At 52.5% G+C, this 44,623-nt stretch carries 64 protein-coding genes; 5 read left to right on the forward strand and 59 right to left on the reverse strand.

Annotation, left to right across the window (positions count from 1 at the left end; all coding sequences use genetic code 11):
- Positions 1–31: 31 nt before the first annotated feature.
- Together TRICHSKD4_RS14620 and TRICHSKD4_RS29400 are read right to left on the reverse strand one after the other, a co-directional pair.
- On the reverse strand, positions 32–274 hold the full coding sequence (locus TRICHSKD4_RS14620) for a hypothetical protein (RefSeq protein WP_009467639.1): 243 nt from the start codon (positions 272–274) through the stop codon (positions 32–34).
- A gap of 132 nt (positions 275–406) precedes the next feature.
- Positions 407–1,543 (reverse strand): site-specific integrase, encoded by a 1,137-nt coding sequence (locus TRICHSKD4_RS29400; protein WP_009467640.1) that lies wholly within the window; start codon positions 1,541–1,543, stop codon positions 407–409.
- 676 nt (positions 1,544–2,219) lie between these two features.
- On the opposite strand from TRICHSKD4_RS29400, the gene TRICHSKD4_RS14630 reads away from it, so the two are divergent.
- A complete protein-coding gene (locus tag TRICHSKD4_RS14630) occupies positions 2,220–2,615 on the forward strand; it encodes a helix-turn-helix transcriptional regulator (RefSeq protein ID WP_009467642.1) in 396 nt (131 codons plus the stop codon).
- A 229-nt stretch (positions 2,616–2,844) separates the two neighbouring features.
- Here TRICHSKD4_RS14630 and TRICHSKD4_RS14635 read toward each other — a convergent pair whose 3' ends face one another.
- The 6 genes from TRICHSKD4_RS14635 to repC all read right to left on the reverse strand — a co-directional run bounded on the left by TRICHSKD4_RS14635 (position 2,845) and on the right by repC (position 7,917).
- Positions 2,845–3,171 (reverse strand): hypothetical protein, encoded by a 327-nt coding sequence (locus tag TRICHSKD4_RS14635; protein ID WP_139052145.1) that lies wholly within the window; start codon positions 3,169–3,171, stop codon positions 2,845–2,847.
- 426 nt (positions 3,172–3,597) lie between these two features.
- Positions 3,598–4,836, reverse strand: a complete 1,239-nt coding sequence (locus TRICHSKD4_RS14645) for a sensor histidine kinase (RefSeq protein ID WP_009467647.1) — start codon at positions 4,834–4,836, stop codon at positions 3,598–3,600.
- Complete coding sequence (locus TRICHSKD4_RS14650; RefSeq protein ID WP_040616949.1) at positions 4,833–5,384, reverse strand: hypothetical protein; 552 nt, start codon at positions 5,382–5,384, stop codon at positions 4,833–4,835. The genes TRICHSKD4_RS14645 and TRICHSKD4_RS14650 overlap by 4 nt, the downstream gene beginning before the upstream one ends.
- A complete protein-coding gene (locus tag TRICHSKD4_RS14655) occupies positions 5,377–6,051 on the reverse strand; it encodes an FkbM family methyltransferase (protein WP_009467649.1) in 675 nt (224 codons plus the stop codon). The genes TRICHSKD4_RS14650 and TRICHSKD4_RS14655 overlap by 8 nt, the downstream gene beginning before the upstream one ends.
- A gap of 13 nt (positions 6,052–6,064) precedes the next feature.
- The gene (locus TRICHSKD4_RS14660; RefSeq protein ID WP_040616950.1) at positions 6,065–6,658 is read right to left on the reverse strand and encodes a response regulator; all 594 of its coding nucleotides are present in this window, start codon (positions 6,656–6,658) and stop codon (positions 6,065–6,067) included.
- A gap of 17 nt (positions 6,659–6,675) precedes the next feature.
- Positions 6,676–7,917 (reverse strand): plasmid replication protein RepC, encoded by a 1,242-nt coding sequence (repC, locus tag TRICHSKD4_RS14665; RefSeq protein WP_009467651.1) that lies wholly within the window; start codon positions 7,915–7,917, stop codon positions 6,676–6,678.
- A 693-nt stretch (positions 7,918–8,610) separates the two neighbouring features.
- On the opposite strand from repC, the gene TRICHSKD4_RS14670 reads away from it, so the two are divergent.
- The 3 genes from TRICHSKD4_RS14670 to TRICHSKD4_RS14680 all read left to right on the forward strand — a co-directional run bounded on the left by TRICHSKD4_RS14670 (position 8,611) and on the right by TRICHSKD4_RS14680 (position 10,071).
- Positions 8,611–8,964: a helix-turn-helix domain-containing protein gene (locus TRICHSKD4_RS14670; RefSeq protein ID WP_040616952.1), complete on the forward strand. Its 354-nt coding sequence runs from the start codon at positions 8,611–8,613 to the stop codon at positions 8,962–8,964.
- A 77-nt stretch (positions 8,965–9,041) separates the two neighbouring features.
- Positions 9,042–9,710, forward strand: coding sequence for a ParA family protein (locus tag TRICHSKD4_RS14675; RefSeq protein ID WP_009467652.1), 669 nt, complete (start codon positions 9,042–9,044; stop codon positions 9,708–9,710).
- A 10-nt stretch (positions 9,711–9,720) separates the two neighbouring features.
- Positions 9,721–10,071 (forward strand): hypothetical protein, encoded by a 351-nt coding sequence (locus TRICHSKD4_RS14680; RefSeq protein ID WP_009467653.1) that lies wholly within the window; start codon positions 9,721–9,723, stop codon positions 10,069–10,071.
- Positions 10,072–10,282: 211 nt separating this feature from the next.
- Here the strand turns inward: TRICHSKD4_RS14680 and TRICHSKD4_RS14685 are convergent, their stop codons facing one another.
- The 34 genes from TRICHSKD4_RS14685 to TRICHSKD4_RS30300 all read right to left on the reverse strand — a co-directional run bounded on the left by TRICHSKD4_RS14685 (position 10,283) and on the right by TRICHSKD4_RS30300 (position 36,682).
- Positions 10,283–10,675 (reverse strand): DUF1353 domain-containing protein, encoded by a 393-nt coding sequence (locus TRICHSKD4_RS14685; RefSeq protein WP_009467654.1) that lies wholly within the window; start codon positions 10,673–10,675, stop codon positions 10,283–10,285.
- Positions 10,676–10,678: 3 nt separating this feature from the next.
- Complete coding sequence (locus TRICHSKD4_RS14690; protein WP_009467655.1) at positions 10,679–11,248, reverse strand: hypothetical protein; 570 nt, start codon at positions 11,246–11,248, stop codon at positions 10,679–10,681.
- Positions 11,245–12,819 (reverse strand): hypothetical protein, encoded by a 1,575-nt coding sequence (locus TRICHSKD4_RS31230; protein WP_009467656.1) that lies wholly within the window; start codon positions 12,817–12,819, stop codon positions 11,245–11,247. The genes TRICHSKD4_RS14690 and TRICHSKD4_RS31230 overlap by 4 nt, the downstream gene beginning before the upstream one ends.
- Positions 12,820–12,846: 27 nt before the next feature.
- Positions 12,847–13,110: a hypothetical protein gene (locus TRICHSKD4_RS14700; protein ID WP_168157033.1), complete on the reverse strand. Its 264-nt coding sequence runs from the start codon at positions 13,108–13,110 to the stop codon at positions 12,847–12,849.
- Positions 13,079–14,230: a phage late control D family protein gene (locus TRICHSKD4_RS14705; RefSeq protein ID WP_009467658.1), complete on the reverse strand. Its 1,152-nt coding sequence runs from the start codon at positions 14,228–14,230 to the stop codon at positions 13,079–13,081. The genes TRICHSKD4_RS14700 and TRICHSKD4_RS14705 overlap by 32 nt, the downstream gene beginning before the upstream one ends.
- A 23-nt stretch (positions 14,231–14,253) precedes the next feature.
- Positions 14,254–14,466, reverse strand: coding sequence for a tail protein X (locus TRICHSKD4_RS14710; RefSeq protein ID WP_009467659.1), 213 nt, complete (start codon positions 14,464–14,466; stop codon positions 14,254–14,256).
- On the reverse strand, positions 14,459–14,851 hold the full coding sequence (locus TRICHSKD4_RS14715) for a phage tail protein (protein ID WP_009467660.1): 393 nt from the start codon (positions 14,849–14,851) through the stop codon (positions 14,459–14,461). Before TRICHSKD4_RS14715 ends, TRICHSKD4_RS14710 begins: the two co-directional genes overlap by 8 nt.
- Before the next feature lie 66 nt (positions 14,852–14,917).
- The gene (locus TRICHSKD4_RS14720) at positions 14,918–16,732 is read right to left on the reverse strand and encodes a hypothetical protein (RefSeq protein WP_009467661.1); all 1,815 of its coding nucleotides are present in this window, start codon (positions 16,730–16,732) and stop codon (positions 14,918–14,920) included.
- 17 nt (positions 16,733–16,749) lie between these two features.
- Positions 16,750–16,872, reverse strand: a complete 123-nt coding sequence (locus TRICHSKD4_RS30295; protein WP_009467662.1) for a GpE family phage tail protein — start codon at positions 16,870–16,872, stop codon at positions 16,750–16,752.
- A gap of 29 nt (positions 16,873–16,901) precedes the next feature.
- A complete protein-coding gene (locus TRICHSKD4_RS14725; protein ID WP_009467663.1) occupies positions 16,902–17,174 on the reverse strand; it encodes a phage tail assembly protein in 273 nt (90 codons plus the stop codon).
- Positions 17,175–17,295: 121 nt separating this feature from the next.
- Positions 17,296–17,799, reverse strand: a complete 504-nt coding sequence (locus TRICHSKD4_RS14730; RefSeq protein ID WP_009467664.1) for a phage major tail tube protein — start codon at positions 17,797–17,799, stop codon at positions 17,296–17,298.
- The gene (locus tag TRICHSKD4_RS14735; protein ID WP_009467665.1) at positions 17,799–18,950 is read right to left on the reverse strand and encodes a phage tail sheath C-terminal domain-containing protein; all 1,152 of its coding nucleotides are present in this window, start codon (positions 18,948–18,950) and stop codon (positions 17,799–17,801) included. Before TRICHSKD4_RS14735 ends, TRICHSKD4_RS14730 begins: the two co-directional genes overlap by 1 nt.
- Positions 18,951–19,035: 85 nt before the next feature.
- Complete coding sequence (locus tag TRICHSKD4_RS14740) at positions 19,036–19,323, reverse strand: hypothetical protein (protein WP_040616953.1); 288 nt, start codon at positions 19,321–19,323, stop codon at positions 19,036–19,038.
- On the reverse strand, positions 19,313–19,609 hold the full coding sequence (locus tag TRICHSKD4_RS14745) for a hypothetical protein (RefSeq protein ID WP_139052147.1): 297 nt from the start codon (positions 19,607–19,609) through the stop codon (positions 19,313–19,315). Before TRICHSKD4_RS14745 ends, TRICHSKD4_RS14740 begins: the two co-directional genes overlap by 11 nt.
- Entirely contained in the window at positions 19,548–19,901 is a 354-nt protein-coding gene (locus TRICHSKD4_RS14750; RefSeq protein ID WP_009467668.1) for a hypothetical protein, read from the reverse strand. The genes TRICHSKD4_RS14745 and TRICHSKD4_RS14750 overlap by 62 nt, the downstream gene beginning before the upstream one ends.
- Entirely contained in the window at positions 19,898–20,659 is a 762-nt protein-coding gene (locus tag TRICHSKD4_RS31235; protein WP_009467669.1) for a lysozyme, read from the reverse strand. Before TRICHSKD4_RS31235 ends, TRICHSKD4_RS14750 begins: the two co-directional genes overlap by 4 nt.
- 81 nt (positions 20,660–20,740) lie before the next feature.
- Complete coding sequence (locus TRICHSKD4_RS14760; protein WP_050763440.1) at positions 20,741–23,962, reverse strand: DUF4815 domain-containing protein; 3,222 nt, start codon at positions 23,960–23,962, stop codon at positions 20,741–20,743.
- Positions 23,963–24,015: 53 nt separating this feature from the next.
- Entirely contained in the window at positions 24,016–25,137 is a 1,122-nt protein-coding gene (locus TRICHSKD4_RS14765) for a hypothetical protein (RefSeq protein WP_009467671.1), read from the reverse strand.
- Between the two features lies 1 nt (position 25,138).
- Positions 25,139–25,969, reverse strand: a complete 831-nt coding sequence (locus TRICHSKD4_RS14770) for a baseplate J/gp47 family protein (RefSeq protein ID WP_009467672.1) — start codon at positions 25,967–25,969, stop codon at positions 25,139–25,141.
- Complete coding sequence (locus TRICHSKD4_RS14775) at positions 25,956–26,345, reverse strand: GPW/gp25 family protein (RefSeq protein ID WP_009467673.1); 390 nt, start codon at positions 26,343–26,345, stop codon at positions 25,956–25,958. The genes TRICHSKD4_RS14770 and TRICHSKD4_RS14775 overlap by 14 nt, the downstream gene beginning before the upstream one ends.
- A complete protein-coding gene (locus tag TRICHSKD4_RS14780) occupies positions 26,345–26,953 on the reverse strand; it encodes a phage baseplate assembly protein V (protein WP_009467674.1) in 609 nt (202 codons plus the stop codon). Before TRICHSKD4_RS14780 ends, TRICHSKD4_RS14775 begins: the two co-directional genes overlap by 1 nt.
- Complete coding sequence (locus tag TRICHSKD4_RS14785) at positions 26,937–27,419, reverse strand: hypothetical protein (RefSeq protein ID WP_009467675.1); 483 nt, start codon at positions 27,417–27,419, stop codon at positions 26,937–26,939. Before TRICHSKD4_RS14785 ends, TRICHSKD4_RS14780 begins: the two co-directional genes overlap by 17 nt.
- A gap of 4 nt (positions 27,420–27,423) precedes the next feature.
- Positions 27,424–27,744 (reverse strand): hypothetical protein, encoded by a 321-nt coding sequence (locus tag TRICHSKD4_RS14790; RefSeq protein ID WP_009467676.1) that lies wholly within the window; start codon positions 27,742–27,744, stop codon positions 27,424–27,426.
- 1 nt (position 27,745) lies between these two features.
- A complete protein-coding gene (locus TRICHSKD4_RS14795; protein WP_009467677.1) occupies positions 27,746–28,819 on the reverse strand; it encodes a major capsid protein in 1,074 nt (357 codons plus the stop codon).
- Between the two features lie 48 nt (positions 28,820–28,867).
- A complete protein-coding gene (locus TRICHSKD4_RS28235; protein ID WP_009467678.1) occupies positions 28,868–29,233 on the reverse strand; it encodes a head decoration protein in 366 nt (121 codons plus the stop codon).
- Between the two features lie 47 nt (positions 29,234–29,280).
- Positions 29,281–30,567 carry a S49 family peptidase gene (locus TRICHSKD4_RS28240; RefSeq protein WP_009467679.1) on the reverse strand — a complete coding sequence of 429 codons (1,287 nt, stop codon included), beginning with the start codon at positions 30,565–30,567 and terminating at the stop codon, positions 29,281–29,283.
- Positions 30,568–30,584: 17 nt separating this feature from the next.
- On the reverse strand, positions 30,585–31,982 hold the full coding sequence (locus tag TRICHSKD4_RS14810; RefSeq protein WP_009467680.1) for a phage portal protein: 1,398 nt from the start codon (positions 31,980–31,982) through the stop codon (positions 30,585–30,587).
- A complete protein-coding gene (locus TRICHSKD4_RS14815) occupies positions 31,983–32,195 on the reverse strand; it encodes a hypothetical protein (RefSeq protein WP_009467681.1) in 213 nt (70 codons plus the stop codon).
- The gene (locus tag TRICHSKD4_RS14820) at positions 32,188–34,071 is read right to left on the reverse strand and encodes a phage terminase large subunit family protein (RefSeq protein WP_009467682.1); all 1,884 of its coding nucleotides are present in this window, start codon (positions 34,069–34,071) and stop codon (positions 32,188–32,190) included. Before TRICHSKD4_RS14820 ends, TRICHSKD4_RS14815 begins: the two co-directional genes overlap by 8 nt.
- Positions 34,072–34,126: 55 nt before the next feature.
- Positions 34,127–34,954 (reverse strand): DNA adenine methylase, encoded by an 828-nt coding sequence (locus tag TRICHSKD4_RS14825; protein ID WP_009467683.1) that lies wholly within the window; start codon positions 34,952–34,954, stop codon positions 34,127–34,129.
- A gap of 184 nt (positions 34,955–35,138) precedes the next feature.
- Positions 35,139–35,747, reverse strand: a complete 609-nt coding sequence (locus TRICHSKD4_RS14830; RefSeq protein WP_009467684.1) for a hypothetical protein — start codon at positions 35,745–35,747, stop codon at positions 35,139–35,141.
- A 3-nt stretch (positions 35,748–35,750) separates the two neighbouring features.
- Positions 35,751–36,299: a phage tail protein gene (locus tag TRICHSKD4_RS14835; protein ID WP_040616955.1), complete on the reverse strand. Its 549-nt coding sequence runs from the start codon at positions 36,297–36,299 to the stop codon at positions 35,751–35,753.
- Positions 36,289–36,471 carry a hypothetical protein gene (locus tag TRICHSKD4_RS31240; RefSeq protein WP_009467686.1) on the reverse strand — a complete coding sequence of 61 codons (183 nt, stop codon included), beginning with the start codon at positions 36,469–36,471 and terminating at the stop codon, positions 36,289–36,291. The genes TRICHSKD4_RS14835 and TRICHSKD4_RS31240 overlap by 11 nt, the downstream gene beginning before the upstream one ends.
- Positions 36,464–36,682: a hypothetical protein gene (locus tag TRICHSKD4_RS30300; RefSeq protein ID WP_009467687.1), complete on the reverse strand. Its 219-nt coding sequence runs from the start codon at positions 36,680–36,682 to the stop codon at positions 36,464–36,466. The genes TRICHSKD4_RS31240 and TRICHSKD4_RS30300 overlap by 8 nt, the downstream gene beginning before the upstream one ends.
- 322 nt (positions 36,683–37,004) lie before the next feature.
- Here TRICHSKD4_RS30300 and TRICHSKD4_RS14850 point away from each other — a divergent pair, with 322 nt between their 5' ends.
- Positions 37,005–38,060: a tyrosine-type recombinase/integrase gene (locus tag TRICHSKD4_RS14850; RefSeq protein ID WP_168157035.1), complete on the forward strand. Its 1,056-nt coding sequence runs from the start codon at positions 37,005–37,007 to the stop codon at positions 38,058–38,060.
- Between the two features lie 50 nt (positions 38,061–38,110).
- Here TRICHSKD4_RS14850 and TRICHSKD4_RS14855 read toward each other — a convergent pair whose 3' ends face one another.
- The 17 genes from TRICHSKD4_RS14855 to TRICHSKD4_RS28245 all read right to left on the reverse strand — a co-directional run.
- Positions 38,111–38,419: an addiction module antidote protein gene (locus TRICHSKD4_RS14855; RefSeq protein ID WP_009467689.1), complete on the reverse strand. Its 309-nt coding sequence runs from the start codon at positions 38,417–38,419 to the stop codon at positions 38,111–38,113.
- On the reverse strand, positions 38,416–38,712 hold the full coding sequence (locus tag TRICHSKD4_RS14860; RefSeq protein WP_009467690.1) for a type II toxin-antitoxin system RelE/ParE family toxin: 297 nt from the start codon (positions 38,710–38,712) through the stop codon (positions 38,416–38,418). Before TRICHSKD4_RS14860 ends, TRICHSKD4_RS14855 begins: the two co-directional genes overlap by 4 nt.
- 129 nt (positions 38,713–38,841) lie before the next feature.
- Positions 38,842–39,201 carry a hypothetical protein gene (locus TRICHSKD4_RS14865; RefSeq protein ID WP_139052149.1) on the reverse strand — a complete coding sequence of 120 codons (360 nt, stop codon included), beginning with the start codon at positions 39,199–39,201 and terminating at the stop codon, positions 38,842–38,844.
- Between the two features lie 237 nt (positions 39,202–39,438).
- The gene (locus tag TRICHSKD4_RS14870; protein ID WP_139052150.1) at positions 39,439–39,702 is read right to left on the reverse strand and encodes a hypothetical protein; all 264 of its coding nucleotides are present in this window, start codon (positions 39,700–39,702) and stop codon (positions 39,439–39,441) included.
- A 20-nt stretch (positions 39,703–39,722) separates the two neighbouring features.
- Positions 39,723–40,313 (reverse strand): super-infection exclusion protein B, encoded by a 591-nt coding sequence (locus TRICHSKD4_RS14875; RefSeq protein WP_139052151.1) that lies wholly within the window; start codon positions 40,311–40,313, stop codon positions 39,723–39,725.
- Between the two features lie 129 nt (positions 40,314–40,442).
- Positions 40,443–40,697 (reverse strand): hypothetical protein, encoded by a 255-nt coding sequence (locus TRICHSKD4_RS14880; protein ID WP_040616960.1) that lies wholly within the window; start codon positions 40,695–40,697, stop codon positions 40,443–40,445.
- 174 nt (positions 40,698–40,871) lie between these two features.
- A complete protein-coding gene (locus tag TRICHSKD4_RS14885; RefSeq protein ID WP_139052152.1) occupies positions 40,872–41,081 on the reverse strand; it encodes a hypothetical protein in 210 nt (69 codons plus the stop codon).
- Between the two features lie 156 nt (positions 41,082–41,237).
- Complete coding sequence (locus tag TRICHSKD4_RS14890) at positions 41,238–41,465, reverse strand: hypothetical protein (protein WP_009467696.1); 228 nt, start codon at positions 41,463–41,465, stop codon at positions 41,238–41,240.
- Positions 41,466–41,652: 187 nt separating this feature from the next.
- Positions 41,653–41,910, reverse strand: a complete 258-nt coding sequence (locus tag TRICHSKD4_RS14895) for a hypothetical protein (RefSeq protein WP_009467697.1) — start codon at positions 41,908–41,910, stop codon at positions 41,653–41,655.
- A gap of 11 nt (positions 41,911–41,921) precedes the next feature.
- The gene (locus tag TRICHSKD4_RS14900) at positions 41,922–42,137 is read right to left on the reverse strand and encodes a hypothetical protein (protein ID WP_009467698.1); all 216 of its coding nucleotides are present in this window, start codon (positions 42,135–42,137) and stop codon (positions 41,922–41,924) included.
- 250 nt (positions 42,138–42,387) lie between these two features.
- Complete coding sequence (locus TRICHSKD4_RS30810; RefSeq protein WP_009467699.1) at positions 42,388–42,561, reverse strand: hypothetical protein; 174 nt, start codon at positions 42,559–42,561, stop codon at positions 42,388–42,390.
- A gap of 14 nt (positions 42,562–42,575) precedes the next feature.
- Entirely contained in the window at positions 42,576–42,902 is a 327-nt protein-coding gene (locus TRICHSKD4_RS14910) for a hypothetical protein (protein ID WP_009467700.1), read from the reverse strand.
- A 16-nt stretch (positions 42,903–42,918) separates the two neighbouring features.
- Positions 42,919–43,107, reverse strand: coding sequence for a hypothetical protein (locus TRICHSKD4_RS14915; RefSeq protein WP_009467701.1), 189 nt, complete (start codon positions 43,105–43,107; stop codon positions 42,919–42,921).
- A gap of 322 nt (positions 43,108–43,429) precedes the next feature.
- Positions 43,430–43,669 carry a hypothetical protein gene (locus TRICHSKD4_RS14925; protein WP_009467702.1) on the reverse strand — a complete coding sequence of 80 codons (240 nt, stop codon included), beginning with the start codon at positions 43,667–43,669 and terminating at the stop codon, positions 43,430–43,432.
- Positions 43,659–43,916, reverse strand: a complete 258-nt coding sequence (locus TRICHSKD4_RS14930) for a hypothetical protein (RefSeq protein ID WP_009467703.1) — start codon at positions 43,914–43,916, stop codon at positions 43,659–43,661. The genes TRICHSKD4_RS14925 and TRICHSKD4_RS14930 overlap by 11 nt, the downstream gene beginning before the upstream one ends.
- Complete coding sequence (locus TRICHSKD4_RS14935) at positions 43,913–44,158, reverse strand: hypothetical protein (RefSeq protein WP_009467704.1); 246 nt, start codon at positions 44,156–44,158, stop codon at positions 43,913–43,915. The genes TRICHSKD4_RS14930 and TRICHSKD4_RS14935 overlap by 4 nt, the downstream gene beginning before the upstream one ends.
- A partial coding sequence (locus tag TRICHSKD4_RS28245; protein ID WP_208993103.1) for a hypothetical protein occupies positions 44,155–44,623 on the reverse strand: 469 nt, incomplete at its 5' end. The genes TRICHSKD4_RS14935 and TRICHSKD4_RS28245, both read right to left, overlap by 4 nt.

Genomic DNA, 44,623 nt, shown 5'->3' on the forward strand with positions numbered 1-44,623 from the left:
GCCCCGGCATTAAACCGGGGCTTAGTCATGATTAGATCGCGATTGCCTGACCCAGATGCCTCAGATAATCGACAACACTCCGATTGTGAAAATCAATCATAATCAAGGTTTTCTTGATAGCAGCGCGTTCTGTTTCAGGTGCGGATTTAATCGCATCCACGATCACGCCAACCGGCATGTAATTGGGGCCTGACGGGCCTTTAACGGTCAAACCCTGTTCCAGATCAATGCCCTTTTCTTCCAAAAGGGTATCCAGCCATTTATTGAATGTCATTTTCTTCTCCATGCGAGGCGGGCGCTATGCCCTGTTGACGGGTTTATATGTACCCTCACCCGGTCACACGGTCAAGCTATTTGTATTATATTTTCATACTAATTTGCTTATGTTGTATTATTTTTTAATACATTAAACTAATGCCGATTGCCAACGCTTCAAAATCTCGCGGCGAATTTCCAAAACATCGTCCCGCAAATAGGCGTCAGCCACATGGGATAATTGCCTGTCTAACACCTCGTCCGCATACCCCTGCCGTTGCCCCCATGACCCAAAACAGGCTCGGAACCCGTGAACCGTTGCACGGGGTGCAGCGCGGCCAAGTTCGTGACACTCGTATCCAAAAACCAAATCGCGCAAAGTTTGATCTGAAACAGGCTTCGTGCCAGACCGGCCCGGAAACAAAAGGCCGCTGGTCCGCGTCCCGATTGCTTCGCCCGCAATCTCGATAGCTCGCGGGCTTAATGGAATACGGTGCAAGATACCTTTTTTCATGCGAGCCGGATCAATCGCCCAGATTGCCGCGTCAAGGTCGATTTCTTCAACCATGGCCGCACGTGCTTCCGTGCTTCGGGTGGTCGTCAGGATCAGCCATTCCAGACATTGGGCAGCCATCGTGTCGCGCGCGCGCAAATAGCCCATCAGGGCTGGCATGTGATCAAGCTCCAAAGCGCCGTGATGTTCTGACCGGTAGCTTTTGCGCCCTTTGACCGCAGCACCTGGAATATGGAATTTCACAATCGACCAGTCAGCCGCATTTGTATTTGTCAGCCCAAGAGCTCGGGCGGCCTCCAAGACAATCGCCAGCTTGCCCCTGACATCCCGCATCATGGCGGGGCGGTCTGTGAGGCTCGTTAAAACTTCCGCGACGTGATGGGGCCTGATTTGCTCCACCCGCAGATGACCGAGTGGTTTAAGATACTTGCCTAATACTAACCGCCACATCTCTACCCCTTTAGTCGATGACAAGCCGGGGCGATGATGATTATCGAAATACCATTCAGCAAATTTATGGAATTTAGTCGGTGCGTCTGGGGTTCGAATGCGCGCTAGTTTTCTTTCTAATTTAGCGACTATGGCTGGAACCTGCGCACGAGCCACGGCCAAAGTGGTTTCCGGGTATCTACCCAAGGCGCGCTCCCGGTTCTTGCCGTCCATGTGCTTGATAACCACCCAGCGGGCTGCACCCGATGGGGCTGCGCGCAAATAGAGGTTTTCCCCTGCCCCGGCGATAACCTGCTTACCGGTCTCCCCGGCCCGCTTGATCACGGCCTTTATGGTTCGGCCGTCTGTTATAGCTACCTTGCCCCTCACCTCAAATAACCATCATCTATTATCTATCTTCTATTGTTTGTTACCTATTAATTGAAACCGGGTGCTTTATGTGTCAACCGATTGTGTCGCCAACCCAACCTTGCTGGGCTTCTTGTGTCAACCAGCGCGCACCTGCCCGCCACCCCTGACCGGCGAATTGCAGAAATAGTCCGGCAGACTTCTGCGACAGTGGAGCGGTGCGAGCTGTCAACCAACCGGCTTATGTGTCCACTCAAACCAAAATCCCGACAACTGGGATTTTTCTGCGCAGGCCACGCACCCGCAAGAGGCCGGGGGGCGGGGGAAGGACCCGTGAAAGGACGCGCACGATTTTCATTCATTCAAAAATTTTCCGGTTCGCACGAAATTTTTTTCGTCAAAATTCCTAGTGTCAACCACGCAAAAAGCTACTTTGCTTTGTCAACCACCGCACCCAAGTCGGACCCTACGGCTTGCCTGATCTTCCTACGGATTTGTTGCAAGCAATTGATTTTTGGTGTCAAATATTGAAACAGATAATTACCAGTATAATTCCTGTTCTATCACACACCACTGTCAACCTTCATGAAAGCCTTTGCATACCCTGATTTTTCATGTATTGAATTATCATACAATTGATAGAGGCCAAGACGTGATAGACGCAGGCATAATTGAACGAACGGTTGGGATAACCCGCAAAACGCTGGGGCTTACACTTAATGAAATGAAAGAAGATTTAGCCGCACTAACCGCCTGTGTTGATGATCCAAGCGACCGGGGGCAGATGCGGGCGGCTCTCAACGCCTATGAGGCAGAGCAAAAGGCTTTAGGCATTCGGCCAATGACAGGGGAGGTTTTGCGCGATGCGAGGAAAGAGCTAAAGCTGACAGGCTCCCAGCTTGCGCCACTAATAGGCTTGAAGCCAAGTGCAAGCGTCCGCTCTCATATCAGTCAAATGGAACTCGGCCGCATTCCGATCCAAGCCCATCATGTGCGCTTGATCAGGGCATATCTGTCCGGGTATAGACCTCATGACTGGCCTAAATGACGGGAATTAGTACGTATTCCAATCTATTATCTATTGCCGGTTATTAGATAATAGATATTGTTTAGCAACAGCATTAAGACCACTTATGACGGCCGGGACAAGATGCGCACTTCGTTCACCACGAACAACCATGTTGATAAATTGGAACCGGCGCAATGGGTTAAACAACTTACGATCAAGCACGTTGACGATCCCCTCCCACTCCGCAACCGCCCGACGGGCGGATGCTTCAAGAACGGCTTCCGGGGGCAAGGCAGAACAGCCCCTCCCCAGCGCCATAAATCGCCGCCGGAGATTGCACTGCCCTAGCATAAGCCTGATAGGATCGTTCAATAAATTCAACAGCTGCGACCTGTGAGCCTGTCAGCGTGTGATTATGTGCCGTCATAAACTGACGCAACAGCCGCAAGTTGCTCACGACTTCCGGGTTAGCACCCTGCACATAGCTGCAACCAAACATACGTTGCCGTGCTTTCAAATTATTTGCCCGAACATCACCTTCCACCTGCTTTTGGGCTTCTTTTGAGCGCGATTTTCGGCCAGAAGCCGTGCGCATGCCTTTCGGGGGTTTTCTTTGCCGTAACATCACAATGAACATTCCTAATTTAGCAATTAATTCAAAATATTAACGTTGTGATCCCCGATCATTCGAATGTTTTTTTCAAAATCCGTGATTGTTTTTGACAATGCCGTCTCAAATTCCGTTGCATCTGCACCGCGTATGAATGAATACGTTAGTAGTGACAAAACAAAAAGCACCTCATCACTTTCCGTTTCTTCTGAATTTTTTATAACGGTATATAAATTCCGAGAAAGCGCAGATATTCTTTCAGTGTCCATACCTATTCCCTTTGGTCACTTTATCCGCGTGGATAGTATCCAGCTTCATTAAAGTATAAAGGGTAGTTACCTACCCCCTATTTTTCACGGGTAGGGCTTCCTTGGTTCTTTGTCAGAAAAACATTTACTGAACGGTGTCTTCTCAATCTATCTGACTGTGACCCTTTAAAGACACCGGAACATTCAACGTTACTTGAGTTCCTATGCCTCTTTCACTCTCGATGCTCAATCGGCCCCCTATGGCGGACATCATTCCAATACTGCCAGACAAACCCAACCCCGTATGACTTCCACCTTTAATCGAAAAAAACGGGAGGACTGCTTTGCTTTTAATATCATCATCCATTCCCATCCCATTATCTTTCACGACAATGGGCACCATGTATCTGCCTATGTAAAACCTTCTATACGCTCTGCCCACAATAACTATAATTTCCGGGCTTACTTCGTCTCTCGTCGCATCTAATGCGTTCTGGACTACCTCAAGAATAACAGCTTTCAATACGTCTACATTTACATAAAAGTGTGTTATGTTAGTCTCTGTTTTTATAATAACATCTCGCTTTGGGATGCTCTCCAACACATCCATAAGCAAACCCGTACTATATTCGGGCTGATAACTAGTCATCTTCAATAGAGCTGCATTTATCTTTTCCAACTCACCTATGGTATTCAGTGCATCATCCTGCACACATCCGGCGCTCGATGGCTGGCCATCGAAAAATAACCGCAAGCCTGCAATGCGCGTGCGTGTCATATGGACAAATAACGAAACAAAATCCCGTATTCTTTTATTGTGATTTAGGACTAAAACATACCTCTGATATATCAATATGTAAAATACATATAAAAGTATTATTGTTACAACAAATACCCCTACTTTAATCTTATAGTTTGCACGCGTATTTGCTTCTATCTGTATTTCCTGTCGATTTTCAACAGAGATAGAGGAAAGTCTATTTAAATATTTAAGCGTCTTTTCTATTTCTGAATAAACTCTCTCCGAGGTGGCACGTGTCTTCCCCGGATTAACCCATATCTCTGCGCTTCTCTCTATCTCTTGCAAATGCTTTATATCGGCTGGTTCAAAATAGTCGGATAGATATCCAAGGCTATTCATCTGCCTAATGCTAGCGATAAAAAACTGCGCTTCTCGTTCAAATCTCTCATCAAACGACATTCCAATATTGCTATACAAGACATGGATCAATCGTTCTTTTATTTGCGCAATTCTCCATTGTATCTCGATATTTCTATTCAAATAAAAAGACATATTTCGTCTATCGTATTCGGATGTAATCAATATTAATACTAGCAAACCAAAAAGAAACGCGCCAATAACGCCAAATATTAACTGGCTATTTTCTCGCAATTTTTTCATTTCTTGCTATGTGCTATTGCCGATACATGAAATACCCAAATTGCATTCCTCATATTCAGGTAATATTCCGGCAGTTCTTTGAGCGGCCACACCAAAAATATCGGGCCATTTTCTGGAATGGTTATTGGTCTAAATAACTGCCCATCTGCACAAGCTTCAGTAATGTAATCTTGCGGTTCACAATTCCGCTCCACCGCCAATATTGGTGCGTATTGTGAAATTTCTGACCTTTTCACACCTGAGATAAAGCCGTTATGCGCAGATATCTCGATATCATCCCCGCCAGTATTGTTATGCCGTAACAACAAATCTCCAAGAAACGGGCCTCGATATAATATCTCTTGGTTATTCGACCAAGGCGTTATAGTTTCTATGGTATTCTGTTCATATTCATTCTTTAGGTCTTCTAATGTATATTTTCTTACAACGTCTCCTTCTTCGTTAAATATTTCCATATTTTCAAAGGAACCGCCCGCTATTGCGGGCATGGGAATATTCAACAAGGCAGTAAATATAGAAAACAGCAGTACAATACTTTTATTAAACATCTTGACTCTCCCTATCGTAAGAAATACACAAATTACTAGAGTATTTTTTGTTTATTCTAAAGCCTTTACCATTTATATGGTTATTTATCGATCCTATTCCTGTGTGGCCGTATATTTGCGGATGTAATTCCACACAAATGCGTTCTATCCCGAGCAATTTCGCATCTTCAAGAATTTCCTTTTCCGCCCCCTCTATATCCATTACTAAGCAGTTTATCGAATTATCACGTATAAAATCGTCTATATTTCGAGTTTTTATCTTAATTACTTCCTCATATGGGCCTTGTTCCTTATACAAGGACGACATCCAAAACTCTTGCCGGATATAGAAATCCATTTCTCCATGGGCTTTTGCAGAAAAGGCCCCGATATTCAACGAGGCGACATTGTTGTTGTTGATGGTTGCTGTTCTCTTGAGTAATTCGATAAGAGCCGGATTTGCATCAAAGCTCCATACTTTAACGTCTTCTATCTGGCTCAAAATCGTTGTAATAAAACCCATACCGGCACCGATTTCCAGAATACGATCACCGGGCTTTACAAGATTTTTCACACAATAGGCTTCATCAGACTCATACGTTTTATTGAGCAAGGCATCGACTATTTTTCCGGCAACTTCATTTTCGTCAAGGTGCAATTTCACATCTTCTAAATTTACATGGAGCATCGTCCGCTTCCTATTAAGCGTGTGTTCTAATCTTCTTTGAAGCATTCTTGTAATGCTTACAAACCGTGTCCGTAGAAATATTATGTAGGTCTGCGTATTGTTGGTATTTATCGACAATACGTTCTGTTCTTCGCCGTGATTTTACAAAATTATAAATACTCTGCTCACGGTCTGTAAGAAATGAATAATATTCCTCGTGTTCTTGAGATATATTTTTTGTATATTTGTTACCTTCACCTTTTGTTATTATTTCCTCTATCTGTCGGCTATCTAATCCTATTTTTGAAAGATATAATTCTGTTCCAGTTCCCAATAAATTTTCCTTTTCCTGAAAATCATAGGAGCCGGTAATTACGACTTGAACCGCCGACGGGAATGCTTCACTTGCTGACAGAACTACATGCTGCCTATCTGTACGTGATAGCGGATTAAAACCGGGCAGTCCCGGATCAATAAAAACAAAATCGAAATCCTCCCCTTCAAGTTCAAGTGCCGCGCAAAGTGTAGAGACACCGACAACATAGCTCTTTTCGCGCAATCTTGTGATGATCCCAATAATTGCCTTTCGCATAAGGTCATGATCTTCAACGACTAATACTCTCAGCATCGAAACCACCACATTTACTAATTCATTGCGCAGGAACTATTTATAAGACCAAACAGCGTCTTATCTAAACGCAGTTCTCCACGCTCGGCCGCCGCCATCATACCCCTGAAATACCCCCCCGGACTGCTGATATTTGCTCCGCGCAAAAACTTCTCCGCTATGATCGCCGCGCAAAGTGCTGCCACATGATCCCCATGGTTTGCCGCACCCAATCTGTAGGCCGACGGTGAAAGACCTATACCGGCCCTGATCGTATCGGCCGCCATGAGAAGGTCAGACCATCGGTCAAGTTCAATATTGAAATTTGGACGTGTTTGGCACAACGCAGTGCGAACCAACTGGAAATTAATCCCACTTACAGAGGTCTTACCGCGTTCGTCTCTCGATAGGGGTATTTGCTCTTGCTCGGATGAGCCGCCGCCGCAAGGCTCCTTTTCAAGAGCCATTTCATTGCCGGAGGCAATGTTAGAGCTATTTCTGATGTCTTGCGCGTTAGCGCAAGTCCGCTCACTACTAGATACGTGTGTTTCTGGGTTTGTAGGATGTAAATGGGTGTCAGTTTTGTCACCCGACCATGACATTTTCTGTCCTTTATGAAGAGCTTGGTCTACCTCAGTCCACGCACCTTCAAGCAAAATGGATAGCGCTTCTGCCTTAGTTGCACGATCCGCAGCCATATCCTTGATGGCAAGAGCGTCTGCTTCTATGCGCGTGAAATCTACGCCCCCGTTTTCCGCCTGTATCCGCAGGTCTTCAAGGCTTCTCAAGGCTTGTTCAACTGCCCGCTTTGCAGCCCTATCACTTGCAAGCTTGGCTCGGTGCTCCTGTGCCAAGACCCTTAATTCATCCAAACGCTGACGGGCAGGGGCAAAAGATAGCCCATAAACTTCCTGACCATTTTTAGATCGAAAACGGCGGCCTGTCGGGCTATCCCGATAAGCAAGTATACCAGCTTCTACCAGACCTTTTAAAAGTCGGGATACAGTGCGCTCTGAACAAGCCAGCGCATTGGCTAGATAAGCGTTCGATAAAGTTGCAATCGGTTCGCGGTCATCGACCCAATCGCCAGATCGGGTTGCGCCCAAAAGCAGATCAAGAGCTTGGTAGCGCCCTCGTGTGATGTGAAGGGCCGGGCAGGCTGATTTGATAACTCGGGCCGCTTCCGTTTTCGTGGTGTTGGCTTGGCACTTTTGCGCAGCCAGCGCCTGAGAAGCGACTATTTGTTGATTTATAGTTCTAAATTTAGCGGCGATAGACATAAGACTCCCCTCGTCCGGGAGCTTCTTCCGCTTGACTTTCAATCCATTTTCAGGGAAATTGATCTTGTCTAATTGCGAAAGACGCTCGACCCGACGCCTAGTTGGTTGGACGTTTAGTGTGTTTGTTGGAACCACCTTTTTGCTGGGACTGTTAGACACAAGCGCCAGCTGGTAACTGGCGCATCTTTTTCAGAAAATCTGAACTCTTCTACTTTGTTGGGCGGCAACCCGGCAAAGTAGAAGGTTCAGTGATTCTCATCTGGAATAGTGTGCGCATGGTGCGGTAGCCTGTCAAATACGCTTTTGTGCATATTTTGTGGTCTTATTTGATCTGCCGTACGCTCGGACGCGATATGTTCACTGTACGGGGTCCGTAGACTTTCGATATAAGGTAAGGAAATAGACCAGCCCCTGATTTCATAAATCTCTGCACGGATACCTGTAGCCGAAACAAATCGATAGCCGGTGCACTTAGCCTCCGGCCCTCTATTACAAGCATTAGTCATATAACCCTCACAACCAGAGCGCCCCATACAGATGATCTCTATAATATACGCTTTAGGTTTATCAGATGGAATTTTTGCGATCTATAGCGCATAATGTCAAGACATTTGTGTATTTACACCATTTCTTTAGAAGATAGATTTATTGGCACTATAGCGTGACAGCTATTCGTCCATTAGAGGGATTTTCATGATTAAAGAAGAGGCTGGGTGGCGCGACCGGTTGCGGGACGCTGTTCGCACGGACGGTCGCCCATTGTACAGGCTATCCGAAGAAATGGGCCGTGCGAACACCTACGTCAGCCAAGTGCTAAAGAATGAAAAAACTCCAAGCGTAGAAAATCTAATCCAACTCTGTAACGTTCTGAACGTTGATCCCGCTTATATTCTTTCGGGCGTAACTCTTAGCAAGAAAGGCCAGCGAATTTCTGACCGATGGCAAAAGCTTCGCCCAATGGACCGAGACATGATTGAGGAACTACTGATACGCCTCAGTGTTGACAGCATCCAACATGACGATGCAGATAACGATGATACTAAATAAACAGATATCAAACATCTATTGACAGATACCTAATAACAAACTACTGTCACCTAACTACTGTTATTAAGGGGTGCGGTATGGGATTTGTTTTTTCCGTTTTACAAAATAAGGGCGGGGCTGGAAAATCCACCCTTGTCATAGCGTTAGCCGGATTGTTGGCAAAGGAACCGGGGGCGCGTGTCATCATCGTAGACACAGACAAGCAGGAAAGCGCCGCCAAGTGGGCAGCCGTCGATATGCCGGGCAGGGGGCATATCGACTATGTGACTGAACTGGCTGAAACCGATATCACCGACCTGTTACGCCAACTTAGAGCCGAATACGATTACATCATCGTAGACACAGCCGGGTTTGACAGTCGGATGGCGGGGTTTGTCATGGGGGGCAGTCAATTGTGCCTGATCCCGGTCAAGGCTACCGTCCCCGATGCCCAAGGGGCAATTGCCACGGCCAAGAGTGTCACAGCCACAGCCAACATGATCCGCCAACACATTCCAACCCTTGGGGTGCGGATGGATTTCGACCCAAAAACCCGTGCGACCGCTGCCATCAATGACCAATTGGCTTCATATGAAAAGCTGGAATTTGCTGACACAACCCTATGGCATGCTACCGGCTTTAAAGACGCCATGAACACAGGTGAAGCCGTCACCGGCCGGGCCAAGGGACTAACACAAAGCCTTTTGGTGGAACTCAGAAACAAAAAGCTCCTGCCTCTGCCCGGCGAATCCAGCCGCGCCGCATAAGGAATACACTATGGCACCTTACAAGAAAAAACCGCGCTCTATCCTGCCCGATGACGATGCCAACACACCAGCGGCCATCCCGACAGGGCCGTACCAAGAAGGAACGGTGACTGATAAGGCGGCTGCCATATCCGGTATGGTTGTAGGAAAGGCTTCCGAGCATCTGGCATGGGTGGACAGTTTCAGGAAGGCCGACCGGGTGCAAATGTCGTTTACGGCCGTACCCGAACCGATCCGCGATATGTTCCGGGCGCGGGCAACAGAAATGGGGTTGGACCTGAAAGGCTATCTCTATCATCTCTTGCGCCAAGATGGTCACCCGCTGCCCAGCCAGAAAGAGCTTGACGGCCGGTTCCGCTGAGCTTCACCAAAACACCCGCTTAAAACAAAAAAAAGACCCGCCCCCGGATGAACCGGGGGCGGGTTTATTTGATTGTAGTGGGGGTCCATTAGGGCTCAGTGATAAATCGTACGCTAGGCGATTTCAGCTTCCATCTTGCGCCAGATGTACTGTCCGATAAGCAGGATGTGTTCCCACCCGAGCGTAGTGCAGGCCAGAAACAGGGGGTATGTCAGTCCGATACGGCTCGGCGCGTTGGATTGAAAGCGCTACGAGTAGCTGTCCAAACAAGGGTCAAGGTGAATAGTAACCAAGACCACTTCCGGCTGTTGCCTCTTGCTCGCAATGCCCTTCGGAACTCGCTCGATGCAAAATCCACATCTCGTCCACGACGCAAGAACACATCATGGACGGCGGCTGCAGGTAGTACACTGCGGTCATGTGGGTCTTGTGCCCATTCCAACCACCACGGAACAGAAATATCGAAAGGCGTTCCTGCCGGGATGATTTCAGTGTGGCCAGAGCCTTTCCAGCCAATATCCCAATAGAGCGGTTTGGTCAGAACATAGGCTTTGCGCGTGCCCTGCACATGCTCGAAATGCTCGAATGTCGAAAAGCTGGACATGGATCAAGCCGCCGAGAGCCACTTCGTTAGAGCCGCCGCCGCTTCCGCCTCAGAGGCTTCGAGGATAGCGGCCACCTCTTCTGCGGTGTCTGCCGCTTTTATGGCTGCATCGGTTCGCTCTTTCAGATCATCCGCTTGACCAATCAGATCATCGAAGGTTTCCGCCTTCTTTAGTATCAAATTGGCAAAAGCATCAAAGGCCATATCGCGGCGGTCCGCGCCACCTTCAATGATCCGCGTCTGTTTTTCGCTGGCTGTTCCTTCCAGATACTTTTCAGCGGCCAATGCCTTTCGCGGCCAAGAGTGCATCTCTTCATCGCTGGCATTACCTGAAAGTCTGCGAAGTGTTTCTGCATGACGCTGTTTTACAGCCTTCACAGCTTCGGATTTGACCTCATCAAGGGGGCGGACAGGTACAGGCGGCGGCGCAAAACTACCGTCTGGCTGCTGGATGTAGCCGAGGGAAACTCCGTCCGGGACGGAATGCGCGTTTTCCCGGTCCGCAAGGCCCTGCAGAACCTGACACCAAGCGATCACTACGCCGTCTTGGTCAACATTAACAAAGCCTGTCATGCCTGTCGCTCCCTCAAATTAATCCAAGACGAGCCCTTTTCGTCATACAGTCCGGTCCCTCCTGAAACGGTACGATTAATGTAAACTGTCTTTGTCCCGGTGTCCGACGACTGAGCCATAAGGCGGTAAGTGTTACTGCCTGCGGTAGGCGAGGTGTCGATAAAGCCTGCCAAGCTTCTATGGTCCGGCGTGCTGTTATTGTCGGGGTCATAGGTAGGTGTAAAAAGTCCATTCGCACCGGGGGCACCTCCGCCAGTACCGCGCAACAAGTCGGTGCCGTTTCGCGTCAGCCACAATACTACGTTATGGTTACACTCGAAAAACATTGACAGGTCAATTTGAACGTGGTTCCCGGCCTTCACGTTATCAATCGTTGTCGTAAACAACGCAATTTCAATACCTGACGTTGCTGTCCAAGCAGGCGCGGTATATGTCGCTTGCGTACTGAATTGGTTCACCACACGGTTTTTCGCGACACGTTCCAGCTCGCCCGCCTTCGACACAACCGCATTGAGCGATGCAACATAGGCCAGCGCTTGGACGACTTCAGGAGCATCAACCGTATCTGCTGCCTTGATGTACCAATCGACTGTGAGGGATTTGACGCGGGTCTCTGAGGCTGTACGAACGCCGGGGACCGCTGATGCAGGTCCTGTCAGAGGGTGAGTTTCATTACCTTCTGCCGCATTACCCTGAGGCAATTCTTGACTTTCACCAGTTTCGGCGACTGTACGACCGGAACCGAATGTGCGGACAGAAGTGCGCGCGGTTCCATCAGACACATTGGAGGCGTAAGCGTCTTCGTGCGGGTGGTCTTGGAACGCATCTTCAAGCACCGTTCCGGCAGCACCTGCCAAGGGACCTGCCCCGCGCAAAACCCGATCATCAGGATCAGGCAGCACGCCATCCGGGTATTTCAGCGCCAGTTTTTTGTAGATCGTGACATCAAAGGTCGCACCATTCCCAAGCTTCAGCCAGCCGGGACCAAAACCAGTGCCAGAAGGGTCCCCCAGTATCCCGCCAACCGGCACCCCGTCACCAGACCCGATATCCACCCACGCGCCGCCGTCGCCCCGCGTTGGGTCAAAATATTGCGGCTTGCCACCCTCCGGGGCCATGCGAGTCTCGACAGCCCGCTTGGACTGATGCTCCATCACGGTTGCTGCAAAGTTCGGATCATCCCCAAGCGCATTGGCGAGCTCCTGAATGGTATCCAGCAACTCCGGCGCATTGCCTCCGAGCAGCTGCTCCAATTGAGACGCCAATTGCGCAAGAGCCATTTCCAGCGTCTTAGTACCGTGCTTCACGTCCTTACTGGTTAAGGCGTCATTCTTCCATGCCTGACCATCATGACGCAGAACTTCACCAGCCTTTGGCGCGGTTACAGTCACACTGCCATTGTCGCCCAGATCGCGGGTGCCAACCGATGCAATGGCTTCCTTTGCCTCTGAAATATGCTGATCAACATCGGTAATGGTTTTCTTGATCCGGCGGATATCATCCAGTGCGTCATTATTTTCATCCGGTAGGAGCAACCCCAAATTCGGGGTCTTGTTGTCTATGATGGCCATAAAAAAAACGGCCCTTCGGCCGCCCTCCTAGCTTGGTGTTTCTTGAAGAATGTCGGGTGTTGTTTCAGGGGGTGAGCGCAAAAGTGCCAGTCGCCCCCGGTAAACCGCCGCACAATCAGCGCGGGCCTTCATTTCGTGGATTGCTGCCGCCCATATTCGACCGACAATTTCCAGATGTTCCGGGTTTTCCGCCCGCCAACATTCAAAGGTGAAATCAGCAACAAACATTTGATAACTAATATCTGTTGCCTGTTTATAGTCATCCCTCAACATATGGGGCTGACCAGCCATACTTGCTTTTCCCGGCCGTTTTCTTTGCTCTGCCGGGAACGTTTTCCTGCTTGCCGCTTGATGCCGTGTTACCAGACGTGGGCTTCCCGCCTGATGCACCCTTGTAAAGCTCGCAGGTCAAACCCGTCTCATAGCCGCCCTGTAGGCTATGCGTTGCGGTTTTGATCCGCCAAAGGGTTGGAATGCCCGGATTAAAGCCGGACAGTTCCAAAAGACATTCAGCGCGAATGTCAGGATTTCCCAAAACCTTGACTGAGAAACTTCCCGCACCGCGTGTTTTCTGGTTCAACTCACTGGCAGCGACCGCTTCAGCCGACGCCCGGCTGACCTCTGTTTGGCGTAGGTCGCAAAAGGGAGCTTTGCCCACTTCTACAAAATCCTTAACCCCCGCTGCCCGATCATAAAAATGTGCCCTGTACCCGCCCGGTTCGCGGGCAGTTTCAGTCCCGGAAATTCCGCCCGCCGCGCCACCTTCTTCACGGCCGGAATAATCAAAGGTGAAAGCGCTCTCTCCGCCAATACAATCCTTCGGCTTGATAGTGATGATGTCAAAGGCCGCGCCGTTCACCTCTTGCCCGGTTCCCCGCCGCGCCAAGACCAAGCGCCCATCCATCGGACGGGCGACACCGTCAAACTTCTGGGCCAGTCGGGTCAAAAAGCTCATATCGCTTTCTGAAAACTGATCTTGGTGAGGAATTTCAATTGCGCCAAGTTCCGAGTCTATGACCGGTTCATACCCATGACGAGCCGCCGCCGCTTGCACCATTTCGCCCAAGGTTGAACCATGGTGCGACTGAAATCGCGGGGTGCGATAGCTTTCCACCAGATTGGCAGCATGACATTTAACCGACAATGTGCCGTAACTCAGGCTCGCGCTATCGATAATATAGCGCCCCATATCCCTTAATTGTCCTATCCCGTCACTAAGAAGGCAGGATAACTCAACTCCAATGGGGGGCAGGGGAAAGGGGCTGACACCTTCTGGGCGGGCGTCAACCTCGAATGAAAGAGCGTCTGACTTATCTTCCGCTTCATCCGTCACCTCCAAGGACAAAAGCCGCTGGTCCAGATCATAGGGCAGATCAATCCCGCCCCGGCGCAATCGGGCATATGGTTTCATGCGGGTTACCTTCGGTTTTCTGCCTATCCCCAGACACGCAAGGGCCGGGTAACCTGTTCTTTTGATGTATCCGGCAAAGTGATTTTCAGGCCAGCGGGTAGAACGATATCTTCAAGAGCCAAGAAAGCGTTCAGTTTGTAGGTTTCATCTGTGGCGTGGCTTACATCCACATCCGGCAATTGATCGGCGCAAATAGCGTCGACCATGTCGCCCGCCTTGGTTTCATAGTCAGCCATAGCTTTCCAACTCCACGTCAAATTCAATCTTTCGGGGTCGGCCATCGGGATAAAAATAAGTGGCCGTTTCAGAAAGGCGGGTAATGACGACCTGACCCCAATTTCGCCCGCTTCCATCTGCAAGCAACATCGGAAGACCTTTACCCGCCGCCGCCGCCATAACGGCAATCTGATCAGCGCCGCCATGGCGCGTGTAAATCACGCCAGACAAGGTAATGACCTGCGGGGCCTCGGTGACATATTGCTGAGCCGTTTTGCCTCCAAGCCGCCCCTTTTTGGCATATTCAAAAGACCATTGCCGGGCCGCTTGCTGATAAGGCCGCTCCGCCATACCAAAGCGAAACGGGCCAAGGCCCATCATGACCCGGCGGTCAATTTCTGCCATGCCGCGCCTCCATTTTCTGTACTGGTTTGATAGAGCGGCTAACGCCCCGCTCTAGCAGGCACCGCTTTACCCATCGCGCAGCGATGCCGTCGCGGCCTGCTGCTGTTTACGCAAGGGGCCGGTCGCCGCCTGTCCGGCGCGTGCGCCAAAGGCCATCGGATCAACGCCCGGCGGGGACGTGACATGCACAGAAAGCGAGCCTATCGAACTATCAATCTTGTTGTGGTGGACTGATTTACGCGCTTCGGCACCAACCTCGTGAGCCGCAGAAATCCGGGCTGCAACACTGGATTTTCGATTGTCATTCTGTGCAATCGGCGGCGGGGTCTGGGGTGCGCTGGTCAGGCCCAATTTTTCGCCCAACCACCCCAGATCAATCAATGATCTAAGACCCGCCATTTTCTCTTCAAGCCAGCTGGTCAATTCATTCCAGCCTGACGCCAACCCGTCCAGAATACCGTTCACCATATCACGGCCAAGAGCCGCCATCTCTTCGTAAAAGCGGCCTGCCAGCGCACCCAGTTCAGCCAGCCAGCCGTTCACAACATCAACAGGCGAAAATTCCAGCCATTTTTCTGACAAATGATCCAAGGATTTGATGATCAAGGTTAGCGGATTAAACTGGTTCCAGACTTCCCAGACCCCCGTCACCCAACCCTTATCGAAGGCGGCGGCAATCTTCTGCCAAGCTCCCTCCCACCAGCTGACCAATTCCGACCAATTATCCATGATCAAAAGGGCGGCTCCGGCTATCCCCGCGATGATCAGCCCAACGGGGTTAAACAGCATAATCAAGGCCACCTTAAGCAGTGCTGCCCCAACTGACAGGATAGATGCGACCAAGGGGCCGAGCGTGATGGCCCCAAGCGCGCCAATCGCCAATTCAAGATTGCTGACCGGGCCGGTCACGGTCTCAATTGCCGATTTGATCTTTCCGAACGTTTCGCCAACGTCTGAAATTATTTGTTTCAAGTCTTTCAAATGACCCGGCAAATCCTTGGCAAAATTTTCGGCCCACGCTCTAATCAGTTCCTTGTTATTGGCGACCAATTCATTGAACTTGTTTATCAGATCGGTCACAACCGGAGCCAGAGAGGCCCCAATACTGTTGGAAAGACCTTCAAAGACAACGCCCAAATTGGTCATTGCGTCGGTCAGGTTTTCTCCGTTGGCCGCATCTTCCGCGCTGATAACAGCGCCAAGGTGAAAGGCTTCGGCTTTCAGTTTCTCGATAGCTTCCGGGCCAGCCTCGCCAAAAAGGGCCATCCGCTGACCTGATCGGCCAAACATAGCGGTTGCGGCGGCCGCTCGCTTGCTTTCATCCTTGATCTCAGAAAGGGCTTCCAGTGCCATTTCAAAGGCTTTGGTCGGGTCATTTTCAGCGACCATGCGCTTTGCAAGTTCCGGTCCGACCTTCTTTAAAAAGGCGTACATCGGCCCAGACCCCGATTTCATTTCCCCCAATCGCTTGGAAAAGGTCATGGCAGACGTATCAAACGACGCCTTGTCTACGCCCGACCGATCACCGGCATATCGCAAGGCTTGCAAGGTCTCCACATTCATGCCCGTGGCGCGGCCCATCTTGGCAATCGCATCCCCGGCCCCTGCAAACCCGGTCACCATTTTGGTCGCCGCCGCCGTGGCGGCTATCCCCGCCCCGGCGATGGTCACCCCCAAGGTTTTGACCCGTTTCGTCAAACCACGCACCCGCTCTCCAACCTTGGCAAGGCCGCTGGCGTCGGCAAGGGTTGAAAAAGCCCGCTTGATCTTCTTGATAGGGCGGCTCAAACGGTCCAGTGCCTTCTCAACCCGGCGCATGGGCGCAGTGATCTTGTCGATCAGGCCGACCTTGATTTCGACCTGTCCGTTCTTTTTACTCATGTCGGATAAACCCCTGTTCAGATCGTCCCGGCCTTGGCGCGGGTTGTGATCAATTCATTGGCGCGAAAATACCAAGTGACCCCTTCGCTCAACCCCATGTCATCTGCGACATGAGGCGGCCAGCCATAAGCAACGGCCAATGTCTCGCAGAAGTCGAAATAGGCGGGAACTACTTCGACTTCTTGATAAAACCCTCGATTTTGTCAGAAATCGCGGTAACGTCCGAAACATCCAGTTCCGCTATATCATCGGGGGTCAAGCCGCCTCCAATGGGCGTAGAACAAAGCGCCATGACGAGTTGTTCCACCTGGCTCGTTTCCCCTTTCGTGTTCTCTTGCATTCCCTTGATATCCCGCCATTTAGGGCGACGGATTTCGATTTCCGAAACCTCAGCACCGGAAATGGTGATGGGGTGTTGGAGGTTGATAGTTTCAGTTTGCATGGGTCTTTTCCTTGATTTTCCCGCACATGAAGCGGGCGCTACTCATGAAAAAAGGGGCAGCCAAGCCGCCCCTTGATGTTTATATTTTTGGCCTTCGCCTAAACTGGCTTTAAGTCAGGCATTAGAGGCCGATATGGTTTCGCTCGTCCTCTTTCCAGTCTTCGCCCCAGACCCGGAATATACAGTTCTCAATATCAATGAAGAGCGCTTCCTTGCCGTCCTCAATGATCTCGTAGTGCTCCACCTCTCCGGTGATGGTGGTGCTGTTTTTCGACCCCATGGAAAGGGTGCCCAGATCGTAGGAAGAAAAAGAACCGGTGACCTTGTAAATGATCTGGGTGCCGCCTTTTCCTTGCTGTTTATTCGACGTTCTTAGCACGATGGACGCACCAAGACCGGGGCCGAAGAGGTGTTTCAGAAGCTCGTGCTTGGTGCCGTGAATGGTCAGGGTGATTTGCATGGCTTCCTGTCCAAGGTCTTCCTTCAAGACCCCATCCATGCCCCCGCCCCGCGTTTCTTCCATAACACGGGTGATAACCGGGGGTGTGACTTCATTGACCACCCCCGCATAGCCAATCCCATCAATAGTAAGGGACATATTTCGCTGAATATTCGCACGGGCCATCAAACAAGCTCCTTAATGTATTCATCCGTAATTACGGTGCGGAACGTCATATTTTCGTTCGGATAAACCGGCGTCCATTCGCAATCCAGATAGGTCTTTCCCTGTTCGATCTGGTTGGCCTCGTTCAGATCGGCAGACGGGAAAGCATGGCCGCCCAAAATAGCCTCTTGCGCCTTCAAATAGCGAAAATACTTGTTGCAACCTTCTGCAACGTCTTCCAAGAGGGTCTTGGTAATTGGCCGGTCAATTGCCCACCGGTGCGCATACTCAATGCTCTCAAAGATCATGTCATGAGCACGGACTACAGCCGTGAATTGCCATTTTGGATCATCAGCGCAGCCCCGGTTGCCCCAATAGCGGAAGCCCATATTCCGAATACCGCAGGAAATGTCCTGTGAATTGAGGTAATTGGCCGTGGAGTCATAGCCTGACCCGGCGTAATCGACAGGACGCTCAAAACCCGACACGTTCATGGTCTGGTTAGAATGAGACCACCACCAACCTCGTTCACGATCAAGGGTTGCTCTCAAACCGGCCGCCGCTGAACTCATTGGCTCCGCCGTCAAGATGCCATTTTGCGACACCATGACCTTTTGGTAAATCAACTCGACGCGCTTGGAGTTAAAATTCCGGCGGAAGGCTACAGCTTCGGCCGGGTTAGCTGCATTGGTATCGGCAAAAATAATTGCCCGCAGGCGGTCCGCGATAGAAATCATCTCATTGACAACTTCAACCTTGTGCGAAAAACCGGGTGCAATCAGGATTTTGGGACGCACCCCGTGCAGACTTTCAGACGCCCTAAAGGCATGCACTCCGGTATAGCCTCCCGTATCCGGGTCCAACCCACCAATAATATTTGCCAGCGTTCCGGCCTCGTCGTCCCCTTCGGCCACTCGGACAACAACGACCGTTGTAGCGTCTTGGTCAAAAATCGTATCCAGCGCGCTTGGCAAAGTGCCCCGGTCCCCCAGAAGGGCCGCCGATGCGCGCCGACCGATCATCAAGACCGGTTTATTGAGTGGGAACGCACTTTCATCAGCGTCCGGCGCAACGCCGATCAAACCGATAACACCGGATTTCACTGTCCTGACCGGGCGCGACCCTGTGTCGATTTCGACAATCTCCACACCATGATAAAAGTCTGTCGTCATGGGATTTGCTCCACAAAAAAGGCCCCATAACGGGGCCTTGGATGGTTTCAGTTACAGATATCTATTATCTGTTATTTAGTGATCATTACCCTTTAACGGACGGCCAGAATTTCACGGCCGCCGCAAGACCAGCCGCGCTGGCAATGGCGAGGACAAAACGGGTTTTTACCTTGTTGGTTCCATTGCGCAGATCGCGCAAAAAATGTTGATCCTTTTGGACTTCCAACGGATTGTCCGTATCAATGCCGAAAGCCTGCATCGCCTTTTTGGCCCCTTCCGCTCCCGCTTCCCGCGCCACTTCCGTGGCGACCTCGTTGGCGGCTTCCTTGGCGACCTCTTTGGCAAGGTGCAAAATCTGGGCTTCATCCATCATTTTTGACCTTCCCGTGTGCGCCGCTCACCGTGTCGTACCAGTGGGCACAGCGAATAACGCGCTGGTTGGCCCGGCCCAAAGCTTGATCCGTGCGTATCAGCGCCTTATCCAGCGGGTCTCCCAACCTCACGCCGGACCGCTCCCGTCTTCGACAATCGGCCGGATAGGCAGGCGCGGCTGCGCGGGCGTTTTCAGCAGACGCCAGCACCGCATCCGCGTAAGGGTCAGTGGTTGCGCAGCCGCTCAAGAAGATCAGGATCAACCCGGTCAACAGTGCGTGTTTCATAGGCTTCAAGTTCTTTTTCATCTGCAACCCGCCTCGCCTCTATCTCGTTGATTTCAGAAGCTAAGTGCATATTGGCTTCAAGGGTCAGCTGGTGCTTTGCTGTCAGCCTCTCCAATTGGAGTTTCAGGGCGTCAAGCTCGATGCTGGACGCGCAGGCTGTTTTTGCCGCTTCAACTGCCCGGTCAAGACTGATCCGGTGATAGCCGTAAAGACTGCCTGCACCAGCTATTGCGGCAAGAGCCAGAAAGGCCGTTGCTTTCAGGGAAAGGCCGCCAAGCCACGCCCGGATCATGTGCCATTCCCCAGACACAAATCACGTTCAGCGCTCCGTCTGACCACCAATCCGCGCCAGACCCGTCCACCGGCCTTGTTCCACCATGTGATGGCATGGCAAGCGCCCCTGATATCGCCTGAATTCAATCGTCTTGTGGCAGTGCTGCGGCCGATGGCACGGATACCGCAATTAAAGGCAAGGGACGTAAATGCCGCATCCCGGCTCGGGGGCAGTCGTCGTGACTTGGTTGTCTTGGTGAAATAAGGATGCAGACCGTGGCGGTATTCTGCTACCTCATCGCGCAAAAGCGCAGTGCATTCCGCATTGGTCTTCACCATGCCAAGCTTCACGCCACGGGTGGACCCGTAACAGATCGTTGGCACACCAACCACGTCCAGATAAGCCCGGTTTCGCTTACCTTCCTTAGCCGCAATAAACGGAACCGCTATTTTCAAGGTGGCCGCTTCCCGGCTCTCGGCCATCTGCCCGGCAATTCCTTGACCCGATAAAGCCATGGCAATGACAAGCGCACCGAGCACCACACCCAAAATACGCAACCATTCTCGCCTTTTAGAGCCATCCTGTTTTACAAACCGGCCAACCATCCCGGCGACAAACAGGAAAACAGCAAACCACCCGACCAAATAAGGGTTTGTGTCCGCCCCGGTAAATCTGAACACCGCTTCGGGAACAAGCAAAATCAGAAAACCCAGAACTAGTGTCCAGAAGCTCAAGGACACAGCAAACACACGTTTCCAATCTGCAATAAATTGCATGTCATAAACTCCACATTTTCAGGAAAGATCGCCTAAACAGAAAGGCGAATTACTCACGGCCGGGGCAATCTCATGCACCGGTTAGATATTGGCCCCGGTTCCCACCGCTCTAAGGTCGGTGAAATAAGGCCGGGCGGCAGGGCCGCCGGTAAACTCGATCTTGACCGCTGTGGTCTCCCCAAGGGCTGGCCAGTCAGTCAGATCATAGAGTGCATCAATCCAGCCGCCGACTTCCAAGACCTGACCGGATGTATAGGCAAGTTCCACCCATTCTCCTGCCGCATCCCTGACAAACACCTTCGCACTTGCCCCAGATGGCAAAAGCTGTTTGACGCGGACCGGAACGCGACTTGATCCCTTGATTTCAAAGGCCCGCGACACGTAGGTCGCCGCCCCCTTTATCCGCCCGGCGACCACTTGGATATCCTGATAGAGCCTTGGGCTTGCGAAAGTCTCGCCGCGCAAGGTCGCTTGCAGGATTGCCCGGCCGGAACGGTAGCCCCCAAGGTCAACACCGCCTTCCGTGGTCAAGGGAACCACTTGCCCATCCTCCAAGGTCAGGGAAAACCCTATGGACGTTTCCGCTGTCGGCAGGTCAAAAGCTGCCTGCAACCGAAGATCGGACGCATTGTCCAGATCGACCGGCCCCAGCGTGACGGTCTTCGTGGTTGTGTTGAACCTTGCGCGGGACACGGAAAATGTCAGATCGCTGTCATGCACGGGTGCCCATGTAGACCCGTTGGACGACTCCACTTCCACCCCAACCGTATAGGGTTGCTCCGTTACCCATCTTTGCCGCTCTGCATCAAAACCACCAAGAGCGGCTGCGCGGATTGCATGGCCCGGATCGCTGGTCAAAATGACAAGAGCCACCCGGTCCGTATCGGAAAAATATGGCAATCGGGCAAAGGTAATCCTGTGCGGGACACCCAAGACAACCGACCCCATGTTAATGCGCATTTCATCCAGAACAGTATCCAGCGGATAGCCGGTATCATCCACGGGCCGCAATTGAGCCACGCACGGGGTCTCAGGATTGCCGATGGCACAAAAGGTAACCTCGCCGCCACAGCAATGCCCGGCATTACCGATGCCCCACCTCCAAATCTGGCCACGCGGATCGGTATCGCGTTGTATTTGCCGCACCGTTGTCACCGTCTCAAAGATAGTGCGCTGCATGGTCTGGGTGACAATTTCACCACCGCCGACAAAGGTGGCCGTGGCCGTAGACCCACCCGCACCCCGCGCCGTTACCAGCTTGGTTCCAGCCGTGTACGTGTTTGGAGGAATGACATATGTGTGTTCGATTTCCCCGGCTGCATCGGCCGAAACCCCGGCCGGGGTGATGTTCACCCCGTCAAAGGTCAGTTCGGCCAAGTCTTCTCCCCCCCCAAACCCGTCAATGGTCATCGAAACAGGGCGGGAGCGGAGAAACCGGGCAGCTACCCGGCGCTGATCCACCATGCGCGTCTCGGCGCGGCGGTTGCTAACCTCTTGGCGCGTCCGGTTTTGCCAACCTCTGACAACCCGCGTTCCCCCATCAATTCGACGGGTTTGGTCGGATGCCCATTGGGTTCGGGTTTCAGACCAAAAATCCACATTCGGGCTTAATTGCAGGTCTGCCGGAATGGGCGTTGCATTGGCAAAACGATTGACGATCTTGCAGACCGTTGCCAAAGGTTGATCTACTGTCTTTTCCCAGACGAAATCCAGCATATGGACCCGGCCCGCGTCCACGTCATGCACACGCGTGTCAATCGGCAACATCAAGACACCGTTTGCACAAGCTGCATCTTGCACTGATCCGGGATCACGAAACCGGTCATCGTCAAACGGATCAACGAACATGCCATATTTTGCGGCCGGTTCGCTTTGTGTGATCTCCGTTTGCAAGCGGTTCAGCGCCACCAAGTCCGTCAGTTCCCGCACATGCTGAAACAGTGCAGAAATTTCGTCATAGGGATAGGAAAAGGTGCCGTTGTTGACGATCTCCGGCAGACCATCAAAATCATTATGAACCTCGGCCAGTTTCAGGACCATGGTAGGGACCGGTGGAACGCTTGGGCGCTCGGCAGATACGCCCGTGATATAAACCACCTCACCAGCGTCATTCAGGCCAACCAGATCAATCCGGGGCAGCTTCGCGAGATAGGTGACGATGATTTCCCCGCCATCCACGCCCCCCGAAACCGTCAGGCTGCGGGATGTTTGAGCAACCGGCGAAACCGCATCCCGATACCGGATTTTGGCCTCATATTGCGAACCACCCACTGGCTCAACGCCGCCGGGCAACCAGTCAATCCGGCTTCCCGTCCATGTGTAATCCGTGCCTTGACGATAAACGGTCTCGCCCTGCCAGACCTCCAAAACCGCAACAACACTGCTTTCAGCAAAGCTATCCGCCCCACCTGCACTGGCTCCGCGTGTAATCTGGTCGGTCATTTCCTTTTCGACCAAGACTTGCACAACGCTATCAAGCGGTGCGCGAGCCAAAGTGATTTCGCAAAGGCCGCCATCTTGATCGGTAAATGTATGACTTTCACCATCTACCTGTACCGTATTCCAGTGCTGCGGAACCACATCACGCAAGGCTGTTTTGCGGGTGTATTTATAGCCATAAATATTGGCTGCACCTGCACCGATATCCAAGACAAGCGCCCCGTCCGGGTCAAACCCGATTGCCGTAACACTGCAACCATCGGCAATATAATTGCCATTCGCCTGCCGATCATAGTCGGCCAAGAGCGCATTGGTGGTACTCAGCCGAACCGGGTCCGACGTATCCAGAGGACGGCCATCTTGCAGACGGTATACGGCATAAAGCGCGCCTTCCTGTCCGTCGCCATCAAAACCCCAAGACACGTATTCAACCGTGCGCCACGCCCCGTCCTCACCTTCTGCCGGTGTTCCCGGTTCCAAACCTTTCAGGGTGTCATCATCTTCCGGGCTGATCAGTTCGGTGACCAAGCGCACACCTATGTCGATAGTGCCTTGCATCGGTACATTTTCAAGAACAGCTGCCAAGACCGGGCGCACGTCGCCAGCGGCATAAATAGCGCCCGCTTCCAGCTGTACCCGGCCGGTTTCAAGGTCCACCTGAATGCCGCCACCACTTTGCCGGTCACCATCGGCGGCAGACAAACGGGCAATCCGGCCATGCTTCGCATTTTGAATGAATTGCAATTCATTTAGTTCTGCGCCTTGCAAATAGTTCTTTTCAACAAAGACAAGGCCAGTGTCATTCGGGCGAAACGGGCCACGATTATACGCGCCCGGAACACCCGGAACGGAAAAGTCAGTCATTTTGGAAACTCCGAGAAAACGGGTGCGCAAAGCACGGCTATCCCGTTAAAAAATCAGACGAAGCGGATCGCCCATTTCACGCGCTCGCGGGTCGCGTCATCCAGATCAATTCCCAAGACCTGAACACCTACCGGCGGGAAAGGGGCCTCAATTTCTTCCGGCTCCAACCAGTTACGCGCTTGTGGCAAGCCTGCGCGGGGGCGCGCTTCAAAGAGAAGTCCGACGGTTGCCGCGTGGCGGCCTGCCCCGTTTCCAAACCCGGTCATTGCTTCGACATAAACCAATTTGCCGGTTTTGGCTGGCTCATAACCTGTGCCGTCAACCTCATAAGGAAAAGACGATCCTAATGCCGGGTGAACCACTGCGGCCGCCTTCATCCGCCGCGCGCCAATCATCTGGCCGGACCTGTCATAAAAGGCGGCATAGCCATGCATCCCAACCAGAGTTTTTGCCATGACTGTCGCCCCATTGCCTGCATCCAGTTCGGCCCAGCTCATGCCGATATCCTTTGAAGGCAATTTCAGGTCGATCCAGCGCGCATTCCCGGTCGGAGCAAGCCAGATATCCAAAGGGGCAAGCTCTGTTTCGGTCAGCTCAATGGGAAATTCATGGGTACGCCCCAAACTCCAAAGCGGGTTGGACCCGGATACTTTCGCCCCGGAATGAGCCGAATAAAGCGCGCTACCCCAACGCGAATAGGAAAACTCCCCCGCACGCACGTCATGACCGTGAAACACCCGCTCAAGATCATTGCGAAAAGGATCAGAGGCTTCCGCAATCCGGCTTATTTTCCCCAGATTAGCAAGAGCAGGCCGATCATCAAGACCGATTTGCCAACCGTTCCAATAGCGCCGCCGGGTCGGGTTGATTTCCAGCCTGCCGCTTGCTCCGGCAAAGGCAAGCCCGGTGTGGATTGCCCGCACCAGCCCATGCACCCGCTGCCAGCGAATACCTTCATGAAAGAGTGCGGCCAGATCGTCAAAATAGGGTCGCAAAATATCAAGTTTTGCTTCACTGATCATTGCGTCCAGCAATTCAGGTCCGGGGTCTGTCCACTTCTCGCCAATGGCGTCAATAGCCGGGTGCAGCTTGTCGGATCGCCTCTTTGCCGCTGTCAGGTCAAGGGCTTTATCTACGGCCGTTGCACTGCGCGGGGGCAAGAGGCTTTCAACCATGTCAGACCCTTTCTATCGTGACTTTCAGGTCACTGATTTCAATGGCTTCATTGGGACTTGCTTCAATCCCGTCCAACGGGGTCACAAGCCGGGCGTCCATAAGCCCCGCCACAGACATGGCCGTGGCAACGATCCATCCCGGTGTCAGGGATTTACCCAGAAGATCGGATGCAACCCACTTCTCCAAAATGATCGCCCGCAAGGTCTCTGAAATTTCAGCCGGCACATTTTGAGAAACGCGGGCCAAAAGATGAACCGCGCCGGATTTGCGCACTGCCGACATAACATTGAACCGGTCAGAAAGGACTGTTTCCGATCCCGGTCCCAGATCGTCCAGTTTGCTCCGCACCTGCCCCAAAAGTTCAGGAGATGCATCGCCAGAGCCGATTGCGGAAAGGACCGCGACATTAATGGTCGGGTCTCGGCCCTCACGCCAGATTACCACGTCGCGCACGTCAAGGCTTATTCCCATGACAAGCGCCTTGTAAGCGTCAAGCGGACCGCCCCCGGAACGCCCGGAAATCTCCAGTTTTACACGGGCCTGAAACCGGTCATCATCCTCGCCGGGCAGGCGCACCGCATCATAGAATTTACCAAGTGCATCCAGAGGTGCGCCATTTGAATAATCAATCAGATAAGACCGCCAAACCGTATTCGTACGGGCAATATCATGATATTCGCGCATGGCGAGCGCCTGATTTGCCTTTGCTTCCGGGGTGCTGTCCAGATGCCGCACCTCTTCAAATTCAGGCCGAAACCCCACGTAATCATCCATGATTTCCTGAAACAAAGTCTCCGGGTCTTTCTCCGGGATGATTTCAAGCTTGCCCATTCATCGCCTCCACCAGCTCGATAGTGAATTGTTCCTGAGTTGCGCTTGTCCTGTCGCCCAGATGACCGCGTGGGTAGTAGATCGCAACGATCTGGACGGCCAGCCGCCCGCTTATTGGGTCATAATCCACCAGTACACGCTCGACCCCCAAGCGCGGCTCCTGCCGCTCTATGGCGTCTATGACTTCCATCTGAATATCCATGATCAGGGACGGCGTTATCGGCCGATCAATCATGTCAGGGATGCGGCTACCATAGGACCGGCGCAAAACGCGAGACCCGATGGGGGTCAGCAATATGTCCCGCACAGACTGGATCACATGGGCAAGGCCCGTTATGTCCGTGCCCGTCTTGCCATTGATGCCCTGATAGGTCATCAAACCGGCCCCTTGGACAACCCATTACCGGGCACAACGCCAGTGTGCCGGTGGGTGTTGCCCACAAACTTACCCTTATGGTGGAACCGCCCGCCAAGACCATCCAGACCGCCGGTGACCTTCACATCACCATCCAAGGTGATCTTTGCCACTTTCAGGGTAGCTTCCTGATCCGTCAGTGTGAGTGCCCCGTCCCCGACGGAAACATTCAAGGTCAGGCCAGCCGGGGCCTTGACCGTCAGTGCCTTGGCCTCACTGTCATGCTCAATTACGGTACCATCTTCATAAATGGTTTTGGTCGCACTGCCCCGATCACTGACATGACCGCGCTCATTGGTCGGCAAAGACCCCATTATGACGGCCTGTGACATATCCCCGGACGGGCTGACGGCTAGGACTTGTTCCCCCTTATGACGCGGTTCATGCGTCCTGACCCCACCGGCCCGATTTTGCAGCAAAGGCAACCAGTCGCTTTCCAGCTCACCTGATTTAAGGCGATACCGGTTGCTCTTGTAATCCACCTCAGAAACCGTTCCGATAAACACCATCTGGGCAATCCGGCCTTCAGCTTCATTAATCCGGGCGGGTATGTCACTCGTTCCATTCATGGTCCCAGCCCTCCGTTTCGCTCGTGTATTCGACCCGGTAGTCCAGTCTTGCGAAGTGAGCAACACGATCACCACCATCGTCGCCGTCGAATACGACCTGTTCCAAAATAGCTGCGCTGACGATATCGCCCGGCAAAGTCAGGTTGCGGTCAATCAGGGTTTCGATTTCCTGCGCAAGTTCGTCTATCTGTTCTTCTGACTTGTCGCCAAAACCATGCAACTCAATGGCAAGAGTCGCTTCCCGGTCCTTTGGTCCGGGTGAATTGGCCGGGGTGGTAATCTTGTCGCCCTCAATATAGATCAGCGCCGCCGGATAAATGTCCGCGTCCTTACGGGGCTGAACTTTCACATAGCTGCTTGCCTCGATCATTTTCAGCCCGGCAATCGCCGGATAATCTTTTGGGGTATCCTTGGCCGTCTTCAAAAGGTCCACCAGACCGGTCCGTATATCCTTGCGACTGGTCATGGCTCTATCCTGTCCTGTGCAATGTCAGCTTGACGCTGGTATCCGTTGCGGGCAACTCGCCCATGGCCTTGTATTCCCGGCCCCGGATCAAAAAGGTATCGCCTACATCCGGTTCGGTCGGCAGAACACCCTTGGAGATTTCAACAACGGGGCGAAAGATCGCGGTTTCAACCTCGCCCTGATTAAGCGTTTCGTGAAGTTCGGTGAATATGCCGGTGACTGTTTGGGTCCACTCACCAGACACATGCCGGACCGTGACCGGCTCCCCGCGCAAGCGCATGGCAGCCGCCACGACCCGCCGGGAAAGCCGGTCAAAGGCCGTCATATCAAGCCCCGACCTTACCGGTTTGCAGCGCGCCCGTTTGCAGCGCGCCCGGCAGGGCGCACAAGTGCAAGGGGTAAGAATATAATTCCAGTTCGACGAACAGCTTGCGGTCAGTATCCGGCACAATCAGCGGGTAATCTTCCCGGCCTGTCGTGTTGATGTTTTCAAGGTCGGGGTGCGGGGCAACCGCCTTTTTGAAAGCCCCTTCCACATTGCGCGGCAGGAAACGAGCCTTGTTCGTCGGGATGCCTACCTTGCCTTCTTCATCGTCTGTATAATCGTCCTGTCCCCGGTAGTTGACCCAATCAATGCCCTTATACCGGAACGTATCAAAGACCCCGGTTTCCTCGCTATTGGCCGCAAGCCCCTTGCGCAAACCGGTAGCAGCCTCCCAATTGAGATAGCTTTCCTTGACCCCCTTGTGACCTGTCAGTTTGTCCCAAAACTCATCTCCGCACAGGGCCAAGACAGAAGATGCGGAAGTCCAATTGCCTTTACAGCCCTTTTGAACAGCTCGGACCACCGCATTACACGGGGCGGTCAAATCTGCCTTGGTAAAATCAAACTGGATTTCGGCAGGCTTTTCGATGCCGAACTTTTTGTAAAAATCATAGATGACCGATCCATCCGCATCGAGAAGCACCCCTTGGGCGGCCCCCATCCGATGAAATTCCTTGGTCAAAGCCATCCGGCGGCGCAGCTTGGCAAAGCGTTTCAGGATTTCCTTTTGCATCTGTTCCAAAACGGTGATTTCACCAGTTTCACGAATGCCGTCCAGCTCAATGGCCTTGACCTGATCCGAAACAGACAGACCCGGAACCGCAAATAACTCCGCAGTCCGTTTACCGCTTTTGCCCGTTCGCTTGGCCGGTGTGCCGCGTTCGCTGGTCTGGATAATTGCCAAGTTGCCATCTTTGTCCACGTCAACGGATGCAATGCCCGTGCGGATGTAATCCGTATCAAAGGTCATGGCCTTTTCCAGAAAATGCGGCATATAGGCCACCTCATTAACCGGCTTGATCATGGACGCCATGGAAAAGGCATCATCAGAAAGAAGGTTGAAAATCTCACTCATGGGAGAACCTCGAAATTTTGAGAAAGTTAGGGGAAATGCGGGCGCGACTTATTGAACAGCGCGCACTTGAATGAAGTTGCCAGCCAACTCATTCACGTGAGGGGCGATATCTTCCAGATCGCCCGGCCAGACAAGCCGATCTTCCGACACCTCAGCCAAGCGAGTGACGGCCATAGCGGGCACGTCGTCTTTACTTGCATCAACGGCACCAATGGAAATGGCGGCCGCCACTTTCGCGCCCCCTTCCGCCGCCGGGTCAAGTTTCACATACTTGCCCTCAACTTCCGCAACCACTTCACCGGGCAGGAATTTGCCGCCGGAAAATGGCTTGGTTTCAAGGGAAAGGCTTCCATTGGCCGCAGACTGGATAAACTCGGCCGTGCGCGGGCCTTCATTAAAAGATGCACTTTTCATTGCTCTTAAGTCCTTTGTGTTACGTCAGGCTTGGGGCAGGCAGGTCTTTACCCGCCGTTGATTTCCTTGACGGCCGCATCCCAACTCGCTGTCGCATTTGCCGCCGCGTCCAAGGTCTGGGGTTGATGCGGGTTGACCGCTGCGGCGGCGTCGTTTCGGGCCGCCAGTTCCAAGACCAGCCGCCCCGCCTCTTCCACGCTCATTTTTCCCTTGATGGCCGCACCCACATCGAAAGAAACACCAAACTCATTTGCCTTGGCATAAGCTTGGAAAATCCCCTCTGCACGCGCTGTTTCTTTGGCAATGGCGGCTTCAAGGTCTGCCTGTCCGCTCGGCTCCTGCGGGGCCTGTGTGTTATTAGCTGCCTCTTCCGGCTGCGGGGGCGTTCCGGCCTGCGGATCAACCTGGGCCGTTTCTGCCTGACCGCCGGTTGCAGGTCGGTCTTCGCCGTTTCCAGCACTTACCTTTGCTGTCAGTCTGGCCAGCATGTCGCGCATGGGTTCCATCTGATCAACAAGACCCGCTGCAACCGCTTTTTCGCCCCTAAATATCTGGGCCTGCAAACCAGCTACCGCGTCCTTTTTCATGCCCCGGTGGTCTGCCACCATCTGACAAAAATCATCGTTCATACCATCAACATCAGCTTGGATACGAGCCGCTGCATCCTCGCTCATGGCCGTAAACGGGCTGGCGTCGTCCTTGGCCGCTCCGGCCTTGAAAACGTGATATTTTACGCCGCTCTTTTCAGCTGCTCCGCTTACATCCTGCACCATGGCAATGACACCAATCGACCCGGCAAGCCCTGTACGGGCAATGGAGATTTCAGACGCCGCGCTCCCAATACCAAATCCAGCCGAAAGAGCCGCTTCATTGATATGCGCCCAAAGGGGTTTTCCAGACTGTTCAGCCGCGTCCCGCATGGCGCGGGCGGTATCTTCAAGACCCTGCGACGGGCCGCCATAGCAGTCGATCTCCAAGAGAACCGCCTTGACGCCCGGATGGGTCACCGCTTCCTCAACTGTTTCCAGCAACGCTGGATAGGACATATACCCACATTCCCGGTGCCACCCCCTTGAAGTGCGAGACAGGGCACCACTGACACGGATGACCGCAACCCCTTCGCTCGTAACATAAGCGCCCGGAATATTGGGCCGCTCCTGCCCGGCGAACATCAAATTGACATTTGTGGGTTTGGTTTCCAGATCAGCGGCGAACTGGTTAGCCTCGCTGACGATTTGCGCCTCAAGACTGGTAAAGGCGTCCAGATGGCTGGCAGGCACGGCCAAGGGTTCGTTGCACCACTGTGCAACGGTGTGATATAGGTCAATTTTCATTGGAAGTTCCCTTTATTTCAGGCTTCGTTATCTGCCCAAAAGTCTGTGCTTTCCCGCTCTAGTTCCCGGTCCACGTCCTCGATATCAAGGCCGCGTTCTGCCAGCGCCTCGGTGCGGGATTTCAGTTTCAGTTTCAGTTCTTTTTCAACGGCCGACACATCCTTGGCCGGGTCCACCCATTCTTGCCGGGGCGGGAGATACTTGACGCGGGGCGGCACATGAGCGGGCAAAAGGCGACCCGACAAAAGGCCGACCGTATGGAACCGCTCCACCACCGGGCGGCACAACTGAGGCATCAGGACGGTGCATGTCCAAGACTTCACCTGTCGTCGGAAGCGAACAATATCAGTCCTGACATTTGAGAAATTCCCACGTGACGGGTCGGCACTCAAATAGGAGTATGGCAGGCCAAGGGCCGCCGATATCCGCAAGAGTTGCCGATATTGCCAAGCCTCGTAAGACCCGCCCACATCAGCCGTAGAGATTGCCTTTACGTCCTCGCCTTCATTCAATTTCACCACGGTTCCGGTTTTCAAAGGGTCCAATAGTTCATCATCATCATCGGGCCGGGTGGAAGGTTCCGGGGCTTCGTCATTGTCCTCATCATCAGACCAGCCATCCCTCTGATCATTTTGAGTGATGGCAAGAGCAAAGGCCGCAGCCACACGCTTGCGGTCCATTTCATTGTCATCATAGGAGCGCAGCATATGCAAAGGCATGATAGCTTTTGCATATCGACTAACCCCACGGATTTGACCGGCGCATTTGGGGTCCATCACATGAAGAACATCACTTGCGGGCACCCGCACACGCTTAAGCCCTGTCACCGTTCCGGGGCGTTGATCGCCCGGATGCTGGGGAAAAAAGTGATAGGCCAGCCGCTGCCCCAATGCGTTAAACTCTATTCCCGCCTTGATAAAGCGTCCGCCGGATTGAACCTCATCAAAGCTCGTATCAAGCATTTCGCTTTGATAGACCTGCAACTGAAAGGGCATGGCCGTCATGTCGCCCGGTCGCCGGGACCGAAAGCGGACAAAACACTCTCCGGCGACAAAGGCTTCACGGGCAATGAGGCTTTGAAGGCCATAAAAGTCCAAAAGCCCGTCCGCGTCCGCAACTTCATTCCAAAGCTGCCATTCATTCAGCCAGTGTTCGCGGTCCTTTTGATTATCAAGGTTTGGGCGGGGCTTGATACCATCACCCACGACCATGGTTTGCCAAAGGTCTGCCGCATGGCCACCATAACCGTCATTATAGTCCAGATACCGCGCACGGGCGGTCAAGGTCGCCCCGGACGCCCGGATCAATGCGTTGACGTGGTGACGGGCGGGGGCAAATTCCTGCACCCTGCGCCCCATTCCACCCGCTTCAAAACCTTGGGATTTTCCGAAAAACAACCGGAACGGATTGAACATTTAGAAAATCCCCCGGTCAACTTGCGGATTAAAGAGACGCCGACGGCGGCCCTTTTTTTTCGCCTTGCGTTGCAGCTCTTGCGCAATTTCCGTCAATTCCGGCAAGGGTCGGTATTTGACGGTCTTGTCGCCGTCGCGGATTTCCGAAACCCCTTCGGAAATGACACCTTGCAGGGTTTTCAGGTTTTGTTTGGTTTCGTCCTGATCAGACATGAGCGCCCCTTTCCTCTTGGCCGTTCAGGTCTTCCCCGCTCAAGCCGCACATATTGATTTTTGCCTTCTGGGCACGGGTAACGGCGGCCCGTTCGCTCATCGAAACACAGCGTTTATTCAGGCGCAGACCAAGAGAAATACAGCCTTGCAGGGCCGAATAGGCATAGACCCGGCAATCCAGCGCCTCGTTCCGTTTTCGCAGCGCATGCCAGTAGAATTGCCGTTGGCCGCGCACATATTTAACCCGCTTTTCCTCAGCCGTTATCTGCTCGAAATATTCCAAGTCCCGGCCTTTCGGGAAATGGCAGGCTCCCGCTCCCGTATGCCCGGCAAGGTCCAGCCGCTTCATGACCACATCTTTTGCAGACGAAACCCCGATGGAATAAAGCGGAACCTTGCCCTTGTTCTTGGTTTTGGGACGGCGCGGCCAGACCGGTGCGCCAAAGACGTTCGACCCCTTGATGCCCCATATTTTCCGGCCATGACGCGGGCCTACAAACTTGTAAGCCGCCTGTGTCCGGCTTCCTCCGGTATCGACACAGGCCGCCGTCACCGGCATGCCACTTTCAGGAAAAGCCGCTGACGGCCAGCGTTGCTGCAAATAGTCGTCAAGCTGTTTCCAGACTTCCGGCTGATCCGGGTCGCCATAAAAGGCGCGGTAATCAACCGACCAGCTTTCTTCATCAACGCCCCAGCCGACCAACTCCACTTCCAAGCGGTCCTCCTGTACGTCCACTCCGGCGGTCAGGATCGCAATCCGGTCATTCAGGACCGCACCGAACGGCTCGCGGGCCGCCAAGAGCTTGTCACTTTCAACCTTTTCGCCCGTATCTTCCCAAGGCTCTCCGAGAACCGTGTTAATGAACACCTTGCGCTTTTCATTATTGACCGTGCCATCCGGCCGGTGACAGGCCAGCCAGTCACGCGCCACATCTACCCAGCTCAGCCAAGGCGAATAAAGCGCGGAAAGGTGATAGGAACGATAGCCCGGCCGCTGGCTCTCAGCCGTTGGCACCCACTCGCCTTTTTCCAGAAGCACCCGTTTTTCGTGTTCATAGTGCTTGTGGTTACAATCAGGGCAGACATAACAGGCAGTTTCCGGTTGCCCTTTATCCCATTGAATGCTCTGCCATTTTATCGGATGGCACGCCCCGCAGGCGGTGCATGGAACCTCATAATACCGCTGATCGCCCAGAAGGAAGGCTTGCAGGATACGTGATATTGCCGTCTCATTCGGGGTCGAAAGGGTCAAGATTTTGGAGCGCGGAAAGTTCCGACACCTGACCTTCGCCAACTCATAAGGATCACCTTCCTTGCCCGCAGACAATGGATAAGCGTCCTGTTCGTCCCCGATCAACCAGCGGATGGGTAACGACCGCAATCCCGCAGGGGAATGGGCACCTACCAGCGTGACAAACCCGCCCGGAAAATCCTTGTAGGTTTTAGTGTTTTTCGCATCCCGCGATTTTTGATCGCCAATTTTGGCCTTGAGTGCCGGGGTGCTTTCAATCATCGGGGTCAGGCGGGTTTCGCTGATTTTCTCCGCCGTTGGCACATCAGGCATACAGTACATTAAAGGACCGGGCGAATAATCGACCGCATACCCGATTGTATTCAAAGCCACTTCCGTGACACCGACCTGTGCCCCTTTCATGACCGCAACTTCTTGCACATCCTCATAGACCGACATGCAGTCCATGATTTCCTTCAGGGGCGGAAAGCGTTTGGTGCGCCACTTGCCCGGCTCGGCGCTGGCCTTGCCTGACAAAAAGCGTTTTTCATCGGCCCATTGGGAAACAGACTGCACCGGATCGGGCCGCACCCCATCGGCAAAGACCTGCCGCAAGAGGGTCGCGTCATCAGGATTGTAATGCATGCCACCCCCTTGGCCCGATTATTACCGGCAAGGGATACTTTGCCGGGTCTTGCAGCTATGCGACTGGCCCTGCGAAGTTTGACACAATCAACTCACGAGCTTTTGTTGGGCCTTTAGATGATAGTGAATAGGTCAGGCTTACCGGCTGAATGGTTAGCCCTTCAAAGACCTGCCGCGTTTCCAAAGTGTCATTTATGGACAGGATCATTTTACCCTTGGCCGAACGCATCATTCCGGCAAGCACTTCAAAATCCGACCGCGTAAAGAGGTTTTTGCCATAGTCGTTTTCACAGCCATAATACGGCGGATCGCAGTAAATCAGCGCGTTCGGTCGGTCATATTTCGGAATAAACTGGTCAAAGCTCAGGTTTTCAATGACAACCCCGCTCAACCGTTCGTAAACATCTTCCAGCATAGGCGTCAGAGTGGCTAAATTGAACCTGCTACCCCGGTCGGGGTCGATGCCAAAATTTTGCCCGGTCACTTTCCCGCCAAATGCCAAGCGCTGCATGTAAAGGAACCGGATGGCTCGTTCCAGATCAGTCAAGGTGGTCGGGTCAGTCCTTTTAAGCCTCTCAAACTCCCGACGGCTAGTAATCTGGAATTTGATACATTCCAGAAATTGCGGGTAATGGCGCTGCAATATGCGAAACAGGTTCGCAACATCGCCGGAATAGTCATTGATTATTTCACTTTTTGCCTGATTTTTTCGCCGGAAAAAGACCCCGCCCATCCCCACAAATGCTTCGGCATATATTTTATGCTCAACCGACTGGATCATCTGGCAAAGGCGTTTTGCCAGAAGTCTTTTTCCACCAACCCAAGGGGCCGGTGGAAGGCAGGCGGCCGTATTGTTCTGTTCTGTTTCGATTGACTCTTTCATGCTGCACCTCTAAGGCACCCCTTGTTGTGCTGAAATTCAACCCGAAAAGGTTGGATGCAGGGGTGATGATACGGCTTTCCGACATCGACCGGCCGCGTGATCGCAAAATGCGCCGGTTACCGGGGTGCTTCAACACCCCGGCCCCAGCGCACAGGCCGGGTAATTCTGGATCGTTTTTGCCTGCCTATTTGTCCGGCAAGACCAGCACCACGTCGCTTGCTTCTTCCAAATGCTCGCGCAAGTGCCGTTCAAGCACGGCCATCAATTTGCGTGGCTCCACCTGCAATTCATTGGCAATTTCCAGACCGCGCCGGTCTGCAAAACTCACCAGACCCGATTTGAAGGTATTTGCCATGTCGTGGACCGCCTTTAGGGTCTGGGCTTTACTGATCAAAGACCCTGACTGTTCGGCTTCCTTGGTTTCACTAATCCGTCGTTCAGACGCTGTTTTGAGGGTCTTTTCCTTCAAATACCGGACTGTCAGATGGTTGGCGTCTTCCAAGGACAGGGGCGTATCATCATCTTGTTCATCGTCCACCTCGTCGGGGTCATCACCCAAAATCAGGTCTATAATGCCATCCTCACCCGTTTTGTCGGTTAGTGCGGCAGGAACAAAATCACCTGTCAGGCGCACCTTGGCCGGGTCTCGGCTTGCCATAAATTCTTCGGCAGCTTTTTGCGCGTCCGGTATTTTACCGTTCTCGTCCAGCGTGATCCGACCACTTTTGACGGCCTTGGAAATCGCATTGGGAGACACGCACGCAGCCTTGGCAACATCGCGCATAGAGGCCATGGATTACCCCTTCTTGCCGTTGACCGCCCTGTCCAGTTCTCGCAAGGCGTTGGTGCGCAGACGTTCATTTGCAAAGTCTTCAAGACCTTCCATCACGTCAGGGCGGCCCATGGTCTGCGCAACGCCCGGCCCGTATAGTTTCTTGATCGGCAACCGCTTTTTTCCAACCCGCTGGAAAATGTGTTCTCCAAGGGAGGGAGCTGCAAAGGCTTTTTTAAATGTCTGTTTGTCACCCCAGATTTTGGCAACAACACCCGCCTTTGTCCGACGGGTTTTAAATTCCTTCAAGGATAAGGGTTTTCCGTATCCTGTCAGGGTCGCAGACAAATTGCCATTTGTCGCCTTGCGGGGTCTGAGACTTGCCTTGACCTTCTTGGAAGGGATGCCGGATTTTTCCCGGATATCCTTCGCAGATCGTGTGGTGACGTTTTTCAAGGTGGCATTGATTGCTGATCGCAGTGCCCAATTAAGGCGGGGCCGTTTCAGGCGCGCTGCCAAGTCCAGCGCCGGACCGTTATCAATATCCAGTTCCAATTCAAGTCTAGCAGGCATGGTATGGCCGAAGCTCTTTCTGTTTGTTGGAACGGCGGAGATTGTTCTCATTGCTCTGCTGAATAAGTGATTTCAAAGCATCTACATCGGAAACGTGCTTAACGGACGCGATCTGGTCGTTATTGAACATCAGCGCGTAATCGCTATTTGAAAGTTTGATGAGTTCAAACATGGCCTACCCTTTCGATACCAACCAAGACCCCATTGTCTTCACCGCCAAACCGGCACTCCATGGCGAGATAGTGACGGCCATGATCACACAAAACGTAAGGACCAAGTTCCCCGGCAAAGACCTCCCGGTGACCGTCCATGCATGTAAACCCGCTCACCTTCACCACGTCACCGGGGGCGATTTGGTCAAGGGTGCAGGCAGAAATGGGCATGGCCATCTCCTGAAACTGAGGCCCGGCGACCTTCAAATGAGCCAAGAGGGGGTGGCGCATTCGGGTCAGCCGGGCGACCGGGGGGTGACAGTCCCCGGATAAGGGCGCTTTAGCGCTTATTTAATGATTTAGACAAAAGAAAAACCCGGCTCTTTCGAGAGAGCCGGGCTTGAGGAGACCCAATTAAACGTTGATTTTAATGTGTATTTGTGTGCCGCAATCCACAAAAAACCCGTTTTACTTAGGCATCCTCAATTTGACATTTACCGCTATTGCGCGCAAGTCTTTTTTTACAAAATCTCATTTTTCCACAAGGTACGACGTGACACCTCACGCAAACAAGGCCAAATATCTCTTGGAAATGCCCCGCAAAAGCGGGCCAGTCTACTACGTCCAGACACGCAAGGGCGGGCGGGCTTTGCGCATACAGTCACCCGCTGACAGTTCGGAATTTTGGCCTGAATACGGGCGGCTTGTGGGCCGCGCCTTGTCTGATCCCGGCCCGATCAGCCCGACCACGGCATGCGGGCGACACAAGATCGCCCAACTGATCAACGCCTATCGGCAGAGCCGGGATTTTACGTCCCTCAAGCCAAATACGCAAAAAACGTACTCTTGCGCATTGAACAAGATTGCAGACCTGTTCGGAATACGGGAGTTTCGCACCCTCTCCCGGCAGGATATTCGCTTGGCCATGGATAACATGCCCATATATGCCGCCAACCAGTTCTTGCAGCAAATACGGCAACTCAATGACTGGTGCGACCAGCGCGGCTATACAGATACGTTTCCAGCGGCCGGAATAAAATCACACGGCAAAAGCCGGACAGGGTTCCCGGCATGGTCACAAGAAGAAGTTGACACTTATTTGACCGCCCATCCTATCGGGACACAGGCCCGGCTCATGATTGATTTGCTGCGCTTCACCGGAATGCGGGTTGGCGATATTATTCGGCTGGGGCCGGATCATATCAGGGACGGATTTATTGCCATCACCTTGCAGAAAAACGGGGTGCCGGTCACAATTCCGCTTAACCCGGACCTAGAAGTCAGCATTGACGCGACCACCCCGGACGGGGCCAAAACCTTCCTGACCTTGGACCGCTTCAAGCGGGCGTTTTCGTCAAGCAAGTATTTTGCTCAAACCTTCCGTGCCCATTGCCGGGCGGCCGGATTGGAGGGAACTGCGGCGCGGCGGGCTGTTTCGGGTCATGGTTTGCGCAAGTTCGCGCTGATTTCGGTTCTGGAAAATGGCGGCACGATCCGCGAGGCCCAAGCCCTTTTTGGCTGGCGGGACGCAGCCATGGTGCAGCACTATTCAGAAGAACTCGACCGCGAACGGGTTGGCCGGACACGCGGCCCGGACCTGATGCTGTGAACAGTATAGCCCGGCTATAACACGGGCCAATTGTTTTGTATTTCAATACATCATTCAGCGGGCGAAACAGGGGCCGCAGTCAGGCGCAACCCCAAGGCGGCAAACACGCCCAAAAGCGTTGACAATCGCGGATCGCCTTTTTTGCTCAACGCCTTGTAAAGCCCCTCACGGGTAATCCCGGCCTGCCCGGCAATGGCTGCCATGCCCTTGGCCTTGGCAACATCTCCAAGGGCCGTTGTAATAGCCTGCGGATCGCCATCATCAAAGGCCGCTTCCAGATAGGCAGCCACGGCTTCCGGGGTTTCCAGTTGGTCTTGAATGTTCCACTCTGGCAGAGTGTCAATCTTGGTTGCGCTCATAATCCAAACTCCTCTTTGATGCGCTTGGCCTTAGCGATATCAGCGGATTGCGTTGACTTGTCGCCGCCACACAAAAGCAGGACCACGGTTTTTCCAGCTTGCGCAAAATAGACCCTGTAACCGGGGCCGTAAAAGATGCGGATTTCCTGCACCCCGTCCCCGACCGGCTTGGTGTCGCCCATATTGCCAAGGCTGATCCGGCGCAGGCGCACGTCAATGCGCGCCTTGGCCTGCCGGTCTTTCAGCTTGGAATACCACTTGGCAAAATCGGGGGCTTGTTTAATCGTGATCATCTGTAAACTATAGTTCACATTTCACAAGCCGTCAACACAAAATAACAACAAATATCTATTATCTGTCAATTAATGTTAGATATTTAGATCGCCTTACCACACCCTGCCCACTCGACGTTCACTCGACACTCAAGACACCTTTAAGCGCGGCGGCTCCCCGAACATATCAACCATTTCCGTGTAGAACTCCGCCTTTAGCCAACGGTCCAGACAAGCCGCATTGATTTGTTGCTGACCTTCAACAACGCAAGCTACATCGTCTTGATCATTTAAAAACCGGTCAAGGGCGAGCGCGGCGACCTTTCTGCGCAATGTCAAAAATCCGAAAAAACTTAGAATTGGGTCGAAAGCCGAAACAGGTAAATTGACATATCCCCATCGACTGACCTCGATTAAATCCAGAGCCGTATCTCTTGATACCCAAACCTGTGTCAGTTTCTTCAAAAAATCTTCCGTTTTACCGGCCGCCGCCGTTTTCCGAATGTCCATTATCGACCTTTTATCGGCTTCAAACCGTATCCCTTGGAACCAATTCTGCATGGCCTCTTATTTCCCGTGAGTAAAATACTGCGCCAAATAGATGGGCCACAATGCTCCAAAAAGGACATCAGCGACAAGGCCGCGCGAACTGGAAACCCCGACGAATACAACACCAATTGCAATGTAAGACATTGCGAGAAAAGAGAAGATTTCCATGTTGCTAATTCCGTTTATTGATCACGATCATCACCAGCCCTTTTGTTCGGCTTCAATCCGTATCCATTCCAGTTCCCCGACCGGGGCGGCTATATCGCCCATGTGCCAGTAAATCTCGTTTTCCCGGCACCATAATTTCATGCGCGCCCACTGGTCATCCGTAAACGTTGCCAGTGCCGCTAAGTCGCCGGGGGAAGCCGTGTTCACAAGATCGACTTGGTAGCTCCCCGAGCTTGAATAGGGAGCCTCCCGACCTAACGCCAGATCGCGGCAAATGCTCAGGCGTCGTTTCATTCCCTGCGAATTACACATGTCTAATTTTTTGCACTCAAAGTTTCGGGATGGTGTAGATGATAGTCTACTTCTGAAATTGTGTTTATAAATTTTAAAATATTATCTGTGCTAAGTTCCCTGAATAATTCTTCTTGAAAACTATTAGACTTTAGTTTTGATTTTGATTTATTAGTTAGCGTAAAATATTCGTATTTACTTCCCGTGATATAAACCACCCCTGTATATGGAATACTAATTAGATTCCTATTTTTAAGGCTAATAATTGCAGGATGCTCTTCTCTTAGTCTAGCGCCTTGATATTGGTTTAATATATAAAAGCAAAGGATCGCGCGCTCTTCTTCATTTAAATATTTGACATTTATTATTTCACTACTTTTAATACAATTAAAAACAGAGACACCCGTTTTCGTTATGAATATTATTATCGGAATGAAGAAAGCAATAGAAATATACCCTCTGTAACTACTAGATATCTCTGATAGTTTAAAGTACTCTTGGTAGCTTGTTGGCAAAAACAATAAAATTCCTGACAAAAAAAAGACCGCAACCCATACCTGATATGGTGAAAGTATTTTTTCGACGTACTCTATTATTTTTTCTGCAAAATTCATTCTGCCCTTCCTTTCCTCTCTCGTCTTCACGGAACCAATCAACTGCTATCAAAAACTCATATCACCTTAGGACGCGGCAGCTCACCCATTCGTCAAATCTGGCATTCGCCTGCGCATTGACCTTGGTTCCTATCTGGTCTTCGTGAATTGCTCAAATTCATGCCATGTCCAGTCTTGCATGACCGCGAAAAGCTCCACCCAGCAAAGGCCGCCACGGGATGCCAGCTGTTCAAGGCTTTGCCTATGGTTTTGCATGGCTTGTTCGCGGTGTGGCTCCACCAAACGCCATGGGACTGATTTGATCTTTCCTTTAGCCCCAAGAATGGGGAATTGTTTCTCAGTCATCTTTGCCTGTTCAAGTGTCGTGCTATTCGTGCTAGACATTTCCGCCTCCTGTTTTGGGGGATATGTGCTGGTTTTTGGCTTGGATTTTATGTGTTTTTCTTATGTGCCGGGAATGTTTTGGCGGACCGCCCGGCGCTAATGGGTTGATGTATTTGGGATTTGATTGCAGGACTTGGTATTTGATTTACAAAATGCCAAGTCACGATATAAAACTTAAGCTGGTGTTTTCGCATCAATCAACAATCGGAGGTCAGCCGTCTGAACCTCCCGCAATCTCAAGGTACCCGCAGTATCATCTTCAATAACCACTACGGCGGTCGTCTCACCTAATCCGCGCACCACAAGCATATTGGGGCCTCCCTCATTAGGCTCAACAACCGCACCGCGCGCAAATCCTATAGTTGGGATTATCTCAACAGACACCGCTAGCCCTTCCATTTTCGAGCGCTCTTTCCTCTATCCTGGGGCAACGGCGGCAGTAACGATGATCGCAATCCCGCTGCTCCGCCGAACACGCGAAAAATCGCTGCCATGGCCCCCATTCATGAAACCCGAAACGGCATAAAATCCTTCCCGGCATCATTCGGCCTCCTGTTCGTCAATCGGGAAGCGTCGTTCCAGATCGAGCGGTTCAGACCGCCCGGCCGTGTAGCAAGTCAGAAATTCATCAACCGTATCAACCTTGTTCAACAGCAAGATCATGTTGTTTGCAGCTTCGTGAAGCGCGTAAGCTCTACCGAGCGGATCACCGCTTTCATCAAGCGCCTCAGCGCCTTCTCTCATAAGAGAAACCAAGTTGTATTTCATGTCTGACCTTTCCTGTCTTGTGTCGTGGTTCTGACTCCATTGTTCCATATGCGGCAAAGAGGTCTGGAAGTGTCTTGGCCGCAGACGGCGAGACCCAAAAGGAATAACGGAAGTCCGATCAGCAGAAGCGGCACTCCTAAAATCATGCGCATGACTGATACAATCGTTGCCATCTGTCGGGCCTCTATTATTGCGGTTTAAGGGCTTGTTCAGCGACCCGGCGCATGTCGATTACTTTTGACGTGCCAAGTTCGCCGTCATGACTGCGTTCAACTACTTTATAAAGCGCTGCACGAAGCCGGGTAATCTCATCGGCGGCGGCGGATAGGTCGTAGAGAACGCCGCCAGTCGTGAAGCCGGGTGCCGACTCGGGGTGCGGCGCAATAGACGGGAGGTCTCTCCAAGATGCGTTGTATTCTTCATATCTTTTTCGCACGTCCACCATCTATCGGGCCTTTACTGTTGCGCTTCCATTGAAGCTGCTTCATCTTCGAATGTGAGTTTCGCGGCGATAAAATCAGCGAGCATAAATAGCTCTTCTTCGCCGTTCTCCAGTGACCGTCCGGGCGCGGTGAAGAGATCAACCAACTGATAAGGATTATCAGGCTCGTCTTCATAGGCCATGTTGTTCAGCTGGTATTCCTTCAGGGCCGCTAAGATTGTCTCGCGCATAGTCCGGGCCTCTACTGTTGCGTGAGTTCAATGCTTACTTTGCGGGGGCCATATCCGCGATCTGACCAACGGTTAATGAGGGCGGATGTGTCTCCCTCTCTCTGACCCGGCGGCCGAGGGCCAATGTGCCGCGCCCACGCCTCGACAGGGCTCGCACCAACTGACTTAAGCCCCATTTTCAGTGCGGTTTCGTCGTCCCAGTCCCTTTGCGCTATGATGTAGGCTTCCATGATCAATCGGGCCTTTCTTGTTACAGCTTTTCAATGAGATTTCCGGTCGCTCCGACGCCTCGCCCATTGAGGGCGAAAAGCAGGTACTGACCGGATGCAGTTTCAGCGACGGCGTTGTGCCGGCCAACCAAGATGATTTTGACATCCGGGCCGCTCTCTCGACGGTAGTAATTTCCTGCCTCCGGCTTCACCATGACGGGCCTCCATTTCAGATAAATTCCTCGCCAGCCTCACGCCTCAGTCGGCGATCTTCTTGACGGTGGCATTCTTCATCGTCCAGCGCGTCTTGGAGAACCGCTGCATCGTCTCGTTGCGGCGTGCCTGGAACCAGTTTTGGCCAATGATCCATGACCGCATCAACGTGACCTGTAGGGCCGGTTATGTATGGCCGCGCAGCGACATAAGCCTGTGCTATTCGAAGCCAAGCCCAATACGTATTTAGAAAGACATCGGATTCTTCTGTGAGGCCAGCGCGCTTCACGCGGTCAATCATCGCGCCTACGCGTTTTGCTTCTCTCTCGTCGATATCGATCAAGGGTCCGGCCTTCTTTTCAGGTTTCGGTTAGAATTTTATATGCAGCAAAACGCATCAAGTTTGCGCGTTCTTGCCAGCTATAGGAATCGTCGTAGTAAAGCGCTTCGATGGCCGCCACAGCTTCCCTTGTTTTCCTGTGTCTGAAAGCTTCCTCTTGAGCAGTCTTTTTCCAAGTGCTCCCGTCTGGCGCAAAGGTTTCCAACATTGAGCGGGCGTCCTTTTTCTATTCACCGCTGAACGGGTGTTCAGGCATGCTCCGCCACATTGTTGGCCAGCATTCATGATTGGTATTTGCGTGAAACCATTGGCCTGTCTCCGCCACGTATTCAGCAGAAACAATTTCCGTCCGATCTGATAAGGCGGCCATAACTTGGCTTGTGTCATCCGGCAGACGCTCAGCGCACAGAGTCCATTTTTTCACCATCTGTCGGGCCTTCCTGATTGCTGCATCGGATCTGGTTTCAGGCCAGCTATCCGAGTGTTGATTTTTGCCGGGTTCTGCGGTTCAGAAATCCCGTGTTGGATTTTTAAAAATTGTTCTTTGCATCGTCATTCAAAGCCGCGTTGCTCATGATCCGGTGAAAGTCCCCCGCCCGCATGCCAACCGGATCACAAACAGGGGCGACCCCGTATTCTTTCTGACAGAGCCAGACAAGCTGCTCCTGAGAATGGCGTAGCTGCTCGGCTCGGCCTGAAACAAAATCAAGCAAAGATTGCAGCCGGGCGCGCTTGGCATCGCTCAAACCGCATGACGCATCAAAGGTCATTGCTTTCCTCTGCGCCCTGATCATCGGGCCGTATCACCTTGCGCAGCTTGACAGGCGAGAGGTCTGCCAATCGACAAAACGCCTCAAAAGCTTCCTTCGCCCTCACCCCGCCGCTTAACTCGCCATCGTCAAACCATGCGATAAAGCTTGCGACGGCCAGCATATCTTCGGGCGCACGGTGTTTGCGCTCGCCATGCGCATATCCACCACGCTCCATGTATTTGTCCGCTATCGTCTCAACACTCATTCAGGCCAGTCCTCCGGGCGGTATCCGCTCGCATAGGCGCGCATAAGCCGGGCTGCGGGCGGCATTATCTTTTTCTCGCCGCGCTCCATTTGCATCACCTGTTTACGGGTGTTGGGGCTATCTTTCAGGCCAATCATGACCCCCATTTGATGCAGAGACAGATCAAGACGCTTTCGGATCGTCTGAAACTCGTCCGGGGTCATTGGAACTTGGCCCGGCATGCCGTCTTGCAGGTCATTCATTTATACAGCTCCCAATATTCTTGATCCTGAGACAAAGCGGTCGCCGGGTCCGCACCTATCTCGTAATAGAGCTTCCATCCCTCAATACCGGTAATAGCGAACACGTCAGCGCCATACCCCCAATCTCCCCCATGCCTGCGGTATTGCTCTGCGTAGAGTTTTCGAAATGAAGCACTCCAGCTTTCCCATGTGGCGCAGTTTTTAATTGTGATCAGTTCCGGCCGGACACCTTCCGCACCACGATTACAACGTGGGCAAGCAATGCCCCTTTTGCCTTCGGTAACAGTATGGAACCCAATCCAACCCGACTCCCAATTGCATATACGGCACTTGAAAAGCCCTACCTGCGGGGTAACGTCCCCACCCCCAGCATCAACAAGATGCGCCCGCACAAGCGGCGGTTTTCTAACCTTGCTTTCAGGGAATAAATCCAATTGACGGCCCATAAGAACCCCTCGAAACAAA

Origin of the sequence: Roseibium sp. TrichSKD4, from assembly GCF_000148725.1 — a bacterium.
Taxonomy (GTDB): Bacteria; Pseudomonadota; Alphaproteobacteria; order Rhizobiales; family Stappiaceae; genus Roseibium.

Coding starts and splice junctions, on each gene's coding strand:
- TRICHSKD4_RS14620 (WP_009467639.1), bottom strand. CDS start 274: ATGACATTCAATAAATGGCTGGATACCCTTTTGGAAGAAAAGGGCATT.
- TRICHSKD4_RS14635 (WP_139052145.1), bottom strand. CDS start 3,171: ATGCGCACGGCTTCTGGCCGAAAATCGCGCTCAAAAGAAGCCCAAAAG.
- TRICHSKD4_RS14645 (WP_009467647.1), bottom strand. CDS start 4,836: ATGAAAAAATTGCGAGAAAATAGCCAGTTAATATTTGGCGTTATTGGC.
- TRICHSKD4_RS14650 (WP_040616949.1), bottom strand. CDS start 5,384: ATGTTTAATAAAAGTATTGTACTGCTGTTTTCTATATTTACTGCCTTG.
- TRICHSKD4_RS14655 (WP_009467649.1), bottom strand. CDS start 6,051: ATGCTCCATGTAAATTTAGAAGATGTGAAATTGCACCTTGACGAAAAT.
- TRICHSKD4_RS14660 (WP_040616950.1), bottom strand. CDS start 6,658: ATGCTGAGAGTATTAGTCGTTGAAGATCATGACCTTATGCGAAAGGCA.
- repC (WP_009467651.1), bottom strand. CDS start 7,917: ATGTCTATCGCCGCTAAATTTAGAACTATAAATCAACAAATAGTCGCT.
- TRICHSKD4_RS14670 (WP_040616952.1), top strand. CDS start 8,611: ATGATTAAAGAAGAGGCTGGGTGGCGCGACCGGTTGCGGGACGCTGTT.
- TRICHSKD4_RS14675 (WP_009467652.1), top strand. CDS start 9,042: ATGGGATTTGTTTTTTCCGTTTTACAAAATAAGGGCGGGGCTGGAAAA.
- TRICHSKD4_RS14680 (WP_009467653.1), top strand. CDS start 9,721: ATGGCACCTTACAAGAAAAAACCGCGCTCTATCCTGCCCGATGACGAT.
- TRICHSKD4_RS14685 (WP_009467654.1), bottom strand. CDS start 10,675: ATGTCCAGCTTTTCGACATTCGAGCATTTCGAGCATGTGCAGGGCACG.
- TRICHSKD4_RS14690 (WP_009467655.1), bottom strand. CDS start 11,248: ATGACAGGCTTTGTTAATGTTGACCAAGACGGCGTAGTGATCGCTTGG.
- TRICHSKD4_RS31230 (WP_009467656.1), bottom strand. CDS start 12,819: ATGGCCATCATAGACAACAAGACCCCGAATTTGGGGTTGCTCCTACCG.
- TRICHSKD4_RS14700 (WP_168157033.1), bottom strand. CDS start 13,110: ATGGCTGGTCAGCCCCATATGTTGAGGGATGACTATAAACAGGCAACA.
- TRICHSKD4_RS14705 (WP_009467658.1), bottom strand. CDS start 14,230: ATGAAACCATATGCCCGATTGCGCCGGGGCGGGATTGATCTGCCCTAT.
- TRICHSKD4_RS14710 (WP_009467659.1), bottom strand. CDS start 14,466: ATGGCTGACTATGAAACCAAGGCGGGCGACATGGTCGACGCTATTTGC.
- TRICHSKD4_RS14715 (WP_009467660.1), bottom strand. CDS start 14,851: ATGGCAGAAATTGACCGCCGGGTCATGATGGGCCTTGGCCCGTTTCGC.
- TRICHSKD4_RS14720 (WP_009467661.1), bottom strand. CDS start 16,732: ATGAGTAAAAAGAACGGACAGGTCGAAATCAAGGTCGGCCTGATCGAC.
- TRICHSKD4_RS14725 (WP_009467663.1), bottom strand. CDS start 17,174: ATGCAAACTGAAACTATCAACCTCCAACACCCCATCACCATTTCCGGT.
- TRICHSKD4_RS14730 (WP_009467664.1), bottom strand. CDS start 17,799: ATGGCCCGTGCGAATATTCAGCGAAATATGTCCCTTACTATTGATGGG.
- TRICHSKD4_RS14735 (WP_009467665.1), bottom strand. CDS start 18,950: ATGACGACAGACTTTTATCATGGTGTGGAGATTGTCGAAATCGACACA.
- TRICHSKD4_RS14740 (WP_040616953.1), bottom strand. CDS start 19,323: ATGATGGATGAAGCCCAGATTTTGCACCTTGCCAAAGAGGTCGCCAAG.
- TRICHSKD4_RS14745 (WP_139052147.1), bottom strand. CDS start 19,609: ATGAAACACGCACTGTTGACCGGGTTGATCCTGATCTTCTTGAGCGGC.
- TRICHSKD4_RS14750 (WP_009467668.1), bottom strand. CDS start 19,901: ATGATCCGGGCGTGGCTTGGCGGCCTTTCCCTGAAAGCAACGGCCTTT.
- TRICHSKD4_RS31235 (WP_009467669.1), bottom strand. CDS start 20,659: ATGCAATTTATTGCAGATTGGAAACGTGTGTTTGCTGTGTCCTTGAGC.
- TRICHSKD4_RS14760 (WP_050763440.1), bottom strand. CDS start 23,962: ATGACTGACTTTTCCGTTCCGGGTGTTCCGGGCGCGTATAATCGTGGC.
- TRICHSKD4_RS14765 (WP_009467671.1), bottom strand. CDS start 25,137: ATGGTTGAAAGCCTCTTGCCCCCGCGCAGTGCAACGGCCGTAGATAAA.
- TRICHSKD4_RS14770 (WP_009467672.1), bottom strand. CDS start 25,969: ATGGGCAAGCTTGAAATCATCCCGGAGAAAGACCCGGAGACTTTGTTT.
- TRICHSKD4_RS14775 (WP_009467673.1), bottom strand. CDS start 26,345: ATGACCTATCAGGGCATCAATGGCAAGACGGGCACGGACATAACGGGC.
- TRICHSKD4_RS14780 (WP_009467674.1), bottom strand. CDS start 26,953: ATGAATGGAACGAGTGACATACCCGCCCGGATTAATGAAGCTGAAGGC.
- TRICHSKD4_RS14785 (WP_009467675.1), bottom strand. CDS start 27,419: ATGACCAGTCGCAAGGATATACGGACCGGTCTGGTGGACCTTTTGAAG.
- TRICHSKD4_RS14790 (WP_009467676.1), bottom strand. CDS start 27,744: ATGACGGCCTTTGACCGGCTTTCCCGGCGGGTCGTGGCGGCTGCCATG.
- TRICHSKD4_RS14795 (WP_009467677.1), bottom strand. CDS start 28,819: ATGAGTGAGATTTTCAACCTTCTTTCTGATGATGCCTTTTCCATGGCG.
- TRICHSKD4_RS28235 (WP_009467678.1), bottom strand. CDS start 29,233: ATGAAAAGTGCATCTTTTAATGAAGGCCCGCGCACGGCCGAGTTTATC.
- TRICHSKD4_RS28240 (WP_009467679.1), bottom strand. CDS start 30,567: ATGAAAATTGACCTATATCACACCGTTGCACAGTGGTGCAACGAACCC.
- TRICHSKD4_RS14810 (WP_009467680.1), bottom strand. CDS start 31,982: ATGTTCAATCCGTTCCGGTTGTTTTTCGGAAAATCCCAAGGTTTTGAA.
- TRICHSKD4_RS14815 (WP_009467681.1), bottom strand. CDS start 32,195: ATGTCTGATCAGGACGAAACCAAACAAAACCTGAAAACCCTGCAAGGT.
- TRICHSKD4_RS14820 (WP_009467682.1), bottom strand. CDS start 34,071: ATGCATTACAATCCTGATGACGCGACCCTCTTGCGGCAGGTCTTTGCC.
- TRICHSKD4_RS14825 (WP_009467683.1), bottom strand. CDS start 34,954: ATGAAAGAGTCAATCGAAACAGAACAGAACAATACGGCCGCCTGCCTT.
- TRICHSKD4_RS14830 (WP_009467684.1), bottom strand. CDS start 35,747: ATGGCCTCTATGCGCGATGTTGCCAAGGCTGCGTGCGTGTCTCCCAAT.
- TRICHSKD4_RS14835 (WP_040616955.1), bottom strand. CDS start 36,299: ATGCCTGCTAGACTTGAATTGGAACTGGATATTGATAACGGTCCGGCG.
- TRICHSKD4_RS31240 (WP_009467686.1), bottom strand. CDS start 36,471: ATGTTTGAACTCATCAAACTTTCAAATAGCGATTACGCGCTGATGTTC.
- TRICHSKD4_RS30300 (WP_009467687.1), bottom strand. CDS start 36,682: ATGCCCATTTCTGCCTGCACCCTTGACCAAATCGCCCCCGGTGACGTG.
- TRICHSKD4_RS14855 (WP_009467689.1), bottom strand. CDS start 38,419: ATGAGCGCAACCAAGATTGACACTCTGCCAGAGTGGAACATTCAAGAC.
- TRICHSKD4_RS14860 (WP_009467690.1), bottom strand. CDS start 38,712: ATGATCACGATTAAACAAGCCCCCGATTTTGCCAAGTGGTATTCCAAG.
- TRICHSKD4_RS14865 (WP_139052149.1), bottom strand. CDS start 39,201: ATGGACATTCGGAAAACGGCGGCGGCCGGTAAAACGGAAGATTTTTTG.
- TRICHSKD4_RS14870 (WP_139052150.1), bottom strand. CDS start 39,702: ATGAAACGACGCCTGAGCATTTGCCGCGATCTGGCGTTAGGTCGGGAG.
- TRICHSKD4_RS14875 (WP_139052151.1), bottom strand. CDS start 40,313: ATGAATTTTGCAGAAAAAATAATAGAGTACGTCGAAAAAATACTTTCA.
- TRICHSKD4_RS14880 (WP_040616960.1), bottom strand. CDS start 40,697: ATGTCTAGCACGAATAGCACGACACTTGAACAGGCAAAGATGACTGAG.
- TRICHSKD4_RS14890 (WP_009467696.1), bottom strand. CDS start 41,465: ATGAAATACAACTTGGTTTCTCTTATGAGAGAAGGCGCTGAGGCGCTT.
- TRICHSKD4_RS14895 (WP_009467697.1), bottom strand. CDS start 41,910: ATGGTGGACGTGCGAAAAAGATATGAAGAATACAACGCATCTTGGAGA.
- TRICHSKD4_RS14900 (WP_009467698.1), bottom strand. CDS start 42,137: ATGCGCGAGACAATCTTAGCGGCCCTGAAGGAATACCAGCTGAACAAC.
- TRICHSKD4_RS30810 (WP_009467699.1), bottom strand. CDS start 42,561: ATGGTGAAGCCGGAGGCAGGAAATTACTACCGTCGAGAGAGCGGCCCG.
- TRICHSKD4_RS14915 (WP_009467701.1), bottom strand. CDS start 43,107: ATGTTGGAAACCTTTGCGCCAGACGGGAGCACTTGGAAAAAGACTGCT.
- TRICHSKD4_RS14925 (WP_009467702.1), bottom strand. CDS start 43,669: ATGACCTTTGATGCGTCATGCGGTTTGAGCGATGCCAAGCGCGCCCGG.
- TRICHSKD4_RS14930 (WP_009467703.1), bottom strand. CDS start 43,916: ATGAGTGTTGAGACGATAGCGGACAAATACATGGAGCGTGGTGGATAT.
- TRICHSKD4_RS14935 (WP_009467704.1), bottom strand. CDS start 44,158: ATGAATGACCTGCAAGACGGCATGCCGGGCCAAGTTCCAATGACCCCG.